Source organism: Nocardia yamanashiensis NBRC 100130 (assembly GCF_001613325.1).
GTDB lineage: Bacteria > Actinomycetota > Actinomycetes > Mycobacteriales > Mycobacteriaceae > Nocardia > Nocardia yamanashiensis.
The window spans coordinates 1-49,449 of the sequence record NZ_BDCD01000049.1 but is presented as its reverse complement, the minus strand read 5'-3'; the positions used below and the strand labels follow the sequence as shown (position 1 = coordinate 49,449).

Annotated in this window: 51 protein-coding genes; 29 read left to right on the top strand and 22 right to left on the bottom strand. The window is 69.0% G+C overall.

Annotation, left to right across the window (positions count from 1 at the left end; genetic code table 11):
- Window positions 1-142: 142 nt before the first annotated feature.
- From NY1_RS39200 to NY1_RS39185, 4 genes are all read left to right on the top strand, one after another.
- A complete protein-coding gene (locus NY1_RS39200; protein ID WP_157762774.1) occupies window positions 143-466 on the top strand; it encodes a hypothetical protein in 324 nt (107 codons plus the stop codon).
- Complete coding sequence (locus NY1_RS39195; RefSeq protein ID WP_067722694.1) at window positions 460-2,169, top strand: ABC transporter substrate-binding protein; 1,710 nt, start codon at window positions 460-462, stop codon at window positions 2,167-2,169. Before NY1_RS39200 ends, NY1_RS39195 begins: the two co-directional genes overlap by 7 nt.
- A gap of 37 nt (window positions 2,170-2,206) precedes the next feature.
- A complete protein-coding gene (locus tag NY1_RS39190; RefSeq protein ID WP_084536215.1) occupies window positions 2,207-2,779 on the top strand; it encodes an adenine phosphoribosyltransferase in 573 nt (190 codons plus the stop codon).
- Window positions 2,780-2,929: 150 nt separating this feature from the next.
- Window positions 2,930-4,117 carry a PucR family transcriptional regulator gene (locus tag NY1_RS39185; protein WP_157762773.1) on the top strand — a complete coding sequence of 396 codons (1,188 nt, stop codon included), beginning with the start codon at window positions 2,930-2,932 and terminating at the stop codon, window positions 4,115-4,117.
- Window positions 4,118-4,233: 116 nt separating this feature from the next.
- On the opposite strand, the gene tnpB is transcribed toward NY1_RS39185, so the two are convergent.
- The 3 genes from tnpB to NY1_RS39175 all read right to left on the bottom strand — a co-directional run bounded on the left by tnpB (window position 4,234) and on the right by NY1_RS39175 (window position 6,347).
- Window positions 4,234-5,589, bottom strand: a complete 1,356-nt coding sequence (tnpB, locus tag NY1_RS42460; RefSeq protein ID WP_084536209.1) for an IS607 family element RNA-guided endonuclease TnpB — start codon at window positions 5,587-5,589, stop codon at window positions 4,234-4,236.
- 137 nt (window positions 5,590-5,726) lie between these two features.
- On the bottom strand, window positions 5,727-6,014 hold the full coding sequence (locus NY1_RS39180) for a hypothetical protein (RefSeq protein WP_067722689.1): 288 nt from the start codon (window positions 6,012-6,014) through the stop codon (window positions 5,727-5,729).
- 39 nt (window positions 6,015-6,053) lie between these two features.
- Window positions 6,054-6,347 carry a hypothetical protein gene (locus NY1_RS39175; RefSeq protein WP_067722687.1) on the bottom strand — a complete coding sequence of 98 codons (294 nt, stop codon included), beginning with the start codon at window positions 6,345-6,347 and terminating at the stop codon, window positions 6,054-6,056.
- A 115-nt stretch (window positions 6,348-6,462) separates the two neighbouring features.
- On the opposite strand from NY1_RS39175, the gene NY1_RS39170 reads away from it, so the two are divergent.
- The 3 genes from NY1_RS39170 (at window position 6,463) to NY1_RS39155 (ending at window position 12,826) form a co-directional block, all read left to right on the top strand.
- Window positions 6,463-8,442, top strand: a complete 1,980-nt coding sequence (locus NY1_RS39170) for a peptidoglycan DD-metalloendopeptidase family protein (RefSeq protein WP_233434682.1) — start codon at window positions 6,463-6,465, stop codon at window positions 8,440-8,442.
- A gap of 166 nt (window positions 8,443-8,608) precedes the next feature.
- Window positions 8,609-10,192 carry an ABC-F family ATP-binding cassette domain-containing protein gene (locus NY1_RS39165; RefSeq protein ID WP_067722685.1) on the top strand — a complete coding sequence of 528 codons (1,584 nt, stop codon included), beginning with the start codon at window positions 8,609-8,611 and terminating at the stop codon, window positions 10,190-10,192.
- Window positions 10,193-10,456: 264 nt separating this feature from the next.
- The gene (locus NY1_RS39155) at window positions 10,457-12,826 is read left to right on the top strand and encodes a RelA/SpoT family protein (RefSeq protein ID WP_067722681.1); all 2,370 of its coding nucleotides are present in this window, start codon (window positions 10,457-10,459) and stop codon (window positions 12,824-12,826) included.
- A gap of 11 nt (window positions 12,827-12,837) precedes the next feature.
- On the opposite strand, the gene NY1_RS39150 is transcribed toward NY1_RS39155, so the two are convergent.
- Complete coding sequence (locus NY1_RS39150) at window positions 12,838-13,269, bottom strand: hypothetical protein (RefSeq protein WP_067722679.1); 432 nt, start codon at window positions 13,267-13,269, stop codon at window positions 12,838-12,840.
- Window positions 13,270-13,470: 201 nt separating this feature from the next.
- On the opposite strand from NY1_RS39150, the gene NY1_RS39145 reads away from it, so the two are divergent.
- Together NY1_RS39145 and NY1_RS39140 are read left to right on the top strand one after the other, a co-directional pair.
- The gene (locus NY1_RS39145; protein ID WP_067722677.1) at window positions 13,471-14,184 is read left to right on the top strand and encodes a GntR family transcriptional regulator; all 714 of its coding nucleotides are present in this window, start codon (window positions 13,471-13,473) and stop codon (window positions 14,182-14,184) included.
- Window positions 14,185-14,312: 128 nt separating this feature from the next.
- Complete coding sequence (locus tag NY1_RS39140; RefSeq protein WP_067722675.1) at window positions 14,313-14,981, top strand: hypothetical protein; 669 nt, start codon at window positions 14,313-14,315, stop codon at window positions 14,979-14,981.
- Between the two features lie 385 nt (window positions 14,982-15,366).
- Here the strand turns inward: NY1_RS39140 and NY1_RS39135 are convergent, their stop codons facing one another.
- The gene (locus NY1_RS39135) at window positions 15,367-16,056 is read right to left on the bottom strand and encodes an alpha/beta fold hydrolase (RefSeq protein ID WP_067722673.1); all 690 of its coding nucleotides are present in this window, start codon (window positions 16,054-16,056) and stop codon (window positions 15,367-15,369) included.
- 193 nt (window positions 16,057-16,249) lie between these two features.
- Here NY1_RS39135 and NY1_RS39130 point away from each other — a divergent pair, with 193 nt between their 5' ends.
- Window positions 16,250-16,600: a hypothetical protein gene (locus NY1_RS39130; protein ID WP_067722672.1), complete on the top strand. Its 351-nt coding sequence runs from the start codon at window positions 16,250-16,252 to the stop codon at window positions 16,598-16,600.
- Between the two features lie 9 nt (window positions 16,601-16,609).
- Here the strand turns inward: NY1_RS39130 and NY1_RS39125 are convergent, their stop codons facing one another.
- On the bottom strand, window positions 16,610-17,050 hold the full coding sequence (locus NY1_RS39125; protein WP_084536206.1) for a VOC family protein: 441 nt from the start codon (window positions 17,048-17,050) through the stop codon (window positions 16,610-16,612).
- A gap of 65 nt (window positions 17,051-17,115) precedes the next feature.
- Between NY1_RS39125 and NY1_RS39120 the strand changes: the two genes are divergently transcribed.
- The gene (locus tag NY1_RS39120) at window positions 17,116-17,931 is read left to right on the top strand and encodes a class I SAM-dependent methyltransferase (protein ID WP_067722668.1); all 816 of its coding nucleotides are present in this window, start codon (window positions 17,116-17,118) and stop codon (window positions 17,929-17,931) included.
- Window positions 17,932-17,959: 28 nt separating this feature from the next.
- On the opposite strand, the gene NY1_RS39115 is transcribed toward NY1_RS39120, so the two are convergent.
- Window positions 17,960-18,760: an inositol monophosphatase family protein gene (locus tag NY1_RS39115; RefSeq protein ID WP_067722710.1), complete on the bottom strand. Its 801-nt coding sequence runs from the start codon at window positions 18,758-18,760 to the stop codon at window positions 17,960-17,962.
- 116 nt (window positions 18,761-18,876) lie between these two features.
- Here NY1_RS39115 and ppnP point away from each other — a divergent pair, with 116 nt between their 5' ends.
- Window positions 18,877-19,188 carry a pyrimidine/purine nucleoside phosphorylase gene (gene ppnP, locus NY1_RS39110; protein ID WP_067722666.1) on the top strand — a complete coding sequence of 104 codons (312 nt, stop codon included), beginning with the start codon at window positions 18,877-18,879 and terminating at the stop codon, window positions 19,186-19,188.
- Between the two features lie 82 nt (window positions 19,189-19,270).
- Here the strand turns inward: ppnP and NY1_RS39105 are convergent, their stop codons facing one another.
- From NY1_RS39105 to NY1_RS39095, 4 genes are all read right to left on the bottom strand, one after another.
- Complete coding sequence (locus NY1_RS39105) at window positions 19,271-20,101, bottom strand: alpha/beta fold hydrolase (protein ID WP_067722664.1); 831 nt, start codon at window positions 20,099-20,101, stop codon at window positions 19,271-19,273.
- Window positions 20,102-20,248: 147 nt separating this feature from the next.
- The gene (locus NY1_RS39100) at window positions 20,249-21,283 is read right to left on the bottom strand and encodes an NAD-dependent epimerase/dehydratase family protein (RefSeq protein WP_067722662.1); all 1,035 of its coding nucleotides are present in this window, start codon (window positions 21,281-21,283) and stop codon (window positions 20,249-20,251) included.
- Complete coding sequence (locus NY1_RS43455; protein ID WP_157762772.1) at window positions 21,280-21,450, bottom strand: hypothetical protein; 171 nt, start codon at window positions 21,448-21,450, stop codon at window positions 21,280-21,282. The genes NY1_RS39100 and NY1_RS43455 overlap by 4 nt, the downstream gene beginning before the upstream one ends.
- A gap of 10 nt (window positions 21,451-21,460) precedes the next feature.
- Complete coding sequence (locus tag NY1_RS39095) at window positions 21,461-23,128, bottom strand: fatty acid CoA ligase family protein (protein WP_084536204.1); 1,668 nt, start codon at window positions 23,126-23,128, stop codon at window positions 21,461-21,463.
- 519 nt (window positions 23,129-23,647) lie between these two features.
- Between NY1_RS39095 and NY1_RS39090 the strand changes: the two genes are divergently transcribed.
- The 4 genes from NY1_RS39090 (at window position 23,648) to NY1_RS39075 (ending at window position 29,285) form a co-directional block, all read left to right on the top strand.
- A complete protein-coding gene (locus NY1_RS39090) occupies window positions 23,648-24,694 on the top strand; it encodes a 3-oxoacyl-ACP synthase III family protein (protein WP_067722660.1) in 1,047 nt (348 codons plus the stop codon).
- 4 nt (window positions 24,695-24,698) lie between these two features.
- On the top strand, window positions 24,699-25,619 hold the full coding sequence (locus NY1_RS39085) for a beta-ketoacyl-[acyl-carrier-protein] synthase family protein (RefSeq protein ID WP_067722658.1): 921 nt from the start codon (window positions 24,699-24,701) through the stop codon (window positions 25,617-25,619).
- Window positions 25,620-25,825: 206 nt separating this feature from the next.
- Entirely contained in the window at window positions 25,826-27,922 is a 2,097-nt protein-coding gene (locus tag NY1_RS39080) for a helix-turn-helix transcriptional regulator (RefSeq protein ID WP_067722656.1), read from the top strand.
- Between the two features lie 22 nt (window positions 27,923-27,944).
- Window positions 27,945-29,285: a lipase family protein gene (locus NY1_RS39075; protein WP_067722654.1), complete on the top strand. Its 1,341-nt coding sequence runs from the start codon at window positions 27,945-27,947 to the stop codon at window positions 29,283-29,285.
- A 57-nt stretch (window positions 29,286-29,342) separates the two neighbouring features.
- Here the strand turns inward: NY1_RS39075 and NY1_RS39070 are convergent, their stop codons facing one another.
- Window positions 29,343-30,137 carry a helix-turn-helix transcriptional regulator gene (locus tag NY1_RS39070; protein ID WP_157762771.1) on the bottom strand — a complete coding sequence of 265 codons (795 nt, stop codon included), beginning with the start codon at window positions 30,135-30,137 and terminating at the stop codon, window positions 29,343-29,345.
- Between the two features lie 392 nt (window positions 30,138-30,529).
- On the opposite strand from NY1_RS39070, the gene NY1_RS39065 reads away from it, so the two are divergent.
- Both NY1_RS39065 and NY1_RS39060 read left to right on the top strand, forming a co-directional pair.
- A complete protein-coding gene (locus NY1_RS39065; RefSeq protein WP_067722652.1) occupies window positions 30,530-31,141 on the top strand; it encodes a TetR/AcrR family transcriptional regulator in 612 nt (203 codons plus the stop codon).
- 4 nt (window positions 31,142-31,145) lie between these two features.
- Window positions 31,146-31,784 (top strand): TetR/AcrR family transcriptional regulator, encoded by a 639-nt coding sequence (locus NY1_RS39060; RefSeq protein WP_067722650.1) that lies wholly within the window; start codon window positions 31,146-31,148, stop codon window positions 31,782-31,784.
- Here NY1_RS39060 and NY1_RS39055 read toward each other — a convergent pair.
- The 4 genes from NY1_RS39055 to NY1_RS39040 form a co-directional block, all read right to left on the bottom strand.
- Window positions 31,769-32,080: a hypothetical protein gene (locus NY1_RS39055; protein ID WP_067722648.1), complete on the bottom strand. Its 312-nt coding sequence runs from the start codon at window positions 32,078-32,080 to the stop codon at window positions 31,769-31,771. The two genes, NY1_RS39060 and NY1_RS39055, sit on opposite strands and share 16 nt — an antisense overlap.
- Window positions 32,081-32,216: 136 nt before the next feature.
- Window positions 32,217-33,017: an SDR family oxidoreductase gene (locus NY1_RS39050; protein WP_067722646.1), complete on the bottom strand. Its 801-nt coding sequence runs from the start codon at window positions 33,015-33,017 to the stop codon at window positions 32,217-32,219.
- A 37-nt stretch (window positions 33,018-33,054) separates the two neighbouring features.
- Window positions 33,055-34,083: an alpha/beta hydrolase gene (locus NY1_RS39045; RefSeq protein ID WP_233434683.1), complete on the bottom strand. Its 1,029-nt coding sequence runs from the start codon at window positions 34,081-34,083 to the stop codon at window positions 33,055-33,057.
- Between the two features lie 200 nt (window positions 34,084-34,283).
- The gene (locus NY1_RS39040; RefSeq protein WP_067722644.1) at window positions 34,284-35,129 is read right to left on the bottom strand and encodes an AraC family transcriptional regulator; all 846 of its coding nucleotides are present in this window, start codon (window positions 35,127-35,129) and stop codon (window positions 34,284-34,286) included.
- A gap of 48 nt (window positions 35,130-35,177) precedes the next feature.
- On the opposite strand from NY1_RS39040, the gene NY1_RS39035 reads away from it, so the two are divergent.
- The gene (locus NY1_RS39035; protein WP_157762769.1) at window positions 35,178-35,387 is read left to right on the top strand and encodes a hypothetical protein; all 210 of its coding nucleotides are present in this window, start codon (window positions 35,178-35,180) and stop codon (window positions 35,385-35,387) included.
- Between the two features lie 6 nt (window positions 35,388-35,393).
- Here NY1_RS39035 and NY1_RS39030 read toward each other — a convergent pair whose 3' ends face one another.
- Both NY1_RS39030 and NY1_RS39025 read right to left on the bottom strand, forming a co-directional pair.
- Window positions 35,394-37,058 carry a bifunctional 3'-5' exonuclease/DNA polymerase gene (locus tag NY1_RS39030; protein WP_067722640.1) on the bottom strand — a complete coding sequence of 555 codons (1,665 nt, stop codon included), beginning with the start codon at window positions 37,056-37,058 and terminating at the stop codon, window positions 35,394-35,396.
- A gap of 69 nt (window positions 37,059-37,127) precedes the next feature.
- Window positions 37,128-38,345 (bottom strand): erythromycin esterase family protein, encoded by a 1,218-nt coding sequence (locus tag NY1_RS39025; RefSeq protein WP_067722638.1) that lies wholly within the window; start codon window positions 38,343-38,345, stop codon window positions 37,128-37,130.
- A 113-nt stretch (window positions 38,346-38,458) separates the two neighbouring features.
- Between NY1_RS39025 and NY1_RS39020 the strand changes: the two genes are divergently transcribed.
- Window positions 38,459-39,163, top strand: a complete 705-nt coding sequence (locus NY1_RS39020; RefSeq protein ID WP_067722636.1) for a TioE family transcriptional regulator — start codon at window positions 38,459-38,461, stop codon at window positions 39,161-39,163.
- Here the strand turns inward: NY1_RS39020 and soxR are convergent.
- The gene (gene soxR / locus NY1_RS39015) at window positions 39,155-39,625 is read right to left on the bottom strand and encodes a redox-sensitive transcriptional activator SoxR (RefSeq protein WP_067722634.1); all 471 of its coding nucleotides are present in this window, start codon (window positions 39,623-39,625) and stop codon (window positions 39,155-39,157) included. The two genes, NY1_RS39020 and soxR, sit on opposite strands and share 9 nt — an antisense overlap.
- Before the next feature lie 49 nt (window positions 39,626-39,674).
- On the opposite strand from soxR, the gene NY1_RS39010 reads away from it, so the two are divergent.
- The gene (locus tag NY1_RS39010) at window positions 39,675-41,114 is read left to right on the top strand and encodes an MFS transporter (RefSeq protein WP_369690472.1); all 1,440 of its coding nucleotides are present in this window, start codon (window positions 39,675-39,677) and stop codon (window positions 41,112-41,114) included.
- Between the two features lie 27 nt (window positions 41,115-41,141).
- Here NY1_RS39010 and NY1_RS39005 read toward each other — a convergent pair whose 3' ends face one another.
- Both NY1_RS39005 and NY1_RS39000 read right to left on the bottom strand, forming a co-directional pair.
- Entirely contained in the window at window positions 41,142-42,059 is a 918-nt protein-coding gene (locus tag NY1_RS39005) for an ADP-ribosylglycohydrolase family protein (RefSeq protein WP_067722632.1), read from the bottom strand.
- Between the two features lie 33 nt (window positions 42,060-42,092).
- Window positions 42,093-42,848 (bottom strand): alpha/beta fold hydrolase, encoded by a 756-nt coding sequence (locus tag NY1_RS39000; protein ID WP_067722700.1) that lies wholly within the window; start codon window positions 42,846-42,848, stop codon window positions 42,093-42,095.
- A gap of 124 nt (window positions 42,849-42,972) precedes the next feature.
- On the opposite strand from NY1_RS39000, the gene NY1_RS38995 reads away from it, so the two are divergent.
- Window positions 42,973-43,218, top strand: a complete 246-nt coding sequence (locus NY1_RS38995) for a hypothetical protein (RefSeq protein ID WP_067722630.1) — start codon at window positions 42,973-42,975, stop codon at window positions 43,216-43,218.
- A gap of 62 nt (window positions 43,219-43,280) precedes the next feature.
- Here NY1_RS38995 and NY1_RS38990 read toward each other — a convergent pair whose 3' ends face one another.
- A complete protein-coding gene (locus NY1_RS38990; protein WP_067722628.1) occupies window positions 43,281-44,042 on the bottom strand; it encodes a 3-hydroxyacyl-CoA dehydrogenase in 762 nt (253 codons plus the stop codon).
- Window positions 44,043-44,376: 334 nt separating this feature from the next.
- On the opposite strand from NY1_RS38990, the gene NY1_RS38985 reads away from it, so the two are divergent.
- The 7 genes from NY1_RS38985 to NY1_RS38955 form a co-directional block, all read left to right on the top strand.
- Entirely contained in the window at window positions 44,377-45,039 is a 663-nt protein-coding gene (locus NY1_RS38985) for a hypothetical protein (protein WP_169815474.1), read from the top strand.
- A gap of 16 nt (window positions 45,040-45,055) precedes the next feature.
- Entirely contained in the window at window positions 45,056-45,931 is an 876-nt protein-coding gene (locus tag NY1_RS38980) for a MinD/ParA family ATP-binding protein (RefSeq protein WP_067722624.1), read from the top strand.
- Window positions 45,928-46,584, top strand: coding sequence for a hypothetical protein (locus tag NY1_RS38975; protein ID WP_067722622.1), 657 nt, complete (start codon window positions 45,928-45,930; stop codon window positions 46,582-46,584). Before NY1_RS38980 ends, NY1_RS38975 begins: the two co-directional genes overlap by 4 nt.
- A 148-nt stretch (window positions 46,585-46,732) precedes the next feature.
- Window positions 46,733-47,029, top strand: a complete 297-nt coding sequence (locus NY1_RS38970; RefSeq protein ID WP_067722620.1) for a hypothetical protein — start codon at window positions 46,733-46,735, stop codon at window positions 47,027-47,029.
- Window positions 47,029-47,295, top strand: a complete 267-nt coding sequence (locus NY1_RS38965) for a hypothetical protein (RefSeq protein ID WP_067722618.1) — start codon at window positions 47,029-47,031, stop codon at window positions 47,293-47,295. Before NY1_RS38970 ends, NY1_RS38965 begins: the two co-directional genes overlap by 1 nt.
- A gap of 90 nt (window positions 47,296-47,385) precedes the next feature.
- Entirely contained in the window at window positions 47,386-48,210 is an 825-nt protein-coding gene (locus NY1_RS38960) for a DUF8175 domain-containg protein (RefSeq protein WP_067722616.1), read from the top strand.
- A 67-nt stretch (window positions 48,211-48,277) separates the two neighbouring features.
- Window positions 48,278-49,449: hypothetical protein (locus NY1_RS38955; protein WP_067722698.1), on the top strand; the 1,172-nt coding region annotated here is incomplete at its 3' end.

Here is a 49,449-nt window from a genome sequence, read left to right as displayed (position 1 = left end):
CGGGCCGGGCACGCGGTGGCGAAGCGCCGCGCGCCGGTGCGCGACCGACCGGAAAACGAACCAAGAGACGGCACTGAGAAAGTAAGCAGGGGGCTCGTCAATGAACCGAACAGTGGATGCGCCGGAGAGCAGGGACACCGAAGTGCGCCGAGAAACGGAAGAGACTGCCGCGGAAACCACCGCGCCGCAGGAGGATTCGGCCGCCCGCCCGGAATCGGCGCGCGAACGGCTGGACTCGATGATCGACCGGATGGACGCGGTCATCGACGAGTACGACGCGGAACGGAGCGAGAACGCCGAGGCGCGTGCCGATTCCGGGCACGGCCGCGGCGGGCGCGGTCCCGGCCGTGAAGTCGGCACCCGCGAAGCGGCCACCCGGCCGGGCAGACGACGATCGTGGGACGGCGGATTCACCTTGCGGCGCGGCGGTGTGGTCACCGCCGGCCGCGGGGCGATGGGATGGTGACGGCGCGGCGCGGGGCCGCCGCGCTGCTGGCCGGTGTGCTCACGGTGGGTGCGCTCACCTCTTGCGCCGGCAAGAACCAGGTGCCGTCCATCGGCTACGGCGTGGACGCGGTGATCGCCAGCTACAACGGCGGCAGCGCGCTCGGCGCGAACGGCGGTGCGGCCGCGGTGTTCTCGCGGGTGCTGACCGGGTTCTTCTACACCGGGCCCGACGGGCAGCCCGTCGCCGACACCGACACCGGCACCGCCAAGGAGGTGCCGGGCGAGGCGCAGACCATCCAGTACCGGTTGAATCCGGACGGGGTGTACTCCGACGGGGCGCCCACCGCGTGCGACGACCTGGTGCTGACCTGGGCCGCGCGCAGCGGCCGGTTCACCAAGGCCGGTCCGGGCGGGCCGGTGCCCATGTTCGAGGCCGCGAGCACCTCCGGGTACAGCGATATCGAGCGGGTGGACTGCCAGCCCGGGTCCAAGGACGCCACCGTGGTGTTCCGGCCGGGCCGCAAGTACGTGAACTGGAAGACGCTGTTCACCGCCGCCGAGCTGATGCCCGCGCACGTGGTCGCGACCGCGGTGAAGGCGCCGAATGTGGTGGCGCCCTTGCAATCCGGTGATCAGGCCACGGTGGAGAAGATCGCCGAGTTCTGGAACAACGGCTGGAAGCTCACCCCGGGCAAGATCGATCCGTCGGTGCTGCCGTCCTCGGGTCCGTACCGCGTCGAATCCTTCTCCGACAAGGACGGCCTGGTGCTGGTGAAGAACGAGCGCTGGTGGGGCAATGCCGCCAAGACGCCGCGCATCGTGGTGTGGCCCAAGAACTTCGATCTGAAGTCCAAGATCGAGTCCAAGTCGGTGGGCGTCATCGACATCGGCGCGGGCTCCTTCGGCGATATCGGGCTCGGCGGGTTCTCGAAGGAGAATCAGCCCGGCCGCGGTGCGGAACAGCTGGTGCTCGCCACCGGCGGGGTGTTCGGATCGGTCGACGCCCGCCGCGCGTTCGCGCTGTGCGTGCCGCGGCAGGCGCTGTTCGACAAGCTCGGGCATCCGGGATACACGGTCAAATCCGGGCTCGGCTCGGGACCGCTGAACTCGCGCGTCCAGCAGCAGGATTCGATCTACTATCCGGCCACCACCGGCGCGGCCGACCGCTACAAGGGCGGCGACGCGGGGGCGGCGAGCCAGGCGGCGCAGTCCTCCGGGCTCAAGGGCCAGACCGTGCGCATCGGCTATGTGAAGCCCGATGAGCGCCGGGCCGCGACCGTGGCGATGATCACCGAATCGTGCCAGGCCGCCGGCATCACCGTGGTGGACGCGGGCGCGCCCGATTTCACCGCGGCGCAGCTCACCGAGGGCAAGGTGGACGCGGTGCTGGCCGGAACGGCGTCCATGCCGGGTCCGTCGGGTTCGCTGACCGGTAACGAGGCCACCGCCGCGCTGCGCACCGGACAGGGACTGAATTTCGGTCGTTTCGGTAACGGCCGCTACGATGCCATCGCGGATCAGCTTGCGGCCGAGCAGGACTCGGGCACGACGCTGAACCTTTTGACCGAGCAGGAGAACCTGCTGTGGAGCGAGATGCCGTCCGTCCCGCTGTTCGCCGAACCGCGCACCGTCGCGTTCGGTGACGGCTTGAAGAACGGTGTCACGAGCCCCACCCGGGCGGGTGCGGGCTGGAATATGGATCGCTGGGTACTCGAGCGGTAATGGGCCGCGGCGGCGTGGTGACGAGGAGTGGGTGGAGATGAGCAAGCACGAATTGGTGGACTCGGCCGAGGCCGCCGGTGAGCGGACCGCGAAGGCGGCGCAGGCGGTCGAACGCCTGACCCGCTGGCACGACGACTTCCCGACCCCGGGAGTGCGTTTCGCCGATCTCACGCCCGTGTTCGCCGACGCGGAGGGCTTCCGCGCGGTGCTGGACTGCTTCGCGGCCTGCGCCCCCGACGCCGACCTGGTGGCGGGCGTGGACGCGCGCGGTTTCCTGCTCGGCGCGGGCGTCGCCGCCATCCTCGGCACCGGCGTCATCGCCGTCCGCAAGGCCGGCAAGCTGCCGCCGCCGGTCATCTCCCGCGAGTACACCCTCGAATACGGTTCCGCCGCACTCGAAATCCCCGCCGACGGCATCGACCTGAAGGGCCGCCGCGTGCTGCTCCTCGACGATGTCCTGGCCACCGGCGGCACCCTCGCCGCCGCGGCCGAGCTCTTCAAGGCCGCCGGCGCCGAAGTGGTGGCCGCGGCGGTCGTGCTCGAACTGGGCTTCCTGGGCGGCCGCGACCGCCAGGGCGACTACCCGCTCACCTCGGTCGTCAAGCTCTGACCTTCGCGCACCCGCGCCGCGTACCCACCGGGCGGCCGGCCTGACCTCCCGATTTGGCCGGATGACAAACCGCGGCCTGGATCACACCGAACGGTCCTGCTGTGAACGCTTGCCGTGCAGGCCGATTCGTTCGCCTTCACAATATGTGGGGTGAGTACCGCAGCAGGAGGTCCGACCTCACCGTTCACCGCGTTCCTCGGTGCGCACGTGAACGAGGTGGCGCGTGAGATGGTCGCCGCCATCCTCCAGGTCGCCCCGGAGTATCAGCAATTGCCCTACGGCGGGGTCGAGCAGGACGTGGTGCGGCGGGCCGAGGACAATCTGCGCCTGTTCCTGCGGCTGCTGGCGGAGGGGCGTGAACCCCGGCCCGCGGACCTCGAAGCCATGATCGAGGTCGCGGTTCGCCGTGCGCGCGAAGGCATCTCGCTCGAAACCGTGCTGGCGGTGTATCACCGCGGCGCGCTGGCCGCCTGGAACTATCTCGTCGCGGCCGCCCGCACCGATGCCGACCGGGACGAGCTGCTGGCCGCGGTGCCGCAGCTGCTGGGTTATCTCGGCGCGGTGGTGCCGGGCGTGGCCGCTTCCTACCTGCGTGAGCGCCAGGACCTGCACTGGGAACAGCGCGAGGTGAAACGCGCGCTGGCACTGGCCCTGCTGCAGGGCAAACCCGCCGAACTACTGGCCGAGCGATTCGGCCTCGCCCTGCACGGATTTCACGTCCTCGCACTGCGCGCCGGCCCGGAAGGACCCGAAGGCGTCCGCCCCGCGCTGCGCGTCATCCACGGTGAGCTCGAAGCGCTGTCCCCGCAAGCGCTGTCGGTGCTGGACCGCAATGGCGGCTGGGTGCTGCTGCCGCACAGCGAACCGGCCGCCCGCCTCGATACCGCGGTCGCCCGCATCGCCGCCGCCGCGAGCCTGCGCCTGGTCGCCGGAAGCGCCACCGCGGCAACCGTTGCGGAGATCCCGGCCCGCGCCGAGGAAGCCATCGAGATCGCCCGGCTGGCCTGGAACCTGAACCGCCCCACCGGCGTCTACCGCATGGCCGATCTCGCCCTGCAATACCAGTTCGCCCGCCCCGGCCCCGCCCGCGCCTGGCTGCTGGGCCTGCTGGAACCGCTGTCCGGCCAACCGCATCTGATGGACGCGCTGCGGGCCTACCTGGCGCACGACCACAATCGCGTGGCCGCCGCGGAGTCCCTGGTGGTCCACCGCAATACGCTGAATTACCGCCTGGGCCGCATCGCCACGCTGACCGGCTACGACCCGGGCCGTTCCGAGCACACTCCTCTGTTCGCCGCGGCACTCACCGCGCTGGACCTGTCGGCCGGCGACCCCTAGCGGGTCACCGGTAACCAGAGGATCGCCGCTGGTCAAGGGAGTGTCTGCATAGGTCGGTGCAGTGTTCGCCGTTCACGGAATTCCAGTTTTCTTCCGTGACCTGCCGGATTGCTCCGTCAGGGTTGGCCCGCAACCGTAGTCTCGGGTCTTCCCGTGGCGATACCATCGCCAGGCAGGCCTGGTCTTACATGGTTTCCAGCGGGCGAGTTTAAGGTCCCGACGCAACTCGCCGAGGACGCCAACGCTGCCAGATTCCGAGCAGCGTTCAGATCACGATCGAGCACGAGACCACAGGCCTCGCACCGGAACACGCGTTCTCCCAGCATCAGTTTGTTTTTCACTGTTTTGCAAGCAGAACATGTCTTGGAGCTCGGGTACCAGCGATCTGCTATCACCAGCACCACACCCCGCCAGTTGGTTTTGTACTCGACCTGGCGGCGTAACTGGCCGAAGGCGGTCGACCAGATCGCTTGGGCGAGCGACCGGTTGCGCAGCATTCCGGCAACGTTCAGGTCCTCGATCACGACCGTCCCATACATCCGGGTCAGGTGGGTGGTGAGCTTATGCAGGCCATCGGCGCGCATCGCAGTCACTCTCCGCTCGAGCCGGTTGGCCTTGTCGTTGGCCTTCTGCCAGCGATTGGAGGGTGGCGTACCCGTGCGTTGGTGGGGGCCTCGTCTTCGAGAACGCTTGCGCGCGAGTCGGCGGCGGAGTGCATGGGCCCTCTGATAGTGCTTCGGGTTGGGTATCACCTCTCCTGTCGACAGGACCGCAAGGCTCTTCACACCCACATCAACGCCAACAATGGCATCCGGGTGGACAGGCTTCGGATCTTCGCGACGTACTCGTACGCTGAAGGACACGTACCACCGGCGACCCCGGTAGGAGTAGGTGGCGGAGCCGATTTCGGCGGTGCCGTTACGAAGGCGTCGGGCGAGTTTGCGGGTTGATTCTGCGGTCCGTACGGTGCCGACGCGTGGGATCTTGACCCCATGTGAACCTTCACCGAGCCCGTAGCAACCGGTGGTTACAGTGTAAGACTGGTGTGAGTGCTTCTTTTTCGGTTGTGGCACACCCATTTTCGGACCGGAACGCTTGCCGCGCTTGGATGCGGAGTGGTTTGCGAAGGCGTCTGCCGCACGTGCAAGACCGCACGCGTAGGCCTCTTTGCTGTTCTCGCGCCACCAAGGCGCGACGTCATCCTTTTCCGCGTTCCATGCTTTGCGCAGGCTGTATGCGGACTTGTCGATCCATGGCGTGCGGTCTTCTTCAGGGATCCCGTAGGAGGCCTCCGCCTTGCGCTGGTTCCAGTTGGAGAGGACCTTGTGGCGGGCCCAGTTGAAGGCGAATCGCATACCCCCGCAATGCGACCGCAACGCCTGCTCCTGATCGAAGGTCGGTTCGAGTGCGAACCGGTAGGCCTGGCGCACCAGCCCGGCGGGGGGACGGCTCGAAGGCTTCGATTCGCTCATGTGTTCGAGCGTAGCTATTCGGTGGTGACACTCCAAACGTGAAAATCCCGACGCGCCAGGCGATTTGTCAACGGCTCAACCGCACCTCGCTGTAAGTCGCATCGCTCAACGCGCTGGATCTGTTGGGGCGGTGACCTCTAGCGAGCCACCACGCGTGCGATGAATCCGGTGACCAGTAGCCAGAAGATCGCGGCTAGCCCGTAGTTGACGACTATGTCCAAATCGCCGTTGCCGGTGTGAAACATGTTCGGGAAGAACACTGCCAGCGGCTCGGCGAACGATTTGATGAACGTGAACGCGCGATTGGTCTGATCGACGTCGAGCACGAGCATCACGATATAAACGCCCTCGGTAATGGCGAACACTGCACCGACCGCGCTGATGATGCGTGCGGCGTGTGCCTCATTTTGGGTGTGCGGAGGCATACGAGATATATGCCCCCTGTGTGCCCCCGGGAAACTGCGTCAGTAGCGCCCCACGATCCGTGCGATGAATCCGGTGACCACCAGCCAGAAAACTGCTGCCAGACCGTAATTTATGACGATGTCCAGGTCGCCGTTGCCGGTGTGGAACAGGCCTGGGAAGAAGAGGGCCAGGGGTTCGGCTAGGCCCTTGATGAAGGTGAAGAACCGGTTGGTCTGGTCGGCGTCGAACACCAGCATCAGGATGTAGATGCCCTCGATGAGGGCGAACAGGCCACCCACGGCGGTGATGATGCGCGCCGCGGTGCCCTCGTGGGTGCGGTAGAGATAAGGCATACCGTTCGGATGCCCGCTGTGCGCTGGTTGAAACGGTCCGCGCGGTCCGTGAAAGTGGATGTCGGACATGGCATGATGTCCCGGTGATCACCGCGGCGGCCGTGAGCGTCCGGGCGTGAAGCCCAAGGTCCTGATCGGGGCCGCCCTCGGCATCCCCTTGGCGCTGGTCGCCCTGCTGCTGGTGATCATCCTGCCCGCCACCGAGACCAGCTGCGGGCCGGGTACGCCGGCGGTGCCGAGCGCCACCACGGCCCGGACCGAACCCAATTGCGCCGCTACCGGACTCGCCGCCGAGAACGGGTTGCAGGACGGTGCGCTGCGGGCGCTGCGATGCGTGGTGGCGCGGTTCGGGACCATGGACGTGCGCGGGGTTGTCGCCGACGACGCCTACCCGGACCACCGGGAGGGGCGCGCGGTCGAGTTCATCGTGGGCGACGATGCGGCCAAGGGCGATTCCATCGTGGCGTTCCTGCAGGAGAACGCGGCCGCCTTCCGGATCGACTACGTGATCTGGAAGCAGCGCAGCTGGACGCCCGGCGCGGCCAGCGGGGCGCAGTGGAAGCCCCTGGCCGATCGCGGCGACGCGGCGCGCAATCACCTGGACCGGGTGCAGGTCACCATCCAGACCGCGGCCGCGGCCACCTCGGTGCCCGCGCAGGTCGACGTGTCGCTGGCCGCCATGCCGGGCACGGTGAACGAGGCCGGATCGCTCAGCGGTGCGGGCCGTCGCCAGTATCCTTTGGCCGCAGGCACTTTCACCATCTCCGATGTCTTCGGCGCGCGCGGCGGCGCCCACCTGGGCGTGGATATGGCCGCCCCGAACGGCACCCCCATCTACGCCGCCTCCGACGGCCTGGTGGTGGCGGCCGGTTCCGCGTCCGGATTCGGCGACTGGATCGTCATCGACTCCCTGGACCAGACCGGCAAACGGTATTCGACGGTGTACGGCCACATGTACGACAACGGGCTGTTCGTGAAGACCGGCGATATCGTCACCATGGGCCAGCACATCGCCGACGTCGGCTCCAACGGCGAATCCTCCGGCCCGCACCTGCATTTCGAACTGGTGCCCGGCGGGCGGCTCACCGGCGGCCATCAGGTCGATCCGATGGCCTGGCTGTCCGGCGCGAGCCTGCCCACCGCCACCACCCCCAACTGCGAGAACGGATTCGGCACCGCGGGCGGCAATCTCGCCTCCGGGAAGGTGCCCGCCGAACTCGAGATCTGGTACCGGCGCGCCGGGTCGCTGTGCCCGCAGATCAGCGCGTCGCTGCTGGCCGCGCAGGGGCAGGCCGAATCCGGTTTCCAGCGCGGGCTCACCTCGGCGGCGGGCGCGCAGGGCCTGGCGCAGTTCCTGCCCGGCACCGCGGCCGCGCTGGCCCCCGACGGACAGCCCTATGTCATCGACGCCGACGGCAACGGCAATGCCAGCGTGTGGGACGACGGGGACGCCATAATCGGCCAGGGCCGGTACATGTGCGCCATCGCCCAGACCGTGCAGGGCTGGATGCAGGAGGGCAAGGTCTCCGGCGATCTGACCGAGCTCACCATCGCCGCCTACAACGCGGGCGAGGGCGCGGTGCTGGCGTCGGGCGGTATGCCCAGCCAGTACTCGGCGCACTACACCGAGACCCGGCCCTACGTCGCCAAGATCATGGCGGCCGAGGCGAACTTCCGCAGCATGGGCAGCACCGGCCGCTTCACCGCCGACCCCAATGCCGCACTCGGCCCGCAGATCGCCGAGGCCGGACGCGAATGGGTCGGCACCGCATACGTTTTCGGCGGCGGCGGCACCGCCGGGCCCAGCAACGGCGGTTTCGACCAGCCCGGCCTGACCGCCGCCGCGGTCTTCGCGGGCAGCGGCGGCAAGATCAGCCTGCCGCCGACGGCCGAACAGCAGTGGGAGCAGGGCGTCGAGGTGGCCCTGCTCAAGGCGCAGGCCGGTGACCTGGTCTTCGGCGATTTCGGCACCCGCGGTCCGGCGACCGTCGGCATCTATCTGGGCAGCGGTCGCATGCTGTACGCCGAGCCCGGCGGCAAGGTGAAGGAATCGCCGTTGCAGAACGGCATGAAGGCGCGCCGGCTCACCCGGTGAGCCGGTCATGGAAATTTTCCCTTGCCCCGCCGCGTTGGCTCCGGATAACTTGGGACCGTTCCCATTCCCGTCCGATCGGAGTCCAGACGTTGATCTTCTGAGGTAGTCGCAGCCGTGGCCCGCATCTCGCGCGCCGCATTCTTGCCACTCACCTTCAGGAGGACTTATGTCTACGTCTGCTGTTTCCCTTTCCGACCTCACCTTCGCGTGGGCGGACGGCACCCCCGTTTTCGACGGTCTCGACGCCATGCTCGGACCCGGCCACATCGGCCTGGTCGGCAGCAACGGCGCGGGTAAATCCACCCTGTTGCGCCTGGTCACGGGCGAATTGATCCCGCAGCGCGGCTCGGTGACGGTGACCGGGCGACTGGGCTATCTGCGTCAGGACCTCGGCTTGGCCGCCGGGCAGCGGGTGGATCAGGTGCTCGGCATCGACGAGGTGCGAAACGCCTTGCACCGCATCGAATCCGGCACCGGCGGCGACACCGATTTCGAGATCGTCGGCGCCCGCTGGGATGTCGAGGAGCATGCGGTGGCCCTGCTCGGCCGTCTCGGATTGCCCTATGTGGCAAGCGATGTGCGGCAGCTCGATCGCCGGCTGGACACCCTGTCCGGTGGTGAGACCGTACTGCTGGGCCTGGTGGCGCAGCTGCTCACCGAACCCGATGTGCTGCTGCTGGACGAACCGACCAACAACCTCGATCGGTTCGCCCGCGCGCGGCTGTACGAGGTGATCGATCAGTTCACCGGCACCGTGCTGACCGTCAGCCACGACCGCGAACTCCTGGAACGCGTCACCACCGTGGCCGAACTGCGCGGTGGCGAGATCCGTTCGTTCGGCGGCAATTTCGGCGATTACGAACGCATCGTCGCAGCCGAGCAGGAGGCCGCGCGGGCCGCCGTCCGGGACGCGCGCGGCGATGTGCGCCGGCAGGCCCGGGAGCTGGTCGAGACGCGCATCAAACTCGATCGGCGGCTGCGGTACGGGCAGAAGATGTGGGATCGGAAACGCGAACCCAAGGTCGTCATGTCCGAACGCAAACGGCAGGCCCAGGTGTCGGCCGGAAAGCTGCGCAACAATCACATCGGCAAGCTCGAGGACGCTAAGGAACACCTGACCGAAGCGCAGGACCGATTGCGCGACGAGAAGGAGATCCGGGTCGAATTGCCGGACACCCGGGTGTATCCCGGCCAGGACGTGATCGACCTGGAGGCGGTGCGGCTGGCCTGCGGGCCGGAGGTGACGCTGAAAGTCAGCGGACCCGAACGCATCGCGCTCACCGGGCGCAACGGCATCGGCAAAACCACCCTGCTGCACCGGATCCGGGCGGAACGGCCGAAGGTGCCCTGGCGCATGCTCCCGCAGCGCCTCGACATCTTCGACGAGACCCGCACGGTATTCGAGAATGTCGCGGCCACCGCGCCGCACGCCTTGCCGGAACGGATCCGCGCCCAGCTGGCCCGGTTCCTCTTCCGCGGCGCCGACGCGGACGTGCTCGCCGGTGCGCTCTCCGGCGGCGAACGCTTGCGCGCGGCCCTGGCCATGCTGTTGCTGGCCGAGCCCGCGCCGAAGCTGCTGCTGCTGGACGAGCCCACCAACAATCTCGATCTGCCCAGCCTGCGGCACCTCACCGAGGCCCTGGCCGGCTTCCAGGGGGCATTGATCGTGGTCAGCCACGATCCGCGCTTCCTGGACGAGATCGGGGTCACCCGCCGCCTGGAACTCACCGCGGACGGGCTCACGGGATGAGGGGGTTGCGGGGACCGTGGGTGCGCGGTTCCCGCAAACCATTCTGAAGATCCGGAACGGTCGCCCGGCGGCCCGGGAACGATCCGGCCGCGATGCGGCCTCGAAAACGGCGCGGGACCGGGTATTGTTCATCGCTCCGGACCAGTTCGGACGGGCGACGATCACCGTCACGGTAGTTGTCCGATTCCAGGACTAAAGTGGGTGATCTGGGTGGTTGAACGGTCCGATAAGGTAGCTCCGATCGAGGCCGGGAGAGGTGGTGGCATGACACAGAATCTGGAGAAGGCGAACCCCGGGCAATCCGGGTCCGACGCGCCTTCGACGCCGCCTGCTCAGAATCAGGCGAACGGGGCCAACCGCAACGCCCCCGCCGCCGTCCCGACTTCCGCTTCCCGTCGCGTGCGCGCCCGCCTCGCCCGCCGCATGACCGGACAGCGCGGCATCGCCGCCGTCAAGCCGGTGCTCGAGCCCCTCGCGACCGTGCACCGCGAGCTGTACCCGAAGGCGAATCTCGCTCTGCTGCAACGGGCTTTCGACGTCGCCGACGAGAAGCACCAGCACCAGTTCCGCAAGTCCGGCGACCCGTACATCACCCATCCGCTCGCGGTGGCGAACATTCTCGCCGAACTCGGTATGGACACCACGACTTTGGTGGCGGCGCTGCTGCACGACACCGTCGAGGACACCGGGTACGCGCTCGAGGATCTGACCAACGAATTCGGTACCGAGGTCGCGCATCTCGTCGATGGCGTGACCAAGCTGGACAAGGTCAATCTGGGCGCGGCCGCCGAGGCCGAGACCATTCGCAAGATGATCATCGCCATGGCCCGCGACCCGCGCGTGCTGGTGATCAAGGTCGCCGACCGGCTGCACAATATGCGCACCATGCGCTTCCTGCCGCCGGAGAAGCAGGCCAAGAAGGCGCGTGAAACCCTCGAGGTCATCGCCCCGCTGGCGCATCGCCTGGGTATGGCGACCGTGAAGTGGGAGCTCGAGGACCTCGCGTTCGCGATCCTGCATCCCAAGAAGTACGACGAGATCGTGCGCCTGGTCGCCGACCGTGCGCCGTCCCGCGACACCTACCTGGCCAAGGTGCGGGCCGAGATCGTCAATACGCTCGCCGCCAGCCGCATCAACGCGGTGGTGGAAGGCCGCCCGAAGCACTACTGGTCGATCTACCAGAAGATGATCGTCAAGGGTAAGGACTTCGACGACATCCACGACCTGGTGGGCATTCGCATCCTGTGCGACGAGGTGCGGGACTGCTACGCGGCGGTCGGCGTGGTGCACTCGCTGTGGCAGCCGATGGCCGGGCGGTTCAAGGACTACATCGCCCAGCCCCGCTACGGCGTGTACCAGTCGCTGCACACCACGGTCGTGGGCCCGGACGGCAAGCCGCTGGAAGTGCAGATCCGCACCCAGGACATGCACCGCACCGCCGAGTTCGGCATCGCCGCGCACTGGCGGTACAAGGAGACCAAGGGCAAGCACTCCCAGGACTCCACCGAAGTCGACGATATGGCGTGGATGCGGCAGCTGCTGGACTGGCAGCGGGAAGCCGCGGACCCGGCCGAGTTCCTGGAGTCGCTGCGCTTCGACCTGAAGTCGCCGGAGATCTTCGTGTTCACGCCCAAGGGCGATGTGATCACGCTGCCGCAGAAGTCGACCCCGGTCGATTTCGCGTACGCCGTGCACACCGAGGTCGGGCATCGCTGCATCGGCGCGCGCGTCAACGGGCGGCTGGTGGCGCTGGAACGGCAGCTGGAGAACGGTGAGGTCGTCGAGATCTTCACCTCCAAGGCGCAGAACGCGGGACCTTCGCGGGACTGGTCCAACTTCGTGGTGTCGCCGCGCGCCAAGGCCAAGATCCGGCAGTGGTTCGCCAAGGAGCGCCGCGAGGAAGCCCTGGAAGCGGGCAAGGACGCCATCTCCAAGGAAGTGCGGCGTTCGGGTCTGCCGTTGCAGCGGCTGATGAGCGTGGACGCCATGAGCGCCCTCGCCCACGAACTGCACTACACCGACATCTCCGCGCTGTACGCGGCCGTCGGCGAGAACCAGGTCTCGGCGCACCATGTCGTGCAGCGCCTGATGGCGCAGCTCGGCGGCGTCGGCGATGTGGAAAACGAACTGGCCGAACGCAGTACGCCGTCCACCGTGCCCTCGCGTCAGCGCGGCACCGGGGACGCCGGCGTCGAGATCCCCGGTGCGCCGGGCACGGTCGCCAAGCTCGCCAAATGCTGCACCCCGGTGCCGGGCGACGAGATCATGGGTTTCGTCACCCGCGGCGGCGCGGTCAGCGTGCACCGCACCGACTGCACCAATGCCGGTTCGCTGCGCAGCGAACCGGAGCGCATCATCGAGGTGAAATGGGCGCCGTCGCCGTCGTCGGTGTTCCTGGTCGCCATCCAGATCGAGGCGCTGGACCGCACCCGCCTGCTGTCGGACGTGACCAAGGTGCTCGCGGACGAGAAGGTGAACATCCTGTCCGCCTCGGTCATGACTTCCGGTGACCGCGTGGCGATTTCGAAGTTCACCTTCGAGATGGGCGACCCCAAGCACCTGGGCCACCTGCTCAATGTGGTGCGCAATGTGGAAGGCGTCTACGACGTCTACCGGGTGACCTCGGCGGCCTGACCCCTATCCGGTCAGGACACGAGGCAGGCGGGACCGACCTTGGTGGCGGTCCCGGCCGTCACCGTGGTGGTGAACACGACGTCGGAGCCGAATTCCTGAGCTCTGAAGGTGTGCAGGCCCTTCCAGCTCGGGTACCAGGTGGTGGTGCCCTTGCCGGTGGCGTCGGTGACGACGCCGATGGGGTTGAACGACAGCCAGTAGCCGGTGCGCTCGTTGTTGTCGGTGTTCTCGTCCATGAGCGAGACCGAGGTGTTCGGCTTGGCGGTGACCGTCACTTTGTATTCGCAGCCGACGCCGTAGGAGCTGGCGCTGCCGAAACTCAGGCCGGGGGACAGGTCCACGCTGCTGATGGTGGCGCCGGCCTGCGGGGCGGCCAGGGTGACGGCGGTGGCGACGACGCCGAGCGCGGCGGCCGGGCCGAGGGTCTTGCTGAGGACTGACATGTCGGACGATCCCTTCTCACACGGTGATTCCTGCGTGGATGATCTACCCTCGAAGCCGGGACGTTACTCCTGCTAAACATGTCGGATTTATTTGGGCCGCTGCCGATTACGCCGCGCGGGCGGACGGCGGTGAGATGTTCCTTACGCGGTGCTAACCTTCGGTGACGTCGCGGAAACCGCCTCCTCCTAGCGTATACACGCATGTCGACAACTCTGGCTTCGCGAGCCGGCGGTTCGGGGGGCAGCCTGCGGGACGGGGTGTACACCGCGCTACGCGCCGAACTCATGAACGGGGAGATCAAGTTCGGGCAGCGGCTCACCGAGCCGAAACTCTGTGCGCGCTTCGGGATCTCGCGCACGCCGATCCGGGAAGCCCTGGCCATGCTCGCCACGGACGGGCTGCTGCGGCGTGAGGAATACGGGTTCAGTCCGGTGCGGCCGAGCATTCCGCTGATCCGGAATCTGTACGAGCTGCGGATCACCCTGGAACTGAGCGGGATTCAGCGCGCCATCGACAACCCGGCGGTGGTGCACGACCGCTCGATGCTGCTGGCGGAGCGGGACCGGTGGCTGCGGCTGCGCGCCGACCCGCCGCCGCAGGAACCGGGATTCGTGGTGGTGGACGAGGAATTCCATGTCGCACTGCTGGATTCCTCCGGCAACTCCGAGCTGACCCGGGCGCTCACGGCGGTCAATGCCCGCATCCGCCACGTGCGCATGTACGACTTCATGGTCAACAATCGCGTCGAGGTGACCATCGCCGAACATCTGGCGATCCTGGACGCGGTGCTGAACGGGGAACTGCCGCTCGCGTACGAACTGCTGCGGCGGCACATCGGCGAATCCCTGGACGTGGTGCTGGAGCGGGTGACCAGTGCGATCGTGGCGATGACGCTGGCGACCGAGCAGGAGTAGGGCGGGGTACGGCTTTTCGGGACGGCTGCCCCAATGATCTCTTAAGCCTTCGAGAAGGGCCGCCGGGCAATCTCCCCGGTAGCGACCGATTGCTTTCATCGGTCCGGTTTCCCGGGGGAGGGGCTCGAATGTCGGTGCTGTTCGGATCACTGTGCGTGATCCCGATGGTGTTGATCGTGATCCTGCTGGCGGTGGTCCTGCCCCTGCAGATCAAGGCCGAACAGGATCGGCTGGAACGGTTCTCGCGGTGGGCGGCGGCGCAGGGGTGGACCATGCGCAAGGCGCCCCACGCTCCGTGGACGGCTCGACTGCCGGGGCGCAGGCGGCGCGGGCTCGGGGTGACGTTCACCGCGCGCATCGACGGGCACTGGGTGACCGTCGCCGAATACTCCTACGAGACAACCGATTCCAGCGGGGAGAACACCACGACCACCAGGCATTGGTTCGTGGTCGTGCTGATCCAGCTCGATCGCGCGTATCCGGCCGTCGCGGTCGGGCCGCGTGGGGTGTTCTCGCAGTGGGGGCGCAGCCTGTTCGGGGACAAGCCGACCGCGACCGGCAATGAGTTGTTCGATGCGCGGTTCAAGATCACTGCCGCGGATCCGGTGGCGGCGAAGGCGGTGGTGACGCCGGCGGTGGTGCGGGCGTACCTCGGCGGTCCGTTGCCCGCGTGGAGTCTGGTGGGCAATGAGCTCCTCACCTATCGCAGAGTGTCCGGGAAGCTCACCGACCCGAACCAGGTTCCCGCGCACGCCGCGCCGCTGCTGCACATCGCGAATCTGCTGGGTCGCTGGTAATCGCTCCGCGCGGCGGTTCCGGCCGGTAGCCTGGGGTTAGCGCGGGGGCGAATCGTGGACATGCAGTGCCAACCGGCGGACCCCGTGTGCCGCATGTGGCCGGTCCGGTCCCATTCCGGGCTTCGGGCGGCGACACTCGTTGGGACCGGGAAAGATTCACGAGCATTCCGTGATTCGATGCCGGTTTGCTCCAAGCGTCGTGGGGCGGCTCGCCGGTTTGCATCAGTCGGGGAAATGCACCCCCGTCGTGGCTCCGCAGACTCCGGTCGTGACAGCACGCATCACTCGATGATGCAAGGTGTGGGCCGTTGGATACGTGCACGGCGCTCGGAGTACGAGACGGCCCGGAGGCTCGCGCTTCCGGGCCGTTGCCCATTTCCGGGCGTCAGCGCTCGAGCCAGTAGCGGTGCAGGCGGTCGGCCAGTTCGGCCGGGCGGCTGAGCATGACGCAATGGCTGCCGTCGATCTCGTCCGGTTCGATGCCGAGGCGGGCGCGCACCAGCGGGCGCATGAAGTCCGCGGGCAGGAAGCGGTCGTCGCGGCACAGCAGGAAACGGGTCGGGACGTCGGGCCAGGCGTCCAGGGGGATCGGCTGATCGCCGGTGTTCTCGTGTTGTTCGCGGCCGCGTGAGAGCGCTTCGGCGGCCAGGGCGGCGGGCACATCGTGCATGAACACGTCGATCACCTGCTCCTCGGTGTCCATCCGGATACCGAGGGCTTGGTGCCCGCTGGCCGCCCACCATTTGTCCGGCGCTTCGCCAGGGACCGGGATCATGGCCGTCAGCAGCACCAGCAGGTCCGTCTCGCGGCGGGCGCTCACCACCGGTGCGACCAGGCCGCCGAACGAATGTCCCACCACGACCACCTCGGTCCGGTCCCCGATCTCGGCGAGCACCGCGTCCGCGTACTCCGAGACGCCGGTCTCCGGATCCTCGATGGGCAGATCGACCGCGATGACCTCATGCCCGCGCGCCCGTAGTTCCGGCGCCACCAGATGCCAATCCCAGGAACTGCTGCCGCCCCCGTGAATCAGCACGAAGGTGGCCGGTTTGTTCTCACCCTGCTGTTCGCTCACGGTGAGCCTCCTCTCATCCGATTGCTCCCCAAGCGCTTTCGCCCCCGGAAACCCGCTGCCTGAACCCGATTGTGCCCGCACCCACCGACAGGTGGTCCCGCAAACCTGAGAGAACTGCAAGGAAACCCTCAGGCTCCCGCAAGTTTCCCGAGCCACCCTGGAATGGACATCCCCGAGTTGCGTGAGGTGCGAAATGGTCGAGCTGGAGGTCACCGGGAGCACGGTGACGGTGCATGTGGAAGGTATCCATCGAGTCCTGGCCCTCCACGAACACGTCACCTTCGACCTCGCCGACGTCACCCGGGTGTCGCTCGCTTCCGTCGACCTCCGCCCGCCGTGGGTCCGCGCACCCGGCACCTTCTTCCCCGGCGTGATCGCCGCCGGGATCTTCCGCGGCAAGGGCCGCAAGGAATTCTGGGACACCCGATTCGACGGCCACGCCATCCAGATCGACCTGGCCGGCGCCCCCGTCACCCGTCTGGTCGTCGACGTCCCCGACCCCCACACCGCACTGCGCACCCTCACGGCCGCCGCGGCGGCCTGAGGCCGGGGCTCAGCCGATTTCCTCGGCCAGTCCGACGATGATGCCCTCGGGGCCGCGCACGTAGCAGAGCCGGAAGATCTGTTCGTACTGCTCGATCGTACCGACCAGTTCGGCTCCGCGGGAACGCAATCGAGCCACTACCTCGTCGATATCGTCCACCGCGAACATGATTCGGCGTATGCCCAGGGTGTTCGCCGGCGCGTCCTTCGGCTCGGGCCGAACCGGTTGCGGCGCGTGGAACATGGCCAGCTCGATCTTGCCGTGCCCGTCCGGGGTGCGCAGCATGGCCACCTCCTGCCGAACATCGTCGACGCCGATGATGCGCTCCACCCACTGCCCCTCGACCGGCCCCCGATTCTCCAGCTCCATCCCGAGCTCGACGAAGAACCCGATCACGACGTCGAGGTCCTCGACCACGATGAGCACGTTGTCCATCCGCTGAATCGCCATGTTCGCATGTTAGGTGTGGTGCGGCGGTAGGCTCGGTGCATGGGCGGCGGTGCGAGGTCGGGCTCATGAGTGCGGGTGGAGGCGGTGACGCCGCGTTCACCGGGTCGATCGCCGAGATCTACGAGACCGTGCTGGTCCCGATGATCTTCGCGGAACCGGCCCGCGCGCTCGCGGCGGTGGTGGCGGCGGCATCCGGGGCCGACCTGTTGGAGACGGCCGCGGGCACTGGCGCCCTGACCCGGGAGCTGGCTCGAATCGGGCGTTTCGACATCGTCGCAACGGATTTGAACGAGCCGATGGTGCAAGCGGCAGACGGTCGTCCCGGGGTGGAGCGGGTGCGCTGGCAGGTGGCGGACGCACTGGAACTGCCTTTTCCCGATCGGTCCTTCGATGTGGTCGCCTGCCAGTTCGGGGCAATGTTCTTTCCGGACAAAGTGCGTGGCTTCCACGAGTCGCTGCGAGTCCTGCGCCCGGACGGCATGTTCGCGTTCAACGTATGGGACCGGATCGAGACCAACCCGGTAGCCATGGTCGTCACCGAGGCGCTCTGCGCGGCCGCCCCCGCCGAGCCACTGCATTTCATGCGCCGCACCCCACACGGATACTTCGACGCCGACCGGATTCGCGGCGAGCTGACGGAAGCCGGATTCGACCGGATCACCGCCGAATACCTGGAAGGCGTCAGCCGCACCACCGCCGAACTCGCCGCCCTCGCCTTCTGCCAGGGCACTCCGCTGCGCGGCGAGATCGAACGCCATTCCACCCTCGACCTGGACTCCGCGACCACGATCGCGCATCGGGAATTGGCCGCACGCTACGGGCCGGGAGAGTTCGAAGCGCCGACGCGCTGGCTACAGGTGACGGCCCGGCGGCCCGCCTGAACCGGCCGGCCGCATCGAGCGCCGAGGATCATGCCGGTTCGCGTTGTGCGGCAATGCGTTCCAGGAGCCGAGCGTGGGTGTCCGGGTCGGCCGCGGCCAGCAATCCGTGCGGTGCGGATTCGACGGGTCGCCCCGACAACCCGCTCACCGCGCATCCGGCCGCCCGGCACAGGGCGATGCCGGCGGTGAAGTGGACGTTGTCCGTCATGTCCCCGTCGGTGAGATAGGCGGCGCGGCGGCCGGCGGCCACCCAGGCCAGGGCCAGGGAGGTGGAGAGGACGCGGGGGTGGAATGCGGTGGTGAAGAGTTCGTCGTCGAGTAGCCGGGCCGGGCGGAACCAGTCTCGGTTCGGGCTCGGCGGATCCAGGTCGAGGTCGACCAGCCGGGTGCCGGACTTCGGGGAGAGCGGTCTGTCGGTTCCGCCGTGGCGGACGAATGCGCCCTGGCCCGAGGTCCAGAAGACCTCGGCCGCAAAGGGATCCGCGACGGCGGCGACGGTGATCTGGCCGGCGGTGCGGAGGGCGATGTTCACGGCCACCTGGGGCACACCGGCCGCGAAATTTCTGGTTCCGCACAGGGGGTCGATCAGCCAGGTTCGTTCGCTGCCGCTGGTGCCGGTGCTGCCGGACTCCTCGGCCAGGAAAAGGTCGGCGGGGCGGGCGGAGCCGATGATGGCGAGGATGGTCTGCTCGGCCGTCAGGTCGGCCTGGGTGGCGAAATCGTCGGCGTCCTTGGCGTAGTGGGTGAGGGGGCCGCCGAAGGCGGAGCGGATCACCTCGGAGGCGGCTTCGGCTGCGCGGATGGCGATTTCGGCATCGGTGTCGGGCACGGGGCGCACGTTACGGGACGCGGGTGAAGGGTGGGGTTTCGTTGCCGCACCCTGGGCGCGGGCGGGGAGGTGGGAGGCGGTTAGGCTTGCCCGTCCCCATTACCCCAGGAGAGTTCATGACGACGTTCGAGAATGTCACCGTCACCAAGAAGGCCAATGTCTACTTCGATGGGAAGTGCGTGTCGCACAACATCGAGCTGGCGGATGGGACGAGCAAGTCGGTCGGGGTCATCCTGCCGGCTACGTTGACGTTCAACACGGGGGCGCCGGAGATCATGGAGATCCTCGAGGGTGAGTGCAATGTGACGCTCGCGGGGGCGGACGCGGCTGTCACCTACAAGGGTGGCGAGTCGTTCTCGGTGCCGGGGAACAGCAGCTTCCAGATCGAGGTCGTCGAGCCGGTGCACTACGTGTGCCACTTCGGCTGAGCCGAACCAGCGCGTCGCGCCCGATCCCTGCAGGTCAGGGGTCGGGCGTTCGCGTTTCCGGGGGTCTCGGGGCGGCGCTGTGCTAGCTGGCCAGCGCGGTGCGGGTGGCGGAACGGATTGCGGTGGTGACCGTTTCGGGGGCCTCGAGCATGACCAGGTGACCGCAGGTGGGCAGGGTGATGGCGGACGCGGGGCGCAGGGCCTCGTTGAGGCGGGCGCCGGCCTTGGCGGACAGGATGCGGTTCTTCGCGCCCCAGATGGTGGTGATGGGCGGGAAGCCGGGCGCGGGGCGGAAATAGTCGAGCGTCGCCAGGTTCGGCAGGTCGCGGGCGATGGCCGCCGGGGGCAGCAGGCGGCGCGGTTCGGCCCAGCGGCTGCGCAGCGCGGCGAAGGTGGCCGGGTGCATATTGCGGCCCTGCGGACCGAGCTGTTCGCGGACCACCAGGCGCGCGGCGACCGCGGGCAGGCGAATGGCGGTGGCCAGCGCATCGACCTGCAGGTGCGCGAAGGTGCGTGCGGTCCAGCCGGTTTGGGTGGGGCGCAGGGTGGCGGCCGTCAGCGGGCTGCACAGCACCAGCGCACGAACATTGTCCGGATGCGCGCGGGTGTACAGGAGCGAGAGCGCACTGCCGAAACAATTGCCGACCAGCGTCACATCGCGCAACCCGTGCGCGGTGATGAACTCCGACAGCATGCCGATGTAATTGTCGACGGTGTACCCGCCGGTGGGAGTGTCGGAATCGCCGTACCCGAACAGGTCGATGGCGTACACGGTATTGGTCGCCGCCAACGCCTCGAACTGATTGGCCCAGATGCGCCGGTCGCCGCCGATATTGTGCAGGAACACGATCGGATCACCCGATCCCGCCTGGTCGTAGGCGACAGACACGCCGTGATAATCGAACACCGGCATCGGGCGCTCTCCTCGTTGAGTAGCGGTGCTGTACTGCGTCTTCCGACGAGGGCCGTCAGCACCGACATACCCCTCGCGCGGTTATCCAACCATGCTAGCTGGTACCGCACGTAACACAAGGTTTCGTTTCGAGCGCCCGAGCGCTGGTCAGTGGGCTGTTTCGATACTTTCCTCGCCGTCCCGAAGCCACGTTTTGAGAGCTTCCATACCCGAATCGCGATCTACGACCGGTCGGTATCCGAAGTCGCGGGTGGCCGCCGAAGTGTCGTAGGTGCCGGTGCGGGTCATCACCGCAACCGAGTAGCGCGACAGCGGCGGCGTCCAGCGTTCGGCCAGAAACGGTGCGCGCCTGAGGGTTTCGATCACCTCGACCACGACGTTGACCAAGCGCGGATCGAGTTTGCGGCTCGGTGGCCGATACCCGAGATCACCGGCGATCCGCGCCAGGAACCGCCACACATTCGTCTCCTCGGCATCGGCGATGAAATACGCCTTCCCGCCCACCTTCTCACCGGCCGCCGCCAGCACGCAGGCCTCGACGATGTTCTCGACATGGCACAGCGACGCGTACACCTCCCGCCCGAAGGACAGATCCGGCAGCGTCCCCGCGGCGGCGCGATCGAGTAGCCGCACGATCGGCCCGGACCGATCCCCGGCGCCCCAGATGGCGCGCGGCCGCAGCGCACAGGTGGTGAACTCGCCGTCGTCGGCCTTGAGCACGAGCCGTTCGGCCGCCGCCTTCGTCTCGCAATAGTGATTCAAATACCGCTCCGGATACGGAACGGTCTCGTCGACGCGCACCTGATCCCCGCCGTCGCGATCCATCAGCGCGCTCGGACTGGACACGAACACGAACCGCCGCGCCCCGCCCGCCTTGGCCGCGCCGAGCAGCCGCGCGGTGGCCGCCACGTTCTCCGCCCAGAACTGCTCCCGGGTCCCGCGCTCGTCCACCCGCGCCGCGCTGTGGAACACGATGTCCACGCCGGTGACCGCCCGGCCGAGCGATTCGGCATCGGCGAGATCGCCGTGGATCACCTCGACCCGGTCCAGTACGGACGCCAGATCGCGCAGATTGCTGGTGCGCCGCACCAGAATCGCCACCTCGTAGGCGCCGTCGCGCACCAGCCGCCGCGTCAGCGCGCCCCCGAGGAATCCGGACGCACCGGTCACCAATGCCTTCACCGCGCCTCCTGTAGTTGCTTGCGCTCCGAGCCGGCCGGGAGTTCCCGCGCCCGGCTCGCCGCTTCGTCCACCGCCATGCGCACCGCGATCTGCACCACTGCGGCCAGCCCGCTCACCGCCACCAGCCGGCCGAACACCGGAATCGCCCGTGCCACCAGGACTTTCATGCCCTTCCCCCTAATCGCCGAGCTGCCGGGCCGCCCACACCGTGAGCTTCTCGCGCCCGATCTTGGCGTTGTGGCGGATATCGACCGGGAACTTCGGATGGAACAGGAACCGCTCGACCGCCGCCGCGACCTCGAATTCGTCACGCCGCCTGGCCAATTGCGCCTCCACTCCCGCCCGGTCGGCGCCGGCTTCCAGCTCCACGCACAGCACCGGCCGCTGCGCCCCGCGCTCGCCCACCCCGACCAGCGCGGTCCGCGCCACCCCCGGCACGGTATTGAACACCTGCTCGACCTGCACCGTGAACATGGGCCCGGCGACGGTCTCCACCCGCTGACTCTTGCGCCCGCAGAACCGGATTCGCCCCTCCTCGTCGATCCACGCCAGATCGCCGGTGCGATGCCACACCCGCTCCCCGTCGCGGATCTTCCCCGCCGCATTGGCCGCCTCCGGCCAGAAGTACCGGGTGCTCACGTTCGGCCCCGCCACCACCAGCTCGCCGATCCCGCGCGAGACCGCCAGCTGCGCCTCGCGCGCCTCGACCTCGGCCCAGGTGGGCAACTCTTCATCGGTGACGGCGATGATCCGCGCCCGAACGTGCAGCGCCGGCCGCCCCACGCACACCCCCTTGCCGCGATGCGCCTGCTCCACCAGATCGCCCAGCAGTTCCCGCGATTCGATGGTCGCCATCGGCAGCGCCTCGGTGGCCCCGTACCCGGAGTACACCCTCGCCTCCTCCGGCAGCACCTTGCGCAGCCCCGCGATGCACCAGTCCGGCACCGGCGCCCCACCGGAGTACACGCTCTGCAGGGTGGGCAGTCCGGCCCCGGTCTCCTCGAGATGCCGCAGCAGCGGAATCAGCACGGCGGGCGAGGCGAACATGGTCTTGACCTCGTACCGCGCGCAGGCGTCCACCACGTGCGCCGGATCGGTCGCCCCGACCTTGGACGGAATCAACGGCGGTATGACGCAACGGGATCCGAGCAGCAGTTCCAGGATCCCGGCCACCGGCGCGGTGATGAGCGAGGTTCCCGGCGGCACGTGCTCGCGCGCCGCGTCCACCTGATCGATCATGGCGCTGAGGTTGCCGTGGGTGAGCACGACGGCTTTGGCCGGTCCGGTGCTGCCGGTGGTGTAGGCGATGAGCAGCGGATCGTCGTCCGGCGCGGGCGCCCGATCCGGCAGGGCGGCAGTGGGTTCGCGCCCCCAGCTCTCCAAAGTCGGTCCCCGCCAGAAGCATCGGCCCACGGTCACCGAGACCCGCACCTTGCGGAAGTAGGACCGGAACACGATCCGCACCGCCTGCGCTTCCGAAACCCCCACGAACGCTTCGGCATCGGCGGCCTGCAGGCAGCGCAGCATCTTGAACAGCCCCATGCCCGGGTCGATCACCACCGGCACCGAACCGATCTTGAACAGCCCGTACAGCACCGCGTACAGCTCGGGCCCGGGTTTGACCAGCACGATGGTCCGCATGCCCCGGGTCACCCCGGCTGCGGTGAAGTTCTCGGCGATGGCGTCCGACCAGGCGTCGAGCTCGGCGTAGCTGATCTCGCTGTAGACCGGCAGGCCGGCGCCGTCGCGGCCGGTGGCGTGGATGACCGCCTCCCGATCCGGATGGTCGGCGACGACGGCGGCGAAGCGGTCCAGGGCACGCCAATAGGTTGCGGTAACGGTCACGACATCACCTCGATGGAATTCGAGCGCACGGAAATTCGAACCACTTTCGTTATCGCGAGTCCGGATTTGGCAGAAGAATATTTCGACACACGTCCCCCTGGAAATGTGAGGAATGCGATGAGCGGTACCGGGAGGTTACCGCACCCTCCGCCCGGCCGCCACCGCTGATTGCGGATAACGCATTGCCGTGCAATGGTTTTGGTGTGAATCGGGGTACCGACACCGGTTTCGCCGCAGCCCCTAGCGCACCCCTATGTCAGTACCCCTGGATGACCCCGGGGATACCCGGTTTCACCAGGTAGTCGAGGCTCTCGCGGCGCGAAAAGACTGTGTTGCCAATGGGATTGACGTGACTGGTGTGGTGATCGGTTACCCACCGGTACTGGTACCGTCCGATTCAGCATCGGGGCTACTGGATAACGACGGCACCGGCATCGCTGTAACCCCTTGAGAATGCGAATGCCGCACGCCGCACCAGAATTCGACCGAACATCAATTCTTTCCTGAGAGTAGGGGGCCATGCGTACTCGCTTCGAATCGATCGGTGCGTACACACCCAGCACCGTCCGCTCCACGGAAGACGTGATCAGCAGCTTGTCCGTGCCCAGGGCACTGGATCTCGAGCGCATCACCGGAATCAAGAACCGGCACGTCTACAATTCCGACCCGGACAACTACGAATCCTCGTTCGAACTGGCCCGGCAGGCGATCGACGACTGCCTGAGCCATTCCGGCTACGCCGCCGAGGACCTGGACGTGATCATCTGCGTCTCCATCACCCGCTTCCGCGACGCCGAACACTTCTGCTACGCACCGGCTTTCGCGCTCATGCTGCGCAATGCCATCGGCGCGACCAACGCCCTGCACTTCGACCTGTCCAATGCCTGCGCCGGCATGATCACCGGGGTCAAACTGCTGGACCGCATGATCAAGACCGGTGTGGTGCGGCGCGGGCTGGTGGTCAGTGGTGAGCAGATCACGCCAATCGCCGAGACCGCGACCCGCGAGATCAGCCAGCCCTACGACCCCCAGTTCGCGGCGCTGACCGTGGGCGACGCGGCGGTGGCGGTGATCGTCGACGACAAGGGCGACGATCACGACGAGATCCACTACATCGAGCTGATGACCACCTCCGCCGGCGCGGAGCACTGCATCGGCATGCCGAGCGAGAAGACCACCGGCATCGCCATGTACACCGACAACCGGGCGCTCGCCAGCGAATCGCGGTACCTGCAGGGCATCAGCCGGATGGCGGATTTCCTGAAGGAGACCGGAAGAGCCTGGGAGAGCGAGAAATACGACTACTGGGTGCACCACCAGTTCAGCGGGCCGGCCATCGACTACATCAGCCAGCTCACCGAACGGCATTTCGACACCCCGATGCCGCAGCAGCTCAATGTGTACGAGGAGTACGGCAATACCGCCTCCACCTCGCACTTCCTGGTGCTGCACGAGCATCTGGCGCAGCAGAAGATCCCGAAGGGGTCCAAGGTGCTGCTGATTCCCGAGGCGTCGGGCGTGGTGTCCGGGCATCTCGCCGCGACCATCACCCGGCTGGAGGCGTGAATCGATGACGACGACCATTGTTTCCGCGGCCGTCTGCACCGACGCGGACACCGCCAGCTATTTCGAACTCGCCGCGCGCGCCGGGCGGGCCGCCCTCGAACAGGCCGGGGTGTCGCCCGATCGCATCGGCCTGATCATCAATGCCGGGGTGTTCCGGGACAGCAATATCTCCGAACCCGCCGTGGCCGCCCTGATCCAGAAGCGCCTCGAGGTCGGCCTGGAGTACAGCACCGGCAAGGTGCCCGCCTTCTCCTTCGACCTGCTCAACGGCGGCAACGGCGTGGTGCACAGCCTGATGGCGGCGCAATCCTTCATCGCCGCCGGCGATCTGGAGTACGCGCTGGTCGTCGCCGGGGATACCCATCCGTCGCTGGAACGCGAGGTGGAGGGGTTCCCGTACACCCCGACCGGCGCCGCGCTGCTGCTGCGCGGCTCCGGTGACGCGGGCGGTTTCGGGCGCATCTACACCGCGCAGGACTCCGGCGCGATCGCCCCCACCGGCTGGGCGAACCTGCTCGCGGCGGGCACCGAGGGCCGGGCCGCCATGACCATCGGCGCCGGTGGCAGCGACCCCCTCGAGGCCGCCACCACCGCCGTGCGGGAACTGCTGGTCGGTGAGGGCCTGACCCGCGATGATTTCGCCACCGGCGTGGCTGTATTGCTCACGCCCGCACCGATTCCCGGCTTCCGGGAACGGCTCGCCTACCGTCTCGGCATTCCGTCCGCCGCGGTCGCGGGCGTCGATCCCGCGGTCGGCGATCCGTACTCGGCCGCCCCGGTGCACGCCTATCTGAGCGCCGCCGATTCCGGCCTGCTCGACACCCCGCGCGCGGTGGTGTTCCTGGGCGTGGACGAGAGTTCGGCGGCCGCCCTGGTCTACCGGCCGCACGTGCTGGCGGCCGCTGGGGCCGCATCGGAGGGCTGAACGAAATATACTGTCTGGCAATTCGTTTCAACGGTATCCCGCCGGCGGCTCCGGGCGCGCCGGCCGGCGGGCGCCGGAAACGTCGTGCCCCGGCTGATACCGGTCGCCAGCAGGCGTCCGCCGCTGCAATGATGCCGCTCCAGCACACCCGAGCTCGCCGTGCCATCCCTTCAGTCGGGCGCATCCGATCGATGAAGGGACACCAGATGCGGCGGTCGGTCGCGATGGACCGAGCACAGGCGGCAGGCGGCACCCGTCCGCGCCCGCGCCGGGTGGACGGCGCGGAGCAGGCGGTGCGCAGCGCGCTGCACGAGGCGGATCCCGGTGCGCTGCGGGTCATGCGGGCGCTGGCGGTGCTGGGCGGGGTCGGCACCGCGCGGCTGGCGGCCGCGCTGACCGGCGGCGACATCACCGAAACTCGCGGCGTGGTAGCGGAATTGGCGAACCGCGGGCTGGTGGCGGGGGAGCGGTGGGCCCGTCCCGAGCACGCCGAACGACTATTGGGGCAGCTGCCGGGGGACGAACTGCGGGAGCTGCACGCGCGGACCGCGGAACTGCTGTACGAGAACGGATTTCCCGCCGCCTACGTCGCCCGGCACCTGGTCGCGGCGGGCGACGTGCGCGGCACCTGGGCGGCGCGGGTGCTGGTCGCGGCGGCCGACGAAGCCTTGCGCGAATACGAATTGGACCGGGCCGGACAGTGTCTGGAGCTGGCCTACCGCGCCAGCCGCCGGGCCCGGGAGCGGGCCGCCATCGCCGCCCGGCTGGTCTCGGTCGAATGGTGTACCAACCCCTCCAGCCGGACCCGTAATTTCGGCCGGTTGAAGGCCGCGCTGCGCACCGGCCGGGTCCCGCACCCGGAACTGCCCGCGACCGTGCTGCACATGCTCTGGCACGGGTACGCCCTGCACGCCGACCATGCCCTCACCCGCCTGGAACGCGCCGCCGACGGGGTGCTGCCCGGCGGCCCGCGCTTCGAATTCCTGTGCGCCTGGCTGCGTTACACGCATCCGGTGCAGGTGCAGCGCTATCAGCGGCTGTTCGGCGGGCCGGGACCGGACACCGCATATCCGGCCGATCGCGACGCCCCGCACGGTCCCGCCGCCGAATTGCTGGCGGCGCTGTGGACCCAGCATCCGCCGGCCGAACTGGCCACCGCGGCGCAGCGCATCCTGGCCGGGCACCGGCTCACCCTCACCACCGTGGAAGTGCTGGTCGCGGCCGTCGACTGCCTCATCCACACCGATCGCCTGGACACCGCCGACGCCTGGTGCGTCTCGCTGCTGGCCGAATCGGCGGCCCGCGGCGCGCCCACCTGGCAGTCCGTGTTCGCCGCCGCGCGCGCGGAAACCCTGCTGCGCAAAGGGAATCTGACCGGCGCGGCCGAGCACGCCGTGCTGGCGTTGAACCTGCTGCCCGCCGACCACCTCGGGGTGTGGGTGGGGCGGCCGCTCGCGGTGCTGGTGCGGGCGCTGACCGCGCTCGGCAAACATGCCGAGGCGGCCGCGCAATTGCGCCGCCCGGTGCCACGCGCCATGTTCGATTCCCGTTTCGCCCTGGCGTATCTCAGCGCGCACGGCGATCACTGCCTGGCCACCGGGCGGCCCGAGGAGGCGCTGCGGCACTATCGCCGCTGCGGCAACCTCATGCAGGAATGGCAGATGGACTTCGCCTGGCTCGCGCCCTGGCGCAATGACATGGCCGCCGCCAGCCTGGCCGCCGGACAGCATTGGCAGGCACAGGCTTTCGCCTCGCTGCACCTGGATCTGATCGGCGGCGCCGACGGGCACCGCACCGGCGGCGTCTCGCTGCGCCTGCTGGCCGCCACCAATGACGAGCACCGGCGGGTGCCGCTGCTGCGCCGCTCGGTGGCCATCGCCCGCGCGGGGGCGGACGAGCGCGAACTGGCCACCGCCCTGGTCGATCTGGGGCACGCCTATCGCGCCATGGGCGATGCCGACCGGGCCCGGCCGCTGCTGCGCGAAGCGTCCCGGCTGAACGCGGCGTGCGGGGCGGCCGAACCCGCCGAACGCCTGGGCGGCAATCTGCCCGAACCCGTGATCACGCAGCCGATTCCGCTGGTCAGCGGGGCGCAGGAGGCCTTGAGCCCGGCCGAGCTCCGGGTGGCGGAACTCGCGGCGGCCGGTCAGCGCAATCGCGAGATCGCCGCCGCGCTCGAGATCACCACCAGCACCGTGGAACAGCATCTCACCAAGGTCTACCGCAAGCTGTCGGTCGCGCGGCGCGGTGAACTGCGCTTCGCGCTGGTGGCGGAATCGGCGTCACACACCGCTGTCGGATAGCACTGTTCGGAAGGGGTCAGCCATGCACGCACAACCGATCGGTGAACTGCCGGTCCTCGCGCCCGCCGCGCCGCCGGAACCGCTACTGCCCGAGCAGGATCCGTTCTACCGGCCGCCGCGCGGGCTGGGCAAGCATGCGCCCGGCACGGTATTGCGTTCGCGGCCGGTGGAACTCGGCCTGCTCGGGGTGGTGCCGCAGCGAATCAGCGCCTGGCAGTTGCTGTTCCGCAGTACGAATCTGCGCGGGCGGCCGGAGGCGGCGGTCACCACGGTGCTGCTGCCGTGGGGCGCTGATCCGGCGGCGGTGCGGCCGGTGGTGTCGTTCCAGTGCGCCATCGATGCCGTGGCCTCGAAATGCCTGCCCTCCTACGCTTTCCGGCGCGGTGCGCGAGCCCTGGGCGCGGTTCCGCAGTACGAGCTGCTGATCATCGCGCATGCCCTGACGCGCGGCTGGGCGGTGTCGGTGCCCGATCACGTCGGTATCGCGGGTCATTTCGGCGCGCCCCGCGAGCCCGGGTACCGCACCCTCGACGGCCTGCGCGCCACCCTCGCGTTCCTGGGTCTGCCGCGGGAGACGCCCGTGGGGCTGTGGGGTTACTCCGGCAGCGGGCTGGCGACGGTCTGGGCGGCCGAATCCGCCGCGGCCTACGCACCCGAGCTCGCTATCGTCGGCGCGGCCCTGGGTTCCCCGGTCGGCGATCTGGAATCGACCTTCTACCGCCTCAACGGTTCCTGGTTCGGCGGGCTGGCGACCCTGTGCGTGGCGGGTCTGCGCCGTGCCTATCCCGAGCTGGCCGCCAGCCTGGACGAGCACCTGGACCAGTCGTCGCTGGCCCTGCTCGAGCGCGCGGAGCGCAGCACCACGGTCGCGATCCTGCTGGGCGGCAGGCGATCTCGCATGGTGTCCCGCGCCGGCACCGACCTGTCGGAACTGCGGACGCTGCCCCGGGTGCGGGCCGTACTGGCCGATCTGCCGCCCGGGGATCACCCGCCCGCCTTCCCGGTGCTGGTGGTGCAGGGCGTGCACGATCTCGTCATCGCCGTGGGCAATGTGGACCGCCTGGTCGATCGCTACCGAGCAGTCGGTACACCGGTGCGCTATGTCCGGGACCTGCTCGGCGGCCACATCACCCTGGGTGTGCTGGCAGCGCCGCTGCTGGAGAACTGGCTGGCCGACCGCTTCGCCGCGCGCCCGGTCCCGCCGGGATCCACCGAAACGGTCCTGTCTCTCGCGCTGTCCAAGCCGGCGGCGCGCGGCTACCTCGGCCTGCTCGGAGTCACCTTGGCGGCCCTGACCGGCCGCCCGATCGCCGCGAAACGGGCACCGGCGCGGCCGCCCGCCGCGGCCGCCGTCTCGTCCTGACCAGCGGTCGAGCTGATCCGATCGTCCCGTCCCGGCCCGCCGCCGGAACTCCTCGGATCAGCCGTCGGCGCCGGTCGGCAGGCCCAGGAAGATCTGCACCTGATTCGGATGCGGACCGTAGTTGACCCGGAACAACTGCACCGCCACCGACCGGATCTCCCCGGTGTCGAGATCGCGCAGGCGCATGAGCGAGCGCTCGCGCCCGTACGCCACCGCGCCCTCGTCCCAGAGCTCGCGGAACTGCTCGTACTGTCCCAGTTCCGCGAGCAGGTCGGTGGACCACGCGGTATCGCCGACCGTGGCGATGAGACTGCGCAGCCATTGCACGGTCAGACGCAGTTCCTCGTCCCATTCGACCATGACCTGCCGGGAGCGCTCGTTGGCCAGGAACCAGCGCAGGATATTGACGTCCTCGCGCAGTCCGGGGAAGGCGCGCGCGTAACTTTCGTTGCACGCCAGCACATTCCAGCGGGTATCGAGGTAGGCGGCCAGGTGCGGTTCGTGCAGGGCGAGGGCATCGCGCATATCGGGGGTGATGCCCGCGCGCAGTTCCTCCACCGACGGCACCTCGGGGTTGGCCAGCCCGGCCAGATCGAACAGATGCCGCCGCTCCACCGGGGCGAGGGCGTCCACCCGGTCCAGATAGCGCACCAGCGCGTCCACCACTTCGTGGGTGGGATGCCCGCGGTCGCCCTTCTCCAGGTGCGTCACATAACTCGCGCTGACCCCGGCATTGAAGGCGAGCCGCTCGCGCGACACCCCCCGATCCTCGCGTAGCCGGCGCAGGAGCTTCCCGAACGACGGCGGGCGCAGTTGCCCGGAGTCGCGATTGGAGTCCCCATTCAGGCCCACGCCAACATCCTTCTCCAACGAGGTACCACGAACGCGACGAGGGTTCGCCGGGGATCGCGCTTCCGATAGTTCAGTTCTTGACCTATTTCAATACCGTTTCACCCCGCGAAAGACAAGATCGAAACGCGCTTAGCGAACTACTGGAAAACCTTGTTACGGAAAACATGCTGACATCGGCCACGCTGTTTCCGCTGTACGGGATGAATGTGCTTCGCGGGTAACAATATATCGCCTGGGTCTGGTGAGTCGTGTGTGACTTTCGGGCAAACCGTGCTAACGATGGGGTCCTCCGCTCGGTCCCGCAGCACCGCAATGGAATACGGCAGGGTCGCAATGCGTAAACTGTCGCCACCGGGCCGGGGCGGCCCGTGCTGGACGGGACTGGAGGAGCGGTGACGGCGCGACACGAGCAGATCCTCGACGCGGCACGGGATCTCATCGTCCGCGACGGATATGCCGGCGCCAGCATGCACGCCATCGCGCGCGCCGCCGGGATCACCCGGCCCGCCCTCTACGCCGAGTTCGGTGATCGCGACGAACTGCTCACCGCGCTGCTGGATCGCGAGGAGCAACTGGTCCTGGAGCTGGCGCAGGCCGCCATACCGGAATTGCCGCCGGGCGCCGACCCCGCCGAGTTCGGGGTCCAGCTGGTGGACGTGTTCCTGGACCTGGTGCTGTCCGCGCCCCGGAGCTGGCAGTTCGTGCTCATGCCCGCCGAGGGCGCGCCCCCGGGCGCGTACCAGCGGGTGGAACGCGGCAAGGCGGAACTGCGGGAGCGCGCCCGCCTGCTGATCACCGTCGCCGCGGCGGCGCAGGACCGGGACGTGGACGCCGAGGTGCTCAGCCACGGGGCCCTGGCCGTCTGCGAGACCGCGGCCCGGCTGGTGCTCGCCGGGGATCCGGCGCTGCCCCGGGAGGAAGTGGCGAAGACCCTGCGCTGGCTGTCGCGGCGGCTCACCGGCTCGGCCGCGGCCCGTCCGCTCGCGGTCGAGGCGAGGGGCTGAGGCGATGCCGAACACGAAGGCCGCACCGGCCAAACGCCGCTACGCCAAACGACTTTCGCCCGCCGACCGCCGCGAACAGCTGCTCGATGTGGCGCGCCGGATAGTCGCCGAGAGCGGTTTCACCGAAGTGAGCATCGCCGCGGTCGCCGAGCGCGGCGGCGTGACGCGGCCGGTGGTGTACGACTCCTTCGGCAGCCGTGAGGAATTGCTCGACGAGCTCATCGCCCGCGAGACCGAGCGCATGGGCGCGGCGGTGCGCCGGGCCATGGCCGGGGTGGCGCCGGCGGGCCCCGAGGCCGACCGGCTGGCGGTCCTGCGGGCGGCGCTGGTGCGTTTCCTCGGCGAGGTGCGCGGTATGCCCGACACCTGGCGGCTGGTGTACTTCCCCATCGACGGGGTGCCGCCCGTACTGCGCGAGCGGGTCGGGCGGGCGCGGGACGAATTGCGAATCCCGTTGCGGCAGGCCCTGTCCGACTGGCTCGCCGATGGTCACGCCGCCGGGGCGGTGAATCTCGAGGTGCTGGTGCGGGTGGTGCAGAGCCTCATCCAGACCGGCGCGAAGCTGGTGCTCGACGATCCGGCGCGATTCGACGCCGACCGCATCGTCGGCATGATGGACCTGGTCTTCTACGACACCGTGTGATCCCGCGGCCCGGCCGGTCCGGGATGACCACCGCTCAGCTCCCGCCGCAGTCGCCGGCGCACTCGCATCGCCTCGGCGACGAGCGCGTCATCGGGCGCACCCGCCCGGATGGCCCGCGCCAGCGCGGCGGCTTCCTCCGGATCCTCCGGCGCGCCGGCGATATCGCGTTCGGCGAGCTCGAGCGCGTGCACCACCACGTGCAGCCGTTTGCGCACGCTCCCCTCGGTACGCTCGGCCAGCGCCCGCACCTCGCCGGCGGCCGCGCGCACCAACTCGATGACAGCGTCGTCGCCCATGCCGCGTCCTCCGATCCGTGCGCCGGCGGTCCGCCGGGAGTATCTGTGCGGCAGCCTTTCTCGATACGTTAGGGCGCGGCGCGCGGTCGGCCCATGGCGGCGGACGCCATGAGATTGACCGCCGCGGCCACCACGGTCAGAGCGAATCGGCCTTGCTGATCCAGCCGACGACGAGGCGGTTGAGCCAGGTGGGGGAGAGTTGGGTGGCGGCGGCGAGGAGTTTGGTCTGCGCGCCCACCAGCACGTGCGGGCTGGGGAGCAGTTCGCGGCCGGTCGCGGTGCGCCACACGGCTTCCGCCACATCGGCGGGGGTGAGGTGGACGCCGAGGGTGCCGGAGGATTTCGAGCCGCGCGCGACCTCGTCCATCATGCCGGTGGCGACGAAGAGCGGGAGCAGGTCGTGGACCTTGATGCCGTAGTGCCGCCATTCCAAATCCAGTGCCTCGGTGAGGGATCGGACGGCGGCCTTGGTCGCGCCGTAGACGGCCAGGCCGGGCTGGCCGTAGAGCGCGGAGGCCGAGGCCAGGTTGATCACCTGGCTGTTCCGGGTGGCGCGCAGGTGGGGGAGCGCGGCGTGGCAGCCGTTGAGGACGCCCTTGACGTTCACGTCGACCACACGGTGCAGGCGCTCGAGCGGAGTGTCGCCGAACGGGCCCGAGTACAGGATGCCCGCATTGTTGACCAGCAGGTCGAGTCGTCCGGTGGCGGTGGTGAATTCGGTGAGCGCGCGTTCCCAGCCGGCCGGATCGGTCACGTCGAGCGCCCCGGCGACGGCCGAGCCGCCGAGTTCTTTCGCGGTGCGCGCCACCGCTTCCGCGTCGATGTCGTAGAGGCCGACGGTCCAGCCGGCGGCGGCGAACCGGCTCGCGACGGCGCGCCCGATTCCGGCCGCCGCGCCGGTGACGAAGACGGCGGGACTGGCTGCGTTGACGGACATGCGAGCCTCTCTGCTCGGAACCGGCCGGCCGGGCGGTTCAGGCGACGCTGCGCCCGTCCTGCCCGGCCTCGATCATCGCACGATGGAATTCGGCGGCGTCGCGGGCGGCGTCCCGGCCGTCGGCGAGCACGTCCGCGCCGAGATGGATCAGGGTGTGCGGGGCGCTGGGGCGGATCTGCAGGCGCAGCGGCACCCGGGCTTCCTCACAGCGGTCCGCGATCTCGAAGGCGTCCGCGAGCAGCATTTCCCGCGAGCCGATCTGCAGCAGGATCGGCGGCAGTCCGGTGAAGTCGTGGTTCACCACCGACCACGCCGGATCCAGCACGCCGTCCCGCGCGATACCGCGGCGCACCACCATATCGGGTCCGGATGCCGGGAGCACGGCGTCGGCGTTCGAATTCGGGTGCGCGTCACGGGCGGTCGAGTCGAAGTTCGCCCACGGCGAGGTGACCGAGAGCCCGGCCGGCAGCGGCAGGCCGAGATCGCGCAGTGTGAGGGCCAGCCGCAGCGCCAGCCCGCCGCCCGCCGAATCACCGGCCACGATCAGCTGCTCGGGCGCGAAACCCTCGGCCAGCAGATGCCGGTAGGCGGTGAGCGCGTCGTCGAGGCTCTCGTTCGGGTGGGCGTCGGGCAGCTGACGGTAGTCGACGCTCAGCACCGGCAGTCGGCTCTCCCGGCCCAGCCGCGCGGTGTGGCGGCGGTAGCTGTTCAGCCCGCCCGCGATGAACGCCCCGCCGTGGAAGTACAGGATCGCGGCCTCGCGCCGCACCTGCGGATCGGGAACCGGTGCGGTCCACAGCCATTCGGCGTCGAAATGCTCGAACACCACCGGTTCGCGGCGCAGCTCGCGCGGCGCGCCCAGCACCCGCGCCGGCGCTTCGGACAGGCGGGTCACCCGGAACACCAGGTTCGCGGACCCGTCCCCGCGATCGGCCACCCACGCGCCCGCCCGCAGGAACGATTGCAGGGTGGTGCGCAGTACCGGGTGCGCGATCCGCGTCGCGATGCGGGCGTGGCCGATCTCCTCGACGAACACACAACCGCCGGATTCCGGAAGCGGCGACATTGCCACGGGGCGCTCCTGTCCGCGTCCGGCGGGGCCGGGGCGCTACGGGTCGAAACAACAACGATGTTCGGTCGAGACCGAAGATCATCTTGACCGGCGCGGCGCGGATTGTCATGCCCCAGAGCGAAATTCCCCCCGCGCGGACCATGACCGGGTGCGCCGTCGACAAGGTATCGCCGCCGGGCACGGCCGTGTTTCGGTCAGTGCGGGCGGGTGTGAGCGGGGGCGGCCCAGGCCACCGGATCCACCGCCAGCCAGGGCGCGTGCGCCAGCGCCGCGGGCGTCAATCCCGTGAAGGCCAGGGTTTCGCGATTGAGGTGCGATTGGTCGACGTAACCGCCGTCGGCCCAGACGGTTCCCACGCGATGCCCGGCGGCCAGCCGGTGCACCGCATGATCGAACCGGACCAGCCGCGCCGCCTGTTTGGGCGTCAACCCCACCTGCGCGCGGAACCGCGCCCACAGGCGTTTGCGGCTCCACCCGGTCTCCTCGGCCAGTCGCTCGATGCGAATCCGGCCCCGGCTCCGGGTGATTCGCCGCCACGCGAACCCCACTTCCGGATCGACCGCCCGCCCCGCCGCCGTGGACCGGTTCACCGCATCCGCAGCGATGACGAACCGTTCGTCCCAGGACCGGGCCGCCCGCAATCGCTCCCGCAGCATCGACAGATCGCGTCCCCAGCACTCCTCGAGGGCCAGCACCGGTTCGGCGCCCGCCGCCGCGCCGCCGAGCATCGCGTACGCCGGCACCGGTGACAGCCGCACCTGCAGCAGGTCGATGTTCCGTCCGGACCCGCGCACGCCCGTGGCTCCGAGCCCGACGATGCCCGACCCGTTCACCTGCCGGCCGCTCGCGTCGTCGACGAACAGCCCGTCACCGAAATCCAGGAACAGCGTCACCGCCGGGTACGGCACCACCGGCAGTTCGACGGGATCGGCCGTCCACCCGCGGAATCCGGCCATATCGACCCCCGGCATGTCCGCGGGCCAGGCGGGAACGGCGACCTGCACCACAGCCCCGGCTAGGCGAAACGGCTCGACCGGCATACCGCCATGTTACGAGCCATGCCGCCGGTCCTGAACTACCGTGGCAGCGTGATACCCACCGACTTCGGGCCCGGCGACGTCATCTACTTCCCGGCGGGACCCTTCAGCGGCATCTGCGGTGTCGTGCTCAGTGTCGATACCCGTAATGCCCAGCTGCACATCGACTTCGGTGAGGGCGTCGCGCACCGCGAGGGCAATGTGCTGCGCGAGCGCAGGCATCGCATGACGGTGGAATTCGACGAGGTCGAACTGCTGTAGCGGCGGCTATTTGGCGTCGCCGTAGCACTCCACGACGGCGGTGGTGAACGGGAAGCGGACCGGGGTACGGCCGAAGGCGATATGGCCCGCGGTCTCGGCCGCGCTCGCGATGGCCGCGGCGACGGCCTCGGCTTCCTCGGCGGGGCAGTGCACGATGACCTCGTCGTGCTGGAAGAAGACCAGCTCGGCCCGCAATCCGTCGCGGGCGAGCGCGTGCCGCAGTCCGGCGAGCACCAGCAGCGTCCAATCGGCGGCGCTGCCCTGCACCACGAAATTGCGGGTGAACCGGCCGCGGGCCCGCGCGCGGGGCGAACTGCCGTAGCTCGCGGGCGCATCGTGATCGACCTGGTCGAAGGCCGCGCCCGCGGGTGTGCAGGTGCGGCCGAACCAGGTTCGGACCAGGCGGCCCTCCTCACCCGCGGCCGCCGCGTCGTCCACATAGGCGACGGCGGCGGGGTAGCGGCGGCGGAGTTCGGCCATATGGGTGAGGGCGTCGCCGGAGGTCTGTCCGTAGATCGCGCCCAGCAGCGCGATCTTGGCCTGGGCGCGATCGCCGCCGAAACCGCGCGCGGCCAGATCCGCGTACAGGTCGTCGCCGCGGCCGGCCACCTCCATCAGGCCGGGGTCGCGGGAGATGGCGGCCAGCACCCGGGGTTCCATCTGCCCGGCGTCGGCCACCACCAGCAGCCAGCCCGGATCGGCGCGGATGGCCTTGCGCACGATCTTCGGAATCTGCAGCGCCCCACCGCCATTGGTGGTCCAGCGGCCGGTGACGGTGCCGCCGGGCAGGTATTCGGGACGGAAGCGGCCCTCGTGCACCCACTGCTCGAGCCAGGACCAGCCGTGCGCGGTGTAGAGGCGGTACAGCGATTTGTAGGCCAGCAGCGGCGCGACCGCGGGATGGTCGACTTCCTGGAGTTCCCATTTCCTGGTGGAGGACAGGGTGATTCCGGCGCGCGCGAACGCCTTGATGATGTCCTGGGGCAGATCGGGCCGCACCCGCACGCCGGGACCGAACGCGCGCGAGACCTCCTCGGCCAGTTCCGCCATGCGCCGGGGTTCGGTATCGCCGGAAATGCGTTCGCCCAGCATGTCGTCCAGGAGGTCGCGGTGCACGTCGGCGCGCCAGGGGATACCGGCGCGCGACATCTCGGCCGCGACCAGCATGCCCGCCGATTCCGAGGCCAGCAGCAGCCGCATGCGATCCGGGTGCTCGGTGCGGGCGGTGCGGGCGACCTGTCCGGCGTAAACCTCGAGCAGCGCGGTGAATTCGTCGGTGCCGGGAGGTAGCGGCACCGGGCCGGACTCGAACAGTGACGGCTGGGCGTCGGCGGCGCGCAGCGGGGCGTCGGGCGGGACCGGTAGCTGATGCAGCCGGGCCCAGGCGGCGGCGAGCGAACGCGCCTGTCCCGATTGGCCTTCCGCATGCCCGATCAGCAGCGATTCGGCGGCTTCGACGTCATAGCAGCGCTCGACCCGCACCCCGGCGGACAGGAGCCGGCGATAGATATCGGAGGTGGACCGCCACACCCAGCGCTCCACCTCCGGCCGCGACCGCACCGCCTCGGCGAGCGACGGCTCGTGCAGTATCGGCCCCGCCGCACGGCCGTCGGGGCCGAGCGGGCACAGTCGTGCGCCCCCGTCCTCGGTTTCGGCCACCGCCCATCGCATGCCCAGAGTCTGGCAGTGCGCACAGACAAGTTCGGTGAGGTGCGGCGGCGGCCGGGCCGAAAGGGGCTGTCACCAGTACTGATGCCGTTTGCCGTCGGTGTCGGCGAGGAAGACGACGGCGTCGCAGCCCGACAGTTCCTCCGGCTGGAGGGGGATGTGGCCTTGCAGGAACGGTTTGCTCGTGTCGAGTGAGTGGGGGAGTGCGGCGCGCAGATCCGCGGCGGTGAACAGGGCGCGGCGGTTCGTTGCCGCGGCCAGGTAGCTCTGGAGGGTGTTCGGCTCGGCGACGGGAGCGGCGTCGGTGGCCACGGACAGGTACCGCGCACCCAGCGCGTGGCCGACGAGAGCGCCTGCGCCGCACCAGTTCACGTCCGCCTCGCCCATCGGCATGCGGGAGTTGCCGCGCAGCAGATGCACGTTGTGCGCGAACGCCAGGCTGGGTCCGCGCCGCTGTTCCCGGGTCAGGACGGCGAGGATGTTCTCGGTCATCATCTCGGCGCGCACGCTCAGCAGGTGCGCCATCCGATCGGGGCCGGGGGCGGCCATGGCCGCGTGATAGCGCAGCAGGCCCAGGGCGGTGCGGGCGTGCGCGACCGCCAGGTCGTAACCCTGCGGATCGGCGGCGGACAAGGCCGGGGCGGCGCGACGCAGGGCGCTGGCCAGGTCGTCGGCGATGACGCGCAGGGCGCGGGCGCGCTCGGATCCGCCGATGGAGGCGGTCGCGTCGTACATGGCGTCCGGGTTGGACCAGTCGCCGTCCGCGCCGAGCAGGGCAGCCATATCGCCGATCGATGCGGGCCGGAGGGCGGCGGGCAGCAGGTCGAGGACCGCCGTCAATGCGCGCCGCGGGCTCGGCGCGGCGGCGTACTCGACCGGAGCTTCGAAGCCGTAGAAGCGAATCCGGTCGGCGGGTGCGCGTTCGGCATTGTGGGCGCGCAGCCATTCGACCAGTTCGCGGTTGCCCGGCACGGCCCCGAACCGGTGACTGAATCCGGTCTCCAGGACTTCGTCGATATCGCCCGGAGCGCCGTTCACGTAGTCGTCGACGAGGGCGGCGGCGAAGAAATCGGTCTCCAGCAGGATGGACCGGTAGCCGCGCTCGGCGAGCAGCGCGAGGATCTCGTTGCGCAGCAAGGGAAAAGCCACGATCCCGTGGGTCGGCTCGCCCAGTCCGAGCAGTGCGGGCGGTTCGGTGCGTGCGGTGAGCAGGGCATCGAGGGCCCGGCTCAGGCTCGCCGTGTCGTCCAGTTGTCGTGCGATATCGCGCAGTGCGGTGGTCACAGGCATGAATAACCCCTTCTCGAAGGAACTACCTTCGAGGCTATCGTTGAAGAATCGAGTGAAACTTCGCCGACGATGACCTGATATTTACTGCTTAAACACTCAAACGGAGGCATAACCTGCGCCCCATCGACCTGGCCCGGGAACACGGATTGTCCGCCCAGGCGATCCGCAATTACGACGAGGCCGGAGTGCTACCGCCGACCGCGCGCTCTGGCTCCGGCTACCGGCTCTACACGCCCGTGCACGCGCACGCGCTGCGCGCCTTCCTCGCCTTGCGCGGCGGGCACGGGCATCAGCGTGCCGTCGACATCATGCGGGCGGTCAATCGCGGCGATACCGAATCCGCCTATCGCCTCATCGATTCCACCCATGTGGAACTGCTCGCCGAACGCGGGACCCGTACCGAGGTCGCGGCCGCATTGAGCGCGCTGTCGAGTTCCGCGCCCACGCCCGTGCCGGGCCCGCCGCTGACCGTGGGCGAACTCGCCCGCCGGCTCGGATTGCATCCGGCGACGCTGCGCACCTGGGAAACCGAAGGCATTCTGCACCCGGGCCGCGACCGGGCCACCGGATACCGCCTGTACGGCCCGGACTGTGTGCGCGATGCCGAGATCGCCCGGCAACTCCGGCGCGGCGGCTACCCGCTGTCGCATGTCGCGCAGTTCCTCGATTCGCTGCGCGCCGCGGGCGGGACCGAGGCCCTGAGCGTCTTCCTTGACGCCTGGCAGGACCGGCTGAACGCGCGCGGCCGCAACCTGATCGCCGGTGCCGCCCGGCTCGACGCCTACCTCACCGCCCTCGACGCGGAGCGGTCACCGTGACGGTTCGTCGTCCTCGGGATGCAGCAACCGCTGCGGTCCCGCCCCGCGCGCGGCCAGCGCGTCGGCCGGATTGAGCACATAGCAGCGGCGCAGCGACAGGCATCCGCAGCCGATGCAATCGGTCAATTCCCTTTGCAGCTGCTCGATTTCGCGTCGGCGCGCCTCGAGGTGGTCGCGCCAGCGCCGCGAGATGCGATCCCAGTCGCGTTTGCTCGGCATGTGATCCTCCGGCAGCGTCGCGAACACCTCGGCGACCTCCGCGAGCGGGATGCCGAGCCGCTTGGCGAACAGCACCAGCGACAACCGGCGCAGCACATGCCGTGGATAGCGGCGCTGATTACCCGAGGTGCGCACCGAGGTGATCAGCCCCTGATCTTCGTAGAACCGGACCGCCGACGTGGCCACCCCTGCCCGCTGCGCGAGTTCGCCGATGGTCAGCAGATCGGTGGGTGTCTGTGCCAAAACCGCTCCCTTGACTTCAAGTGAACTTGAAGTTCTAGCGTATCGAAGCGTGACCGAGATCCAGACGGAAAACGCAGCGGCAGCGGACGACGCACCGGCGAGCGCGGGCGCGGGCACCTGGGGTGAATTGTTCTCCGGGCGGTACCTGGCGTCGGTGTCGATCCTGGCGGGCGGGGTGGCGCTGTACGCCATGAACCTCTACTTCACCGCCGCGCTCATGCCCTCGATCGTCGAAGACATCGGCGGCGCACGGTATTACGCGTGGGTGGCGACCGGGTTCCTGATGGCCGCGGTCATCGCCTCCATGCTGGTCAGCCGGATTCTCGGGGCGTCGGGCGCGATGACCGCCTACGTGGTGGGCTACCTGGTGTTCGCGGCGGGCGCGGTGATCAACGCTTCGAGCCCGTCGATGGAGTTGCTGATCGCGGGCCGTATCGTGCAGGGCTTCGGGGGCGGGCTCCTGGCCGGGCTGGGCTACGCGGTCATCAGAACTGCCCTCCCCGAACAGCTTTGGGGCCGGGCGGCGGGCTTGATCTCGGCCATGTGGGGCGTAGGAACCTTGATCGGCCCCGCCCTGGGCGGCCTGTTCGCCGAACTGGGCCTGTGGCGATGGGCTTACGCGCTGCTCGCCGCCGTGGCGGTGATCCTGACCGCGCTCACCCGGAAAGCCCTGCCGCGCAAGACCGATACCACCGCCGACCGCACGCCGATCCCGGTGCTGTCACTCTCCCTGCTCACCCTCGGTGCGGGCGCGTTCAGCCTGAGCTCCGCCGTATCACCGGGTCTGCCGACCGTGATCGCACTGGCGGCAGGCGGACTCCTGGTGGCCGCCTTCCTCCTCGCCGAGGCCAACCGCCCGATCCGGGTACTACCCCGCCTCACCTACACCCGCGGAAACCCGCTCAAATGGGTGTATCTCACCGTCGCCGCCCTGTGCGCCGGCGTCATGGTCGAGAACTTCGTCCCGCTGTTCGGCCAGGAACTGGGCGGCCTCACCCCGCTCATCGCCGGCCTGCTCGGCGCGGCCCTGTCCGTCGGCTGGGTGGTCGCCCAGCTCTTCAGCGTCGGCCTCGGCCCCACGGCGGCACGCCGCGCCATCCGCCTCGCCCCGCTCATGCTCACCGCCGGGCTCCTCACCTACGCCCTGCTCCAAACCGCCCACGCTGGAACGCCGTCGGTAATCGGCTGGGCAGCAGCACTTTTCCTCGCCGGTGTAGGTATCGGCCTGGCCTTCCCGCACCTGAGCATCGCAGCCATGAGCAGCACCACAGATCCCGCCGAAGGCGCGAAAGCAGCAGCCGCCCTCAACACCACCCAGCTCATCGCCTACACGGTCACCTCCGCCCTCGCCGGCACCCTCATCCGCCTCGGTGACAGCTCCCCGGTCCACTCGGTGCGCCTGATGGCCGTGGGAATCGCCGCCCTCACCGCACTCGGCGTCCTCAGCTCCGTCCTCGCCACCCGCGATCACTCACGGAAAACCCTGTGAGCCGCCCGGATCCGGCAAACCCACCGGTCAGGCGCACGCCCAGTCCGGCAGCGGTTCTCGCGCCGCCACCCATTCGGTGGGTATCCCGCGCGTACCGTTTCGGTCGCCGATTCCGGTGCGCGCGGCCGCGATTCCGCCGACGATCGCCGCCGTCGTGTCCGCGTCGCCGCCCGCCTCGACGCAGGCGGTGACGGCGGCCGGATAGTCGTCGAGGAAGGTCGCTGCCGCCCACAGCGTGAAGGGGACCGTGTCCTGGGCGCTGACCTGTGCGCCGTTGCCCAGTTCGTAGGCCGCCTCGGCGACCGAACGGCCGAGCAGTGCGCGGGCTCGGCGGATACCCCGGGCGGTCCTGCCCTCGACCAGGTACGGCTCGACAGCGTCCAGTAATTCGCCAGGTGCGCAAGGGTTTCCGCGACTGGTGGCGGCGTGGCTCGCTGCGACGGCAACTGCCATCGCGCCTACGATTGCCTCTGGATGCCGGTGTGTCACCTCGGCCGAGAGTGCGGCCTGTGCCGCCGCGCGGTTCGGATCGCCGGCGTGGAAGGCTCCCAGTGGGGCGACTCGCATGGCCGCGCCGTTGCCCCAGGAGCCGTGTCCGTCGAAGAGCGCGCCTGCCGCCTCGGACCAGGGCAGGCCGTCGCGGATGCGGTGCAGCACAACGACTGTTCCGCCGCTGTAGCCGCGGTAGGGTTCGCAGCGGTCGGCGAAAGTGGCGGCCAGCGCGGTGCGGTCGATATGGCCGCGGGTGCGGAGTTCGGTGTAGACCGAGCAGGCCATCTCGGTGTCGTCGGTCCACTCCCAGGGCGGGGCGGGTGGGCGGCCGGCGGCCAGATCGGGGAAAGAACGTCCGGGGACGAAGAATTGCGCTCCGAGCGCATCACCTACGGACAGACCTTCGAGACTGTCCCGTGCGAAATCGATTTCCAGGGGCATACGGGTGCCCATGGTGCCAACCGGATTCGCTGCTGGCAAATGCGGTCAGCCCGCGGTGGTGTCGGCTGACCGCAGGAAACGATCGAGTGTTTCGGCGAAACCCGGTGCGGCGGCGACGAAATGGCCCGCGCCCGGCGCGACCACTCGCCGCGCATCCAATGCCGTCGCGAGCCCATCGCAGATGCTCTCCAACGCGGGGGTGTGCCCGCCGGAAGCGACCAGCGCGGGTATTCCGGCCGACCGCAGGGCGGCCAGGTCCGGCCGGGCCTCGCCGGGCAACCGTCCCCCGAGTGCCCGCCGCACCGAGGCGACGGCCTTTACCGGCAGTTCGCCACTGTCGATTCCGGGCGCTCCGGAGAGAACCAGGAACTCCCGCAACACCTCCGGATCGGCGTCCAGACCGTCGGTCAGCACCATGTCACCCACCTGTTGCAGCCGCGCCACCGCCGGATCCGACTCAGCCAGGTAATAGAGCGGCGGTTCGATCAGCGTCAGCGACCGCACGCTGTCCGGCGCGCGCCCGGCTGCCAGGAGCGTGCCGAGTGTTCCGTACGAGTGCGCCACCACGTGCGGCCGCCGCGCCTCGAAGATCGCCGCCAGATCCTCCGCGTCGACCAGGAAATCCTGCCGCCCGTCCACTGCCGCCGGACTCGGTTCGAATCCACGCCGGTAGACCCGCACCAGCTTCCACCGTGCGGTCAGCGATTCCGTTCCGGCCCAAGTGGTTCCGGGTCCCGCCCCGCCGTGCACCAGCACCACGTCCGGCCCCTGCCCGCGCTCGGTCATCGCGAGAGTGTTCATGAATCCCAGTGTCGGCCTGAGGCTCCGGTCCTGGAACACCCCGGGCCGATGAATTTCGCCACGCTATCGATGCCCCCGAATCCGGGGCTTCCCCGGGCAGGTCGGCGGCGCGTACAAGTTCCCCATGAAGGTAAAACGCATTGTTTTCACTACCGTCGCGCTGGGCGCCTGCCTCTGCGCCGGCCTGGCTCCCGCCTCCGCCGCCCCGGCGCAACCGGCCGCCTCGGACGTCGAGTGCTACCCCGCCTCGTTCTTCGCGAGCCTGAGCGGCGGCCCCGCCAAATGCTTCACGCGTGATGAGTACTGGCAGAACACCATTCGCCAGCTAGGCACCTTCTCCGCGGGCGGCGGCTCCTCCTCCGGAAGCTAGCCCGTCCGCGAAACGCGGAACGGCCGGGGACCATCGATCCCCGGCCGTTCCGCGAGCCCGATCTAGCGCGGAGCCATCCGGATCGCGCCGTCGAGACGGATGGTCTCGCCGTTCAGCATCGGGTTCTCCACGATGTGGCGAACCAGGGCGCCGTACTCGGACGGATCGCCGAGACGAGCCGGGTGCGGAACCTGCTTGCCCAGCGCCGCGATGGCCTCGTCCGGCAGGGTCGCGAACAGCGGCGTGTGGAACAGGCCGGGCGCGATGGTGCAGACGCGAATCTTGAACGACGCCAGGTCGCGGGCGACCGGCAGGGTCAGGCCCACGATGCCGCCCTTGGAGGCGGAGTAGGCGGCCTGGCCGATCTGACCGTCGAACGCCGCCACCGAGGCGGTGTTGACGATGACGCCGCGCTCGCCGTCGGCCTCCTCGGTCTGGGCGATGCGCTCGGCCGCCAGCCGGATCACGTTGAAAGTGCCCACCAAGTTAACGTTGATGATCTTGGTGAACGCGTCCAGCGGGAACGCGCCGGTCTTGCCGACGGTCTTGATCGCATTGCCGATGCCCGCGCAGTTCACCGCGATCCGCAGCGTGCCCAGGGCCTGGGCGGCGTCCAGCGCGGCGGTGACGTCCGCTTCGCTGGTCACGTCGCCGGGCGAGAACACCACGCGCTCACCGAGTTCCTCGGCGATGGCCTTGCCGTCGGACGAGGGCAGGTCGATGATGACGACCTTCGCGCCGGCCGAGTGCAGTTCGCGCACCGTGGCCAGGCCGAGTCCCGAGGCGCCGCCGGTAACCACCGCGACGATGTCTGCTGTCTTCACGAAACCTCCAAATGCTTGGTCTTGTTAATGTAGATTCTGCGCAGATCGGACGAAAAGGCACCCCCCGGCGTGGCGTGCACAGGGCGCTGACCGGGCTGCTATCGCGCGCACGCGCGGATTATTAGGAGAGCCTTCCGGCGCGTCGAGTCGTTGGAATCCTGCTTATGCGAGAGAATTTCCGATCGGGACCGTTCTGCCCACGGCGCACCCGGTGACGGTGGCAACGGCTCCCGGCTCGAACCGCAGACGACCTGACCGTCCGACACAACCGACCGCCGAGAGGGTCCGCACCATGCAGCGCGATGTGCCTGGGGACACGGGTTCCGGAGGAATGTTGAAGTCGTACAAAAAAGTCTCGCGCTGGTATCCGGCCCTGGATCCCGCGGCCGAGCCGGCCGCACCCGGTGCGGTCGAGACCGATACCGGTTCCGGCGACGCCGAATTCGGCGCCGACACCGGACCGGCCCGCTATCCGCACTACATCCAGGACGACGAACCCGAGCTCGACATCCCGCCCGTGCCGGAGTCGCTGCTGCGCCGCAATCAGCACTTCAGCGGGGCGTGGTCGGACTGGATGACCGGCCGTGAAACCGACTCGTACGCACCGCGAGTGCGCTACCGCGGCGCCACGGTCGTGGAATTCCCCAGTGACACCGGCGAATCCGCCGAACTCACCGCACCTGCCGAACCCGCCGGGGATCGCGCGTCGGCACTGCTGGACGCCGTCGACGACGACCCGGTCCCGCCGCCCGGGAACGCCCGGGGCAGACGGCTTCTCGTGCTCGCCTTCCTGATCTTCGCTGTGCTGTTGCTAGCCGTCGTCGGGGGAGTTGCTCTATATGTGCTGAACTCCCACGGCGGCACCGCGCAATCCATCGGCACCGTCGCTGGGGATGCGCGTTTCGACTCGAGCCACGCCGGAGCGGCGTACAACGAAATGACGGCCACGATGAAGATCGGCGACCATATTCCTGCCGCGCGCATCCCGGCCGGATAAGAGGAGAGCTGAGACGATGGATCAGGACTGGAGCCGCTGGCTCGACGAAGTGCCCGAATCGGGTGAATCGTCGAGTCCCGCCGCGCGTTCCAAGGCTCCGGTGGTACGGCTGCGCAAACGCCGCGGCGACTCCGGCGACGCCGCGCCGGCGCAACGGCCGATTCTGGTGGTGGGCGGGTGCGGCGGCGCCGGCACCACCACCACCGCGCTGGGTCTGGCGGGCGAGATCGCCGCGGCCGGTATCCAAACGGTTGCCGTGGACGGCACTTTCGCGGGCAGCGACCTCGCGTTGCGCGGCGCGGACGAGCATTTGAGCCCGATCAGCCTGCAATCGTGGCTCTACGGGCGCGGTGACGGCGAACCCGCGCCGCTCAAGGAATGCCTCTCCCGCGCCACCTCAGGCATCGGGCTGTTGTGGCGCGATCCCGCGCCGTTGCGTCGTCGCGCAACGTACCTCACGATCGCGCGCGCCATCGACGAATCGGGATACACGGCCGTATACGACGGCGGCAATCCGATCGCGAGCCGCCATCTGCGCCCGCTGCTCGAGGACTCCGATATCGCACTGGTGCTGTCGATCCCGGCCCGCGCCGACGCCGCCAACCGGCTGCGCGTCACCCTCGAGTGGCTCGACGATCAGTTCGGCGGTCAGGGCGAGGGGCAGGGCGGCGGAATTGTCGGCGACACCACGATCGTCGTCTCACACCAGTTGCCGGGCAATGATTCTCGGGTCGCTGATCATTTGCGGGAGCACCTCGACGGCTGGGTGGCCGACATTCGCGAGATCCCCTACGACCCGCACCTCGCGCGCGGAGAACTGGTGCGGCACAGCAACCTCGCGGCCGAGACACGCCGCGCGTATCGCCGCCTGCTTGCTGGAGTGGCATCATGACCGCAGCCATGAACGACCACCAGACCAGCAAGGCCGCAACCGCCATGGCGGCCGGAGTCGTGCCGCCCCCCGAAACCCGCCGCGCACCCATCTGGGACCGGCCCGTACCCGGCGGTGGCCGCGCACCCCTGGTGTGGCTGCTCGGCGTGCACGGCGGCGCGGGCGCGACCACCCTCGCGCACGTCCTCGCCCCCGCCGCCGACGCCTACCGGCGCTGGCCGGGCGTCTTCGAACGTGAATCACCCTTCGTAGTCCTGGTTGCCCGCGAGACCATCGCCGGACTGACCCGCGCCCACGACCTGCTGCGCCAGCATCACGCCGGCCTCGCGGGACCGTGCGAGGTGCTGGGCCTGGTGACGGTCGCCGCGCGCCCGGGCCGGATTCCCGCCGAGATCCGCCGCTATCGCGATGTGGTCGGGTCATTGGCGGGTCAGGTGTGGCAGGTCGAGTGGCACGAGGAGTGGACGCTGGTCGAAGCCGACCAGTTGCCCGTCTGGTCGCCCGGCGACGCCGTACCGCAGCAGCGCAAGCGGAAAACCGATGCGCTGGCCGAGATCACCCCGGATATGCGCGAACTGGGCGCGGGCATCGTGGCCGCCGTCCAGGACGCGCTCGACGCGCCCCGGCTCGACGAGCCGGGCCGTCAGGAGTGATCATGTATCCAACTGGAATGCTCTGTGCGCGAACAAGTTCCCGGGTTCCGGGACCGGAAGGACCTTTACCTCTAGGAGTTGTCGGAGCCGGTCGGCCGGTGACCGGCGAATTTGTTACTAGCAGTTCGCTTTTGGAGAAGGACAGACAATGAGCATGCTCCTCGCCGCCGCACACGACGTGTACGGCACCATCCTCGCGCAGGGGGTGGGCAATCCGACCCCCGAAGCTCCGCCCGCATCCGAAAAACTCATGAAGCTAGTGCGCTACTTCACCTGGTTCGTATTGCTGTCGGGAATCTTGGGCATCACCTACGCGGGCGGCCGCTTCGCGTGGGAGAAGTGGACAGGAGGCGGTTTGGAATCCCCGAAGATGGTGGCCGGAGCCATGATCGGTGGGATCGTGGCGACCAGTGCGGGAACCATCATGAATGCCGTGATCACCTAATGCCACCCGCCGTGGTGCTACTCGCCTACAAACAGATGCCGGCCGACGTGCTGCGGCCCATCATGCAGCTGATCGACTGGCTGCTGTGGTGCGTACTGCTGCTGTGCATGGCCTGGATGATCGTGTCGGCCGGGCGGATGTGGTACACGTTCCGCAATGCCGAGTGGGCCGAGAACGACGCAACGCACGGGGTGGTGATGAGCCTGCTGGGCGCGATCATGGCGTCGTCGGCCAGCGGCATCGCGCTCGCCCTGCTGCCCACCTGAGGCGCGGTCGCCGCCCTTGACCCCGGAAGCCCCGTTTTCCGATATGCACATCGAATTTCCCACTGACACAACACCCTTGGAGGCGCTGCGATGAGCGAGAAGGAGTCGCCCGAGCGCGACCGCGTCTCGTTCGGCGTCATCGCCTCGGCGGCCGTGGTGGTGCTCATCATCATCGTGGGCGTGGTGATGTACATCGGGCGTGACGACAGTAAACCCAAAGCACAGGGCGAAGGGTCGGTTTCGGTATCCGCGGATCCCGGCGCCACCGGATTCGCCTCGCCCGAGGTGGACCTGTTCGGCCGTCGCGTCGATGTTCCCAACAATACCGCCGGGCAGCCGCTGCCACAGGATCCGTCCAAACAGCGCAAACCGTCCGATGCCGACTGGCTCACCGCCGCCCCCGCCGGGACGACGGACGCGCACGGCTGGCAGCGGGTCTACGGGGCGTCGGTGCCCTTCTCGACCTCCGACGGTCCCACCCGGCTGGAAAACGGTCTGGCCGTGGGCTATTCGCACACCCCGCAGGGGGCGGTGCTGGCCTCGGCGCAGATCACCTACCGGCTCAATGCCAGGCCCGCCGACCGTGAACTGTACGTGCGGCAGGTCCGGGTGTCGGCTCAGCAGGTCACCGCCTACGACCAGGCGCTGGCCGAATCCCGGCTGCCGAAGCAGCAACCCGAGAAGGTGACCCGGTACCTGGTGGCCCCGGATGCCTTCCAGGTCGAGAACTACGCCGACGACATGGCCATCGTGCGGCTCGCCGCGCGCGGGCCGGTGGTGGAGAACCGTCAGCTGTGGGCGGCGGTCCGGCTGATCATGGTGTGGGACGCCGGCGATTGGCGGCTCAAGCCCTCGACCTCCAAGTCCTCCCAGACCGACTACGTGGATTCGCTTGCGGGGTGGACGAAATGGTGACAACCGTGATCCGGCGCAACGCAAACCTGAATAACGTGGCATTGCGACCCATCGAGAGGTGGATTTCATGCTGAGGCGCATACTCACGATCTTCGCGGTCGTGTTCACCGTCATGCTCGCGACTCCGACGGTGGCCTACGCGCAGTACGGCTTCGACTCGGCCTGCAACGAATTACACGACTCGCTCGACGGTCTCGGCATCCCGGGCATCTCGCTCGGCGACGCCGCTTCGGCCGCGTGCAAGGCCGGCAATGTGGCCACCCATCCGGGTGACGCCGCGGCCACCGTGCGCGACAAGGCGTGGGACTCCACCTTCGGCAAGGTGGTGGACTCGCTGATGAGCGGTCTGGGCGAGGCGCTGATCCTCGCGCTGACCTTCTGGATGAAGGTGCCCAACGAGAGAATCAGCGATACCGGGGCGCTATTCACCAAGATCAACGACTACACCTATCAAGCGCAGATATTGCTCTTGATGGTGTCGGTCATCATCTCCGGAGCCCGGCTCGCCGAAGCCAGACGCGGCGCCGCGGTCAGTGAGGCCGCCGAATCCTTCCGCATGTTCGCGCGCGTCATCTTCAGCTCCTGGATGCTGGGCGCGGTGGTGGTGGCGGGCACCCAGGCCTCGGACAAGTTCTCCGAATGGGTGATCAACGACGCCACCGACGGCAATGCCAAGGACCTGGCCGAGCTGATGGTGAAAACCTCCAGCCTGCAAGCGTTCTCGCCGGGTCTGGTGCTGATCATCGCCATCGTCGGCCTGCTCGGGGCGCTGGCGCAGATCGTGCTGGCCATCGTGCGGCAGGGGCTGCTGGTCGTCGCGGCGGGCGTATTGCCCTTGGCGGCGGCGGCTTCGGGCACGGCCACCGGTAAACAGTCCTATCCCAAGCTGATCAGCTGGATCATCGCGTTCATGCTGTGGAAGCCGGTGGCGGCCATCGTGTACATGATCGCCTTCACCACCGCCGGGCACGTGGACGACCTGACCACGGCCGGCACGCTGCCCGACGCGGATCAGGCGCAGCGGATGCTGGTGGCGCTGGTGCTGCTGTGCAGCGTGGCGTTCGTGCTGCCCGCGCTCATGCGACTGGCCACCCCGGCGGTCGCCATCGTGGGTAGCGGTGGTTCCGGTTTGACCGCCACCACCGGCACCTTGGTGGGTATCGCGGCGCTCGGCGCGGTCGGTACGCGTGCGGTCGCGCCGCGCGCCACGGCCGGAAACGCCGGATACGTGGGCGGTCC

Excerpts from the sequence above, each read along its gene's own strand:
- NY1_RS39045 (WP_233434683.1), bottom strand. The coding sequence starts at position 34,083 with ATGTCGCCGCTTCCGGAATCCGGCGGTTGTGTGTTCGTCGAGGAGATC.
- NY1_RS39050 (WP_067722646.1), bottom strand. The coding sequence starts at position 33,017 with ATGTCCGTCAACGCAGCCAGTCCCGCCGTCTTCGTCACCGGCGCGGCG.
- NY1_RS38995 (WP_067722630.1), top strand. The coding sequence starts at position 42,973 with ATGAAGGTAAAACGCATTGTTTTCACTACCGTCGCGCTGGGCGCCTGC.
- ppnP (WP_067722666.1), top strand. The coding sequence starts at position 18,877 with ATGACGACGTTCGAGAATGTCACCGTCACCAAGAAGGCCAATGTCTAC.
- NY1_RS39145 (WP_067722677.1), top strand. The coding sequence starts at position 13,471 with ATGTCGACAACTCTGGCTTCGCGAGCCGGCGGTTCGGGGGGCAGCCTG.
- NY1_RS38970 (WP_067722620.1), top strand. The coding sequence starts at position 46,733 with ATGAGCATGCTCCTCGCCGCCGCACACGACGTGTACGGCACCATCCTC.
- NY1_RS39130 (WP_067722672.1), top strand. The coding sequence starts at position 16,250 with ATGGTCGAGCTGGAGGTCACCGGGAGCACGGTGACGGTGCATGTGGAA.
- NY1_RS38975 (WP_067722622.1), top strand. The coding sequence starts at position 45,928 with ATGACCGCAGCCATGAACGACCACCAGACCAGCAAGGCCGCAACCGCC.
- NY1_RS39175 (WP_067722687.1), bottom strand. The coding sequence starts at position 6,347 with ATGCCTTATCTCTACCGCACCCACGAGGGCACCGCGGCGCGCATCATC.
- NY1_RS43455 (WP_157762772.1), bottom strand. The coding sequence starts at position 21,450 with ATGAAAGTCCTGGTGGCACGGGCGATTCCGGTGTTCGGCCGGCTGGTG.
- NY1_RS39040 (WP_067722644.1), bottom strand. The coding sequence starts at position 35,129 with ATGCCGGTCGAGCCGTTTCGCCTAGCCGGGGCTGTGGTGCAGGTCGCC.
- NY1_RS39195 (WP_067722694.1), top strand. The coding sequence starts at position 460 with ATGGTGACGGCGCGGCGCGGGGCCGCCGCGCTGCTGGCCGGTGTGCTC.
- NY1_RS39140 (WP_067722675.1), top strand. The coding sequence starts at position 14,313 with ATGTCGGTGCTGTTCGGATCACTGTGCGTGATCCCGATGGTGTTGATC.
- NY1_RS39085 (WP_067722658.1), top strand. The coding sequence starts at position 24,699 with ATGACGACGACCATTGTTTCCGCGGCCGTCTGCACCGACGCGGACACC.
- NY1_RS38960 (WP_067722616.1), top strand. The coding sequence starts at position 47,386 with ATGAGCGAGAAGGAGTCGCCCGAGCGCGACCGCGTCTCGTTCGGCGTC.
- NY1_RS39105 (WP_067722664.1), bottom strand. The coding sequence starts at position 20,101 with ATGCCGGTGTTCGATTATCACGGCGTGTCTGTCGCCTACGACCAGGCG.
- NY1_RS39180 (WP_067722689.1), bottom strand. The coding sequence starts at position 6,014 with ATGCCTCCGCACACCCAAAATGAGGCACACGCCGCACGCATCATCAGC.
- NY1_RS39075 (WP_067722654.1), top strand. The coding sequence starts at position 27,945 with ATGCACGCACAACCGATCGGTGAACTGCCGGTCCTCGCGCCCGCCGCG.
- NY1_RS39190 (WP_084536215.1), top strand. The coding sequence starts at position 2,207 with ATGAGCAAGCACGAATTGGTGGACTCGGCCGAGGCCGCCGGTGAGCGG.
- NY1_RS39030 (WP_067722640.1), bottom strand. The coding sequence starts at position 37,058 with ATGCGATGGGCGGTGGCCGAAACCGAGGACGGGGGCGCACGACTGTGC.
- NY1_RS39055 (WP_067722648.1), bottom strand. The coding sequence starts at position 32,080 with ATGGGCGACGACGCTGTCATCGAGTTGGTGCGCGCGGCCGCCGGCGAG.
- NY1_RS38965 (WP_067722618.1), top strand. The coding sequence starts at position 47,029 with ATGCCACCCGCCGTGGTGCTACTCGCCTACAAACAGATGCCGGCCGAC.
- NY1_RS39000 (WP_067722700.1), bottom strand. The coding sequence starts at position 42,848 with ATGAACACTCTCGCGATGACCGAGCGCGGGCAGGGGCCGGACGTGGTG.
- tnpB (WP_084536209.1), bottom strand. The coding sequence starts at position 5,589 with ATGAGCGAATCGAAGCCTTCGAGCCGTCCCCCCGCCGGGCTGGTGCGC.
- NY1_RS39060 (WP_067722650.1), top strand. The coding sequence starts at position 31,146 with ATGCCGAACACGAAGGCCGCACCGGCCAAACGCCGCTACGCCAAACGA.
- NY1_RS38980 (WP_067722624.1), top strand. The coding sequence starts at position 45,056 with ATGGATCAGGACTGGAGCCGCTGGCTCGACGAAGTGCCCGAATCGGGT.
- NY1_RS39005 (WP_067722632.1), bottom strand. The coding sequence starts at position 42,059 with ATGGGCACCCGTATGCCCCTGGAAATCGATTTCGCACGGGACAGTCTC.
- NY1_RS39165 (WP_067722685.1), top strand. The coding sequence starts at position 8,609 with ATGTCTACGTCTGCTGTTTCCCTTTCCGACCTCACCTTCGCGTGGGCG.
- NY1_RS39080 (WP_067722656.1), top strand. The coding sequence starts at position 25,826 with ATGCGGCGGTCGGTCGCGATGGACCGAGCACAGGCGGCAGGCGGCACC.
- NY1_RS39125 (WP_084536206.1), bottom strand. The coding sequence starts at position 17,050 with ATGGCGATTCAGCGGATGGACAACGTGCTCATCGTGGTCGAGGACCTC.
- NY1_RS39025 (WP_067722638.1), bottom strand. The coding sequence starts at position 38,345 with ATGCCTGTGACCACCGCACTGCGCGATATCGCACGACAACTGGACGAC.
- NY1_RS39150 (WP_067722679.1), bottom strand. The coding sequence starts at position 13,269 with ATGTCAGTCCTCAGCAAGACCCTCGGCCCGGCCGCCGCGCTCGGCGTC.
- NY1_RS39090 (WP_067722660.1), top strand. The coding sequence starts at position 23,648 with ATGCGTACTCGCTTCGAATCGATCGGTGCGTACACACCCAGCACCGTC.
- NY1_RS39155 (WP_067722681.1), top strand. The coding sequence starts at position 10,457 with ATGACACAGAATCTGGAGAAGGCGAACCCCGGGCAATCCGGGTCCGAC.
- NY1_RS39120 (WP_067722668.1), top strand. The coding sequence starts at position 17,116 with ATGAGTGCGGGTGGAGGCGGTGACGCCGCGTTCACCGGGTCGATCGCC.